55 protein-coding genes (1 of these 55 only partly in view) are annotated in these 55353 nt (G+C 67.0%); 25 read left to right on the top strand and 30 right to left on the bottom strand.

Translation table 11 applies throughout. The annotated features are described in order from the left end of the window. Positions 1-1518, top strand: the 3' portion of a protein-coding gene (locus tag AC1DS6_RS10195) for an efflux RND transporter permease subunit (protein WP_441628933.1). It extends 1647 nt beyond the left edge of the window; only the last 1518 of its 3165 coding nucleotides appear in the window; the start codon falls outside the window, past its left edge; its stop codon occupies positions 1516-1518. Beyond that, positions 1515-2960 (top strand): efflux transporter outer membrane subunit, encoded by a 1446-nt coding sequence (locus AC1DS6_RS10190; protein WP_441628935.1) that lies wholly within the window; start codon positions 1515-1517, stop codon positions 2958-2960. The genes AC1DS6_RS10195 and AC1DS6_RS10190 overlap by 4 nt, the downstream gene beginning before the upstream one ends. Before the next feature lie 38 nt (positions 2961-2998). On the opposite strand, the gene AC1DS6_RS10185 is transcribed toward AC1DS6_RS10190, so the two are convergent. The 3 genes from AC1DS6_RS10185 to AC1DS6_RS10175 all read right to left on the bottom strand — a co-directional run bounded on the left by AC1DS6_RS10185 (position 2999) and on the right by AC1DS6_RS10175 (position 6217). Further along, positions 2999-4303 carry an MATE family efflux transporter gene (locus AC1DS6_RS10185; protein WP_441628971.1) on the bottom strand — a complete coding sequence of 435 codons (1305 nt, stop codon included), beginning with the start codon at positions 4301-4303 and terminating at the stop codon, positions 2999-3001. A gap of 70 nt (positions 4304-4373) precedes the next feature. After that, on the bottom strand, positions 4374-4913 hold the full coding sequence (locus tag AC1DS6_RS10180; RefSeq protein WP_441628937.1) for a winged helix-turn-helix transcriptional regulator: 540 nt from the start codon (positions 4911-4913) through the stop codon (positions 4374-4376). Between the two features lie 377 nt (positions 4914-5290). Next, positions 5291-6217: a LysR family transcriptional regulator gene (locus AC1DS6_RS10175; protein WP_441628939.1), complete on the bottom strand. Its 927-nt coding sequence runs from the start codon at positions 6215-6217 to the stop codon at positions 5291-5293. A 170-nt stretch (positions 6218-6387) separates the two neighbouring features. Between AC1DS6_RS10175 and AC1DS6_RS10170 the strand changes: the two genes are divergently transcribed. From AC1DS6_RS10170 to AC1DS6_RS10160, 3 genes are all read left to right on the top strand, one after another. Then, positions 6388-7314: an SDR family oxidoreductase gene (locus tag AC1DS6_RS10170; protein WP_441628941.1), complete on the top strand. Its 927-nt coding sequence runs from the start codon at positions 6388-6390 to the stop codon at positions 7312-7314. After that, complete coding sequence (locus AC1DS6_RS10165; protein WP_441628943.1) at positions 7314-8819, top strand: acyl-CoA synthetase; 1506 nt, start codon at positions 7314-7316, stop codon at positions 8817-8819. Before AC1DS6_RS10170 ends, AC1DS6_RS10165 begins: the two co-directional genes overlap by 1 nt. A 63-nt stretch (positions 8820-8882) precedes the next feature. Continuing rightward, complete coding sequence (locus AC1DS6_RS10160) at positions 8883-9860, top strand: Bug family tripartite tricarboxylate transporter substrate binding protein (RefSeq protein ID WP_441628945.1); 978 nt, start codon at positions 8883-8885, stop codon at positions 9858-9860. Here AC1DS6_RS10160 and AC1DS6_RS10155 read toward each other — a convergent pair. Further along, the gene (locus AC1DS6_RS10155; RefSeq protein ID WP_441628947.1) at positions 9847-9984 is read right to left on the bottom strand and encodes a hypothetical protein; all 138 of its coding nucleotides are present in this window, start codon (positions 9982-9984) and stop codon (positions 9847-9849) included. The two genes, AC1DS6_RS10160 and AC1DS6_RS10155, sit on opposite strands and share 14 nt — an antisense overlap. Before the next feature lie 29 nt (positions 9985-10013). Here AC1DS6_RS10155 and AC1DS6_RS10150 point away from each other — a divergent pair, with 29 nt between their 5' ends. The 3 genes from AC1DS6_RS10150 (at position 10014) to AC1DS6_RS10140 (ending at position 12690) form a co-directional block, all read left to right on the top strand. After that, complete coding sequence (locus tag AC1DS6_RS10150; protein WP_441628949.1) at positions 10014-11477, top strand: chloride channel protein; 1464 nt, start codon at positions 10014-10016, stop codon at positions 11475-11477. A 128-nt stretch (positions 11478-11605) separates the two neighbouring features. Further along, positions 11606-11926, top strand: a complete 321-nt coding sequence (locus AC1DS6_RS10145) for a hypothetical protein (RefSeq protein ID WP_441628951.1) — start codon at positions 11606-11608, stop codon at positions 11924-11926. Between the two features lie 95 nt (positions 11927-12021). Next, positions 12022-12690 (top strand): hypothetical protein, encoded by a 669-nt coding sequence (locus tag AC1DS6_RS10140; protein ID WP_441628953.1) that lies wholly within the window; start codon positions 12022-12024, stop codon positions 12688-12690. A gap of 77 nt (positions 12691-12767) precedes the next feature. Here the strand turns inward: AC1DS6_RS10140 and dapB are convergent, their stop codons facing one another. Both dapB and AC1DS6_RS10130 read right to left on the bottom strand, forming a co-directional pair. Further along, positions 12768-13577, bottom strand: a complete 810-nt coding sequence (gene dapB / locus AC1DS6_RS10135) for a 4-hydroxy-tetrahydrodipicolinate reductase (protein WP_441628955.1) — start codon at positions 13575-13577, stop codon at positions 12768-12770. 92 nt (positions 13578-13669) lie between these two features. Continuing rightward, a complete protein-coding gene (locus AC1DS6_RS10130; RefSeq protein ID WP_441628957.1) occupies positions 13670-14119 on the bottom strand; it encodes an Lrp/AsnC family transcriptional regulator in 450 nt (149 codons plus the stop codon). A gap of 312 nt (positions 14120-14431) precedes the next feature. Here AC1DS6_RS10130 and AC1DS6_RS10125 point away from each other — a divergent pair, with 312 nt between their 5' ends. From AC1DS6_RS10125 to AC1DS6_RS10115, 3 genes are all read left to right on the top strand, one after another. Further along, positions 14432-15559, top strand: coding sequence for a saccharopine dehydrogenase family protein (locus AC1DS6_RS10125; RefSeq protein WP_441628973.1), 1128 nt, complete (start codon positions 14432-14434; stop codon positions 15557-15559). Beyond that, positions 15556-17076, top strand: coding sequence for an L-piperidine-6-carboxylate dehydrogenase (gene amaB / locus AC1DS6_RS10120; protein ID WP_441628959.1), 1521 nt, complete (start codon positions 15556-15558; stop codon positions 17074-17076). The genes AC1DS6_RS10125 and amaB overlap by 4 nt, the downstream gene beginning before the upstream one ends. Before the next feature lie 132 nt (positions 17077-17208). Continuing rightward, a complete protein-coding gene (locus AC1DS6_RS10115) occupies positions 17209-17418 on the top strand; it encodes a hypothetical protein (RefSeq protein WP_441628961.1) in 210 nt (69 codons plus the stop codon). 45 nt (positions 17419-17463) lie between these two features. Here AC1DS6_RS10115 and AC1DS6_RS10110 read toward each other — a convergent pair whose 3' ends face one another. The 6 genes from AC1DS6_RS10110 to hemA form a co-directional block, all read right to left on the bottom strand. Further along, positions 17464-18063, bottom strand: a complete 600-nt coding sequence (locus tag AC1DS6_RS10110; protein WP_045238842.1) for a UbiX family flavin prenyltransferase — start codon at positions 18061-18063, stop codon at positions 17464-17466. A gap of 7 nt (positions 18064-18070) precedes the next feature. Continuing rightward, positions 18071-18382 carry a Grx4 family monothiol glutaredoxin gene (gene grxD, locus AC1DS6_RS10105; RefSeq protein WP_035875397.1) on the bottom strand — a complete coding sequence of 104 codons (312 nt, stop codon included), beginning with the start codon at positions 18380-18382 and terminating at the stop codon, positions 18071-18073. Between the two features lie 115 nt (positions 18383-18497). After that, positions 18498-19421, bottom strand: coding sequence for a peptide chain release factor N(5)-glutamine methyltransferase (prmC, locus tag AC1DS6_RS10100; RefSeq protein ID WP_441628964.1), 924 nt, complete (start codon positions 19419-19421; stop codon positions 18498-18500). 200 nt (positions 19422-19621) lie between these two features. Beyond that, the gene (locus AC1DS6_RS10095; RefSeq protein WP_045238844.1) at positions 19622-19948 is read right to left on the bottom strand and encodes a hypothetical protein; all 327 of its coding nucleotides are present in this window, start codon (positions 19946-19948) and stop codon (positions 19622-19624) included. A 234-nt stretch (positions 19949-20182) separates the two neighbouring features. Then, entirely contained in the window at positions 20183-21265 is a 1083-nt protein-coding gene (gene prfA, locus AC1DS6_RS10090) for a peptide chain release factor 1 (protein WP_441634173.1), read from the bottom strand. Positions 21266-21398: 133 nt separating this feature from the next. Then, positions 21399-22703 (bottom strand): glutamyl-tRNA reductase, encoded by a 1305-nt coding sequence (gene hemA, locus AC1DS6_RS10085; protein ID WP_035875423.1) that lies wholly within the window; start codon positions 22701-22703, stop codon positions 21399-21401. Positions 22704-22966: 263 nt separating this feature from the next. Here hemA and AC1DS6_RS10080 point away from each other — a divergent pair, with 263 nt between their 5' ends. Next, complete coding sequence (locus AC1DS6_RS10080; RefSeq protein ID WP_441634171.1) at positions 22967-23203, top strand: hypothetical protein; 237 nt, start codon at positions 22967-22969, stop codon at positions 23201-23203. Between the two features lie 79 nt (positions 23204-23282). On the opposite strand, the gene AC1DS6_RS10075 is transcribed toward AC1DS6_RS10080, so the two are convergent. Beyond that, positions 23283-24050 carry a 5'-methylthioadenosine/adenosylhomocysteine nucleosidase gene (locus AC1DS6_RS10075; RefSeq protein ID WP_441634169.1) on the bottom strand — a complete coding sequence of 256 codons (768 nt, stop codon included), beginning with the start codon at positions 24048-24050 and terminating at the stop codon, positions 23283-23285. A gap of 156 nt (positions 24051-24206) precedes the next feature. On the opposite strand from AC1DS6_RS10075, the gene AC1DS6_RS10070 reads away from it, so the two are divergent. Genes AC1DS6_RS10070 through AC1DS6_RS10060 form a run of 3 tightly spaced genes read left to right on the top strand, consistent with a single transcriptional unit; the run spans position 24207 to position 26877 of the window. Then, positions 24207-25262, top strand: coding sequence for a DUF2157 domain-containing protein (locus AC1DS6_RS10070; RefSeq protein ID WP_441634167.1), 1056 nt, complete (start codon positions 24207-24209; stop codon positions 25260-25262). Continuing rightward, on the top strand, positions 25259-26380 hold the full coding sequence (locus AC1DS6_RS10065) for a DUF4401 domain-containing protein (protein WP_441634165.1): 1122 nt from the start codon (positions 25259-25261) through the stop codon (positions 26378-26380). Before AC1DS6_RS10070 ends, AC1DS6_RS10065 begins: the two co-directional genes overlap by 4 nt. Beyond that, the gene (locus tag AC1DS6_RS10060) at positions 26377-26877 is read left to right on the top strand and encodes a GDYXXLXY domain-containing protein (RefSeq protein WP_441634163.1); all 501 of its coding nucleotides are present in this window, start codon (positions 26377-26379) and stop codon (positions 26875-26877) included. Before AC1DS6_RS10065 ends, AC1DS6_RS10060 begins: the two co-directional genes overlap by 4 nt. A 258-nt stretch (positions 26878-27135) precedes the next feature. Here the strand turns inward: AC1DS6_RS10060 and AC1DS6_RS10055 are convergent, their stop codons facing one another. Both AC1DS6_RS10055 and AC1DS6_RS10050 read right to left on the bottom strand, forming a co-directional pair. Further along, a complete protein-coding gene (locus AC1DS6_RS10055) occupies positions 27136-27540 on the bottom strand; it encodes a PIN-like domain-containing protein (protein ID WP_441634161.1) in 405 nt (134 codons plus the stop codon). Continuing rightward, positions 27537-28175 carry a DUF433 domain-containing protein gene (locus AC1DS6_RS10050; RefSeq protein ID WP_441634159.1) on the bottom strand — a complete coding sequence of 213 codons (639 nt, stop codon included), beginning with the start codon at positions 28173-28175 and terminating at the stop codon, positions 27537-27539. Before AC1DS6_RS10050 ends, AC1DS6_RS10055 begins: the two co-directional genes overlap by 4 nt. Before the next feature lie 595 nt (positions 28176-28770). Here AC1DS6_RS10050 and AC1DS6_RS10045 point away from each other — a divergent pair. After that, positions 28771-29061 (top strand): hypothetical protein, encoded by a 291-nt coding sequence (locus tag AC1DS6_RS10045; RefSeq protein WP_441634157.1) that lies wholly within the window; start codon positions 28771-28773, stop codon positions 29059-29061. Between the two features lie 128 nt (positions 29062-29189). Here the strand turns inward: AC1DS6_RS10045 and ychF are convergent, their stop codons facing one another. Further along, positions 29190-30281 carry a redox-regulated ATPase YchF gene (gene ychF / locus AC1DS6_RS10040; protein WP_441634155.1) on the bottom strand — a complete coding sequence of 364 codons (1092 nt, stop codon included), beginning with the start codon at positions 30279-30281 and terminating at the stop codon, positions 29190-29192. A 331-nt stretch (positions 30282-30612) separates the two neighbouring features. Between ychF and AC1DS6_RS10035 the strand changes: the two genes are divergently transcribed. The 5 genes from AC1DS6_RS10035 (at position 30613) to AC1DS6_RS10015 (ending at position 38091) form a co-directional block, all read left to right on the top strand. Further along, positions 30613-31869 carry a UbiH/UbiF family hydroxylase gene (locus AC1DS6_RS10035; RefSeq protein ID WP_441634153.1) on the top strand — a complete coding sequence of 419 codons (1257 nt, stop codon included), beginning with the start codon at positions 30613-30615 and terminating at the stop codon, positions 31867-31869. Positions 31870-31919: 50 nt separating this feature from the next. Next, complete coding sequence (locus AC1DS6_RS10030) at positions 31920-32669, top strand: DsbC family protein (RefSeq protein WP_441634151.1); 750 nt, start codon at positions 31920-31922, stop codon at positions 32667-32669. Between the two features lie 81 nt (positions 32670-32750). Next, on the top strand, positions 32751-33740 hold the full coding sequence (acuI, locus tag AC1DS6_RS10025) for an acrylyl-CoA reductase (NADPH) (protein WP_045238857.1): 990 nt from the start codon (positions 32751-32753) through the stop codon (positions 33738-33740). A 54-nt stretch (positions 33741-33794) separates the two neighbouring features. After that, positions 33795-35600: a M61 family metallopeptidase gene (locus AC1DS6_RS10020; RefSeq protein WP_441634148.1), complete on the top strand. Its 1806-nt coding sequence runs from the start codon at positions 33795-33797 to the stop codon at positions 35598-35600. A gap of 25 nt (positions 35601-35625) precedes the next feature. Beyond that, on the top strand, positions 35626-38091 hold the full coding sequence (locus AC1DS6_RS10015; protein ID WP_441634146.1) for an FUSC family protein: 2466 nt from the start codon (positions 35626-35628) through the stop codon (positions 38089-38091). Positions 38092-38118: 27 nt separating this feature from the next. Here AC1DS6_RS10015 and AC1DS6_RS10010 read toward each other — a convergent pair whose 3' ends face one another. After that, the gene (locus AC1DS6_RS10010) at positions 38119-39471 is read right to left on the bottom strand and encodes an ABC transporter ATP-binding protein (protein ID WP_441634144.1); all 1353 of its coding nucleotides are present in this window, start codon (positions 39469-39471) and stop codon (positions 38119-38121) included. Between the two features lie 70 nt (positions 39472-39541). Next, positions 39542-41296 (bottom strand): ABC transporter permease, encoded by a 1755-nt coding sequence (locus tag AC1DS6_RS10005; protein ID WP_441634142.1) that lies wholly within the window; start codon positions 41294-41296, stop codon positions 39542-39544. 268 nt (positions 41297-41564) lie between these two features. Here AC1DS6_RS10005 and AC1DS6_RS10000 point away from each other — a divergent pair, with 268 nt between their 5' ends. Then, positions 41565-41837, top strand: coding sequence for an acylphosphatase (locus AC1DS6_RS10000; protein WP_441634140.1), 273 nt, complete (start codon positions 41565-41567; stop codon positions 41835-41837). Positions 41838-41846: 9 nt separating this feature from the next. Here AC1DS6_RS10000 and AC1DS6_RS09995 read toward each other — a convergent pair whose 3' ends face one another. From AC1DS6_RS09995 to rpe, 8 genes are all read right to left on the bottom strand, one after another. Beyond that, positions 41847-42638: a uracil-DNA glycosylase gene (locus tag AC1DS6_RS09995; RefSeq protein WP_441634138.1), complete on the bottom strand. Its 792-nt coding sequence runs from the start codon at positions 42636-42638 to the stop codon at positions 41847-41849. Positions 42639-42695: 57 nt separating this feature from the next. Next, positions 42696-43337: a CYTH domain-containing protein gene (locus AC1DS6_RS09990; RefSeq protein ID WP_441634136.1), complete on the bottom strand. Its 642-nt coding sequence runs from the start codon at positions 43335-43337 to the stop codon at positions 42696-42698. 19 nt (positions 43338-43356) lie between these two features. Further along, the gene (gene trpC, locus AC1DS6_RS09985) at positions 43357-44160 is read right to left on the bottom strand and encodes an indole-3-glycerol phosphate synthase TrpC (RefSeq protein WP_441634134.1); all 804 of its coding nucleotides are present in this window, start codon (positions 44158-44160) and stop codon (positions 43357-43359) included. A gap of 41 nt (positions 44161-44201) precedes the next feature. Beyond that, the gene (gene trpD / locus AC1DS6_RS09980; protein WP_477102476.1) at positions 44202-45230 is read right to left on the bottom strand and encodes an anthranilate phosphoribosyltransferase; all 1029 of its coding nucleotides are present in this window, start codon (positions 45228-45230) and stop codon (positions 44202-44204) included. A gap of 56 nt (positions 45231-45286) precedes the next feature. Next, positions 45287-45856, bottom strand: a complete 570-nt coding sequence (locus AC1DS6_RS09975) for an aminodeoxychorismate/anthranilate synthase component II (RefSeq protein ID WP_441634130.1) — start codon at positions 45854-45856, stop codon at positions 45287-45289. 24 nt (positions 45857-45880) lie between these two features. Next, positions 45881-47398 (bottom strand): anthranilate synthase component I, encoded by a 1518-nt coding sequence (trpE, locus tag AC1DS6_RS09970; RefSeq protein ID WP_045238889.1) that lies wholly within the window; start codon positions 47396-47398, stop codon positions 45881-45883. Between the two features lie 456 nt (positions 47399-47854). Next, positions 47855-48586, bottom strand: a complete 732-nt coding sequence (gene gph, locus AC1DS6_RS09965) for a phosphoglycolate phosphatase (protein ID WP_441634128.1) — start codon at positions 48584-48586, stop codon at positions 47855-47857. Further along, positions 48583-49284 (bottom strand): ribulose-phosphate 3-epimerase, encoded by a 702-nt coding sequence (gene rpe / locus AC1DS6_RS09960; protein WP_045238867.1) that lies wholly within the window; start codon positions 49282-49284, stop codon positions 48583-48585. Before rpe ends, gph begins: the two co-directional genes overlap by 4 nt. Before the next feature lie 164 nt (positions 49285-49448). Between rpe and apaG the strand changes: the two genes are divergently transcribed. Next, positions 49449-49823 carry a Co2+/Mg2+ efflux protein ApaG gene (gene apaG, locus AC1DS6_RS09955; RefSeq protein ID WP_035872641.1) on the top strand — a complete coding sequence of 125 codons (375 nt, stop codon included), beginning with the start codon at positions 49449-49451 and terminating at the stop codon, positions 49821-49823. Between the two features lie 67 nt (positions 49824-49890). On the opposite strand, the gene AC1DS6_RS09950 is transcribed toward apaG, so the two are convergent. Then, on the bottom strand, positions 49891-50100 hold the full coding sequence (locus tag AC1DS6_RS09950; protein ID WP_441634123.1) for a hypothetical protein: 210 nt from the start codon (positions 50098-50100) through the stop codon (positions 49891-49893). 114 nt (positions 50101-50214) lie between these two features. On the opposite strand from AC1DS6_RS09950, the gene mltA reads away from it, so the two are divergent. Next, complete coding sequence (gene mltA, locus AC1DS6_RS09945; RefSeq protein ID WP_441634121.1) at positions 50215-51384, top strand: murein transglycosylase A; 1170 nt, start codon at positions 50215-50217, stop codon at positions 51382-51384. A 36-nt stretch (positions 51385-51420) separates the two neighbouring features. Here mltA and paaK read toward each other — a convergent pair whose 3' ends face one another. From paaK to paaG, 3 genes are read right to left on the bottom strand one after another with little or no spacing between them, the layout of a single operon-like run. Beyond that, on the bottom strand, positions 51421-52722 hold the full coding sequence (paaK, locus tag AC1DS6_RS09940; protein ID WP_441634119.1) for a phenylacetate--CoA ligase PaaK: 1302 nt from the start codon (positions 52720-52722) through the stop codon (positions 51421-51423). A 52-nt stretch (positions 52723-52774) separates the two neighbouring features. Beyond that, entirely contained in the window at positions 52775-53218 is a 444-nt protein-coding gene (paaI, locus tag AC1DS6_RS09935) for a hydroxyphenylacetyl-CoA thioesterase PaaI (RefSeq protein ID WP_441634117.1), read from the bottom strand. A gap of 51 nt (positions 53219-53269) precedes the next feature. Continuing rightward, positions 53270-54073 (bottom strand): 2-(1,2-epoxy-1,2-dihydrophenyl)acetyl-CoA isomerase PaaG, encoded by an 804-nt coding sequence (gene paaG, locus AC1DS6_RS09930; protein WP_441634176.1) that lies wholly within the window; start codon positions 54071-54073, stop codon positions 53270-53272. 195 nt (positions 54074-54268) lie between these two features. On the opposite strand from paaG, the gene AC1DS6_RS09925 reads away from it, so the two are divergent. Further along, entirely contained in the window at positions 54269-55045 is a 777-nt protein-coding gene (locus AC1DS6_RS09925; protein ID WP_441634115.1) for an enoyl-CoA hydratase, read from the top strand. Positions 55046-55353 lie beyond the last annotated feature (308 nt).

Raw genomic sequence — 55353 nt, 5'->3', positions numbered from 1 at the left:
GTGTGGCAGTTGTTCAACCGGATTCCCACCGCCTTCGTGCCATCCGAGGACCAGGGCTATGTGCTGGTGGCGGTGATGATGCCGGATTCCGCCAGCCTGGACCGTACCGAGAAAATCACCTCGCAGGTGGCGGCCATGTTCCGCGAGCACCCCGCGGTGCAGGACGCCTCCGCGCTGTCCGGCTACAGTTTTATCGACAGCCAGTACAAGACCAATGCCGGCACGGTCTTCGTCGCCATGAAGCCGTTCGGCGAGCGCAACAAGCCCGACCTGCTGGTGCCGGGCATGTTGCAGTCGATCACGCCGAAGCTGCGCGCCATTCCCGAAGCCATCATCATCCCGGTCAATCCGCCGTCGATCCCCGGACTGGGCTCGCAGGGCGGCTTCGAGTTCTGGCTGCAAAGCCGCGGCACTGGCACCACCGCGGAGCTGGAGGCGACTACGCGCGCCTTTATCAAGGCCGCCGCCAGCCATCCGGAGCTGGGCCACCTCAACAGCACCATCCAGGCCGCCTCGCGTCAGATGCGGGTGGAAGTGGACAAGGAGAAGGCGGAGACCATGGGTGTGCCCATTGCCGATGTCTATGGCACGCTGCAGACGCAATTCGGCTCGCTCTACATCAGCCAGTTCTCGCAATACAGCCGGGTCTGGCAGGTGATCCTGCAGGCCGAGCCGCAGTACCGCGCCAATCCGAACGACCTGCAGTTCCTCTACGTACGCCAGCAAAGCGGGGCGATGGCGCCGGTGTCCGGCCTGCTCAAGACCACCTACAGCAGCGGCCCCGACCTGCTGTCGCGCTTCAATAACTTCCCGGCGGCCAAGATCACCGGCGATGCTGCGCCTGGCTACAGCTCGGGCCAGGCGCTGGCGGCGATGGAGGCGGTGGCGAAGGAAGCGTTGCCGGTGGGCTACGCCTACGGCTGGAGCGGCGAGGCGTTCGAGGCGAAGAAGTCGGGCAACACCACCACCATCGTGTTTGTGTTCGGCATCGTGATGGTGTTCCTGATCCTGGCCGCGCAGTACGAGTCGTGGTCGTTGCCGCTCTCAATCCTGAGTGCGGTGCCGTTTGGCCTGTTCGGCGCGCTGCTCGCCATCCTGATGCGTGGCTTGTCCAATGACGTGTATTTCCAGATCGGCATGGTCACGCTGATCGGGCTGGCGGCGAAGAACGCCATCCTGATCGTGGAGTTCGCGGTGATGAAGCAGAAGGAGGGCATGTCGCACGCCGACGCCGCGGTGGAGGCGGCCAAGCTGCGGCTGCGGCCAATCGTGATGACGTCGCTGGCCTTTATCCTGGGCGCGGTGCCGCTGTTTATCGCCAGCGGTGCGGGCTCCAACGCCCGGCACTCGATCGGCACCGGCATCATCGGCGGCATGATTGCCGCGACCACGCTGGCGCTGGTGTTCGTGCCGCTGTTCTCCTACCTGATCGGCACGGCCGCCGACAAATGGGCCAGCCGCAAAGGCGCGCCGGCCCCGGCTGTGCAGTCCGAAGCCGCGGCGGGAGAGGCATCGTGAGCGCGCGCCGCCTGCTCCTGGCCGCATGCGCGATGGCGCTGGGCGCCTGCGCGCTCGGGCCGGACTATCGCCGTCCGGACGTCGCGCAGCCGCCGCAGTACCGCCTCGATACCGGCGCGCTGACCGTGGCCGCGGACAGCGCCTGGTGGGACAGCTTCGGCGATCCGGTGTTGAACGCACTGGTCGACGCCGCGCTGCGCAACAACTACGACGTACGCATCGCCGCCGCGCGCATCGACGCGTTCCGCGGGCAGTTGCTGGTGGCGCGCTCCGGCCTGTTCCCGCAAGTCGGGCTGTCGGCATCGGCCACGCGCCAGCGCGCCGGCACCTTCAACGGCACGCCGTTCGCATCGCTGGAGCGGCCAGGCAACAGCTACCAGCTGCTGGCCAACGCAAGCTGGGAAATCGACCTGTGGGGCCGTATCCGCCGCCAGGCGGAAGCCGCCGAAGCCGACCTGTGGAACGCGGAATATGCGCGGCGTGGCGTGGTGCTGGCGCTGGCCGCCTCGGTGGTGCAGGGCTATGCCAGCCTGCGCGGGCTTGACGCGCAGCTGGATGTTGCCCGCCAGACCCTGGACTCCCGCAGCCGCGCGCTGGATATCTTCCGCATGCGCTACGCGGGCGGCGTGGTCTCGCAGCTTGAGCTGGCGCAGGCCGAGAACGACTACTACGCCACCGAGGCATCGATCCCGCCGCTGCGCGCGTCCATTGCACAGACGGAGAACGCGCTGTCGGTGCTGCTCGGGCGCGAGGCCGGGCCGATCGAGCGCGGCAAGTCCATCGCGCAATTGCAGGTGCCGCCGGTTGGCGCCGACCTGCCGGCAGCCCTGCTGGCGCGCCGCCCGGACGTGCTGCAGGCCGAGCAGAATGCGGTGGCGGCCAACGCGCTGCTGGGTGCTGCCGAAGCGCTCTACCTGCCGGCCGTGAACTTGTCGGGCCTGTTTGGCGCAATCGCGGCCTCGCCGGGCGCGCTGTGGCACAGCGCCTCGCAGGTGTGGGGCATGTCTGCCGGGCTGACGCAGCCCATCTTCCAGGGCGGCGCCATCCGCGGCCAGGTGCAGACTGCCGGCGCACAGCGCGAGCAGGCCATGCTGGCCTACCAGAGCAGTGTGCTGGCGGCGCTGGCCGATGTGAACACCGCGCTGGCCAACGGGCTGGAAACGCGCAACCGGCTGGGCAGCCTGCAGAATCAGGAGCGCAGCCTGACGGTGTACGCCGACCAGGCCGGCGCGCGCTACGAGAGTGGCTACTCCAGCTATCTCGAAGTCACCAACGCGCAGGAGAAGCTGTTCGACACCCAGCTTGCTGCGATCCAGGGCCAGGTCGACGTGCTCAATGGCGCGGCGGCCTTGTACAAGTCGCTGGGCGGCGGATGGCCGGCGGTGCCGGCCGAGGTCAGGGACGCCGGGATGGGCGGCGACGCGCGTGTGGTGCAGCGCTGAGGCGATGCGCGCGATTCGCGCAATTCGCCTAGCTAGCCCTAGCGTGCGGACCAGTTGGCATCGCGCACGCCCAGCGCGGTCACCACGCCGTAGGCGCTGATGCCCAGCGCCACGCCCAGGAAGTGCCCGTCCAGACCCATGCCGGCCATGTTAGCCAGCACCCAGCCGCCACCGGCGGCCAGGGCGATGCGGGCCACGCCGGCCCCCATCGGCCAGCCCATGCGGCCCGCGCCCATCGAGGCAAAGTACAGTGCCATGCCCAGGCCGAAGCCACCAAAGGCCGGGGCGACCCAGGACAGCGCGCGTGCGGCGATGCCGGCGACTTCGGCGTCCTTGGTGAAGAGCCCGGCAAAGGCCTCCGGCGCCAGGCCCACCGCCGCACCCACCGCCCCGGCTACCGCCAGCGCCAGCAACGCGCCGGCCCAGGCGGTACGGCGCGCGGTCACCCAGTCGCCGGCGCCCACGGCGCCGCCCACCAGCGCGGTCAGGGCCGAGCCCACGCCGAAAGCCAGTGGAATCATCAGGAATTCGAGCCGCGCGGAGATGCCGTAGGCAGCCACGGCGGCCGTACCGTAATGACGCAATTCCGCCGTCACCAGGATGGTGGTCAGGTTAGCCACCGATGCCAGGGCGCAGGCCACCAGCCCTACCGACAGGATGCGCACGAACAGCGCGCGCGATGGACGTATCCGCAGCATTGGCACAAAGCCGGCGCCGCCGCGCAGCACTACCCAGGCCATGGCCAGCGCCGCCACCCACGACACTGCCGCGAGTGCGGCGCCGATGCCGGCCAGCCCCATGCCGGCCGGCTCGGCCAGCGCCCAGGCCAGGATAGGGAAGGCGATCCACATCAGCGACAGCACGCGCGCCGCCAGTGCATGGCGGCCACCGCCGCGCAGCACGGAAGCCAGCGTGTTGGCCAGCCACGCTGGCACCGCGCCGGCGCCGAACAGCCAGATCGCATAGGTGGCGGCCGCGTCGGCAGCCGTTTGCCCGGCCACCGCGCCCAGGATGCCGCGGGGGAAGCCCGCCATCGCCACGGCGAACACCAGCCCCGCCGTGATGGCGATGATGAGCGCATGCAACACCAGGGAGGAAGCCTCCTCGCGCTTGCCCGCGCCGAGCGCGCGGGCGATGGCGGATACCACGCCGCCGCCCATGGCGCCGGTTGACATCTGTTGCAGCAGCAGGGCGAAGGGCAGCACGACTGCCCAGCCCGCCAGTGCCGCCGTGCCCTGGCGCGCCGCCAGCCAGGTTTCGATCAGTTGTGCGCCCGCCTGCAGGAACGCGATCAGGCTGGTGGGTGCGGCCAGTACGAGAATGCGGCGCAAGAGTTCGCGCATCAACGGTTGCGTGGGGGCGGTAGTAGTCACGGACGCCAGCGTGGCTGCCGCCAGCGGATTGGCTTGGGGTTCATTCATGGCTGGACTCCGTTTCATCCGTCGTTTCGCGCTTGGCCGGTACGGCTGGATCGCCTTCGCGGGCAAGGCGCCGCCGCAGGGCGCCGCTGGCGGCCGGGCCGGGCACTACGCGCAGGTCGTCCAGCGTCAGCGGGCTGCCGTCCGCGCGTGCCAGTGCCGGCGCGGCAATCGCGGCGCCGGTGCGCTTGTCCTGCAGCACGGTGTGCGGGCCGGACGCATCGTTCATCCAGCGGTCGGCCCAGGCCTTCAGGGCGACAAAGGCGGGAAAGAAGTCGCGGCTCTTCTCGGTGAGGTGGTAGACGTGCCGCGCGCTGTCGGGGGCAGGCAGGCGTTCCAGCATGCCGTGCTCGACCAGGCTTTTCAGGCGCGCGCTGAGGATGTTGGGTGCAATGCCCAGGTGGCGCTGGAATTCGTCGAAGCGGGTGCTGCCGTAGAACGCTTCGCGTAGCAGGAGGATGGCCCAGCGCTCGCCTAGCACCGACATCGAGCGGGCGATGGGGCATGGCATGCTGGCAAAGTCGGTGTGGCCCATGGTCCTCTCCATCTGACTAGCGGTTGGCCCTCGGCGTTTACTTTCGATTTGCAAGCCAGGGCGTTCCGCGCATCTTAACTTGCAATTTGAAAGTTTGCTTGGGTGTGGGGGATAACTCTGTGCGATGTTCGGAGCGGTTTGTCTTTAGGGGCTGGTGGATGGCTACAACTGCTTGCCTGCAAAATCAAAGTCAAAGGCTTAAAGTCAAAGGCGGTTTCACCCCCTGCGGGGGGCGACCTACTTTTTTGTCTTGCCAAAAAAGTAGGCAAAAAAGGCGCCCCATACGGCCTGGTACACCTTGACGGCTCGCTTCACATCGCTTGGGGGGCTCGCTTTGCATCGCGGGGCGCCGGGGCCACACGAAAAGACCAGGGGGATCAGCAAAGTGTCTGGCGCATCGCATCGCTGAATACATCCAGGGCCGGAATCCGCGCGCGCAGGAAATCGATCAGCGCGCGCGTGGCCATCGATGGATGCAGGTTGGGCGTGGTGATGATGTAGAGCCGGCTGCCCAGGCCCTCCGGCTTCCAGTCGGTCAGCACAGGCACCAGCCGGCCCTCGCGCACATCGTCCCAGCCGGCATAGACCGGCAGCAGGCCCACGCCATGGCCGTCGCGCACCGCGCGCATCAGAAAGGGGAAATGTTCGGACTGCAGGTGCGGGATCAGTTCCACCTGCTCGCGCTGCTCGCCGCGGTCGAGCGTGAGGACGAAGCGCCGCGCGGGGTAGGGCGGGCACAGGAACTGACACCACGCCAGGTCGGCCGGGGCGTGTAGCGGCCCGTTGCGCGCCAGGTAGGCGGGCGACGCGCAGAGCTGCCAGTCGATCGCGCAGATGTCGCGCGCCACATGGTCCAGCGGCGGCTGCGAGGTGACCTTGAGCGCCACGTCGATCTCGGCGGCGATCAGGTCCACCACGCGGTTGGCAAAGAATACGCGCAGGGAGATGCCTGGATGCTGGCCGGTGAACTCCAGCAGCAGCGGGGCCAGGAAGGTGTCGCCCAGACCGGTCGGCACGCTCAGGCGCACGTGGCCGCGCAGGGTGGTGCCCAGGCTGTCGATCTCCGCCTGGGCCGAGGCCACTTCCTGCAGGATGCGCAGGCCGTGCTGGTACAGCGAGCGCCCAGGCTCGGTCAACTCCAGCCGGCGCGTGGTACGGCGCAGCAACTGCGCGCCGGCCTGGTGTTCCAGTTCGCGCAGCTGGCGGCTGACCTGCGAGCGCGTGACGCCGCGCCGCCGTCCCGCTTCGGACAAGTTGCCGGCCTCGACGATGTCGACGAAGGCCTGGATGAGGTTGAGGTCCATCCGGGATTCCCAGGAGTATTGTCGCGTATGGCGCAACATTGTGAGTCGCCGCAGGGGAATTGTCGATGCCGGGCGTCAGGACTACAGTGTCCGTTCCCTGCCGGATTGCCGGGAGCGGGGCCAGGCGGGCGCAACGACGCCAACGACGCGAACAACAAGCAGGAGACACCATGTTCAAGAACGATCTTTTCGCTGGCCAGCGTGTGCTGATCACCGGCGGCGGTACCGGGCTGGGTCTGATCATGGCCGAGCGCCTGGCCGGGCTGGGCGCGGAGCTTCACCTGTGCGGGCGCCGGCTGCCGGTGCTGGACGAGGCCGCCGGGTCGTTGCGGCAGCAGCACGGCGTCAAGGTCGTGACCCACGCGGTGGACATCCGCGATGCCGCCGCCGTCGACGCCATGATCGAGACCATCTGGACCCAACACGGCCCGCTCGACTGCCTGGTCAACAACGCCGCCGGCAACTTCATCAGCCGCACCGAGGACCTCTCGCCCAATGGCTTTCACGCCATCTCCGACATCGTCTTCCGCGGCACCTTCTACATGACGCAAGCGGTGGGCAAGCGCTGGATCCGCGACGGCCATCCCGGTTCGGTGCTCTCCATCGTGGTGACCTGGGTCTGGACCGGCTCGCCCTTCGTGGTGCCGTCGGCCATGTCCAAGGCCGGCGTGGACGCCATGACCAAGTCGCTGGCCGTGGAGTGGGGCCGCCACGGCATCCGCTGCAACGCCATCGCGCCGGGCGTGATCCCCACCGAAGGCGCGGGCTCGCGACTGCGCCCGCAGGATTCGCAGCAAGACCAGCTGAGCGGCCAGAACCCCACCGGTCGCATCGGCCAGCCGCAGGACATCGGCAACCTCGCCGCCTTCCTGCTGGCCCGCGACAACTCGTGGATCAACGGACAGACCATTGCGCTGGATGGCGGAGACTGGCTCGCCAACGGCGCTTACTTCAAGCAATACCTGGGCTGGGGCGATGCCGAATGGCAGGCCGCGCGCGAACGCATCTCCGCCAGGAACGCCGCCGACCGCGCCGCGCGCACGGTGAATGCACCCACGCCTTCCCCGACACCCGACCAATCTGGAGACAACGAATAATGGCCGCCGACCTCTGGTTCGAAGATACCCGCCTTGCCGCCGCCGACCTGCTTGAGCGGGGCACGCGCCTGGCTGGCGGCTTGCGCGCGCTTGGGCTCAACGAAGGCGACGTGGTCGCGGTGCTGCTGCGCAACGATCCGGTCTTTGCCGATATCGTCCACGCCTGTCGTACGGCCGGCGTCTATTACTGCCCCATCAACTGGCACTTCACCGTCGAGGAAATCCGCTTCCTGATGGCCGACAGTGGCGCCAGGGCGCTGATCGTCCATGCCGATCTGCTGGACGGCGTGCGCGCGGCGGTGCCCGAGGGCGTGCAGGTACTGGCGGTCGCGGTGCCGGGCAAGGACAGCGCGGCAGGCGCCACCGACTATGAAAGCTGGCTCGATGCGCAGGCGCCGTACGCCGGCCCGCGCGTGGCGCCGCGCGGCCACATGGCCTACACCTCCGGCACCACCGGCCGCCCCAAGGGCGTGCTGCGCGCCGCGGTGCCGCTGGCCACGCTGGAAACGCAACTCGCGCGCATGCGCTCGGTGGTGGCGCAGACCATGGGCATCGTGGAAGGCACCCGCGCGCTGATGGCCGCGCCGCTGTACCACAGCGCGCCGGGCGTATTCATCCAGAATGCGCTGCAGCTCGGCGAGCGCCTGGTGCTGTGCGCGCGCTTCGATCCGGAGCAGGTGCTGGCGCTGGTGGAGAAGCACCGCATCGACGTGCTCTACCTGGTGCCCATCATGTATGTGCGCATGCTCAAGGTGCCGCCGGAGGTGCGTGCGCGCTACGACCTCTCCTCGCTGCGCTTCGTCGCGTCGACCGGCGCGCCGTGCGCGCCCGAGGTCAAGCGCGCCATGATCGACTGGTTCGGTCCGGTCATCCATGAAACGTACGCGTCGAGCGAGGCCGGCATGATCACCGTGGCCACGCCGGTCGACGCGATGGCCAAGCCCGGCACCGCCGGCCGTCCGGTCGACGATGGCGAAGTGCGCATCCTCGACGAGCAGGGCAAGGCCTGCGCGCCCGGCGAGATCGGGCTGGTCTATGTGCGGCAGCCGGCTTACCCCGATTTCACCTACCGCAACAATGACGAAGCCCGCCGCGCCATCGACCGCGGTGGCCTGGTGAGCCTGGGCGACATGGGTTATCTCGACGCCGATGGCTATCTGTTCATCTGCGACCGCGCCTCCGACATGGTGATTTCCGGCGGCGTGAACATCTACCCGGCCGAGATCGAGCACGAACTGGTGCGCTACCCCGGCGTGGCCGATTGCGTGGTGTTCGGCGTGCCCGACGACGAGTATGGCGAACGCCTGCTGGCCATGGTGCAGCCGGTGCAGGGCGCCATGCTGGAGGAGGGCGCGATCATCGAATGGCTGCGCCAGCGCCTCTCAGGCTTCAAGGTGCCGCGCACCATCGTGGTGGAAGCGCAACTGCCGCGCGACGATACCGGCAAGCTGGCCAAGCGCCGCCTGCGCGACAAATACTGGGAAGGGCGCGCGCGGCGGGTTTGAGCGCGGCGCAGCCCGGACATACCGGCAAGACCGAGAACATCAGAAGAACCAAGGAGACTAGCCATGCAAAGCTGGAAAACCGGATGGCGCGCCTGCGCCGGCGTCGCCATCCTGGCCTGTGCGCAACTGGCCGTGGCCGCCTATCCCGACCGTCCCATCAAGCTGGTGGTGCCCTATACGCCGGGCGGCTCTACCGACCAGTTCGGGCGCGGGCTGGCTGACGGCATGAGCCGCGAGCTGAAACAGACGGTGGTGGTGGAGAACCGTCCCGGCGCCGCCACCATGATCGGCACGCAGAGCGTGGCGCGCGCGCCGGCAGATGGCTACACCATGGTGCTGGCCACCAATGGCAGCATGGTGCTGAACCCGATGCTCTACAAGAAGATCGCCTACGATCCGCCGCGCGATTTCAAGATCTTCAGCATCGGCGCCGAGGTGCCGCTGGTGGTGGTGACCAACAACCAGGTGCCGGCCACCAATATCCGCGAGTTCGCGGCGTATGCCAAGGCCAGCGGCGGCAAGCTCAACTACGCCTCGGTCGGGCTCGGCAACGCGCTGCAGCTGGCCACCGAAATGCTCAAGACCGAACTCGGCATCTCGGTCACTCACGTTCCATACAACGGCAGCGCGCCGGCGCTGTCGGCGCTGCTCGCCAATGACGTGCAGCTGATGGTGGACGTGGTCAGTACCTCGCTGCCGCACATCAAGGGCGGCAAGTTGCGCGCGCTGGCGGTGACCGGCCGCACCCGGCTGGAGGTGCTGCCCAATGTACCGACCGTGGCGGAGAGCGGCTATCCCAACTTCCAGGCCGCCACCTGGTTCGGCCTCGCCGTGCCGGCACAGACCCCGCCCGAGGCCGTGGCAAAGCTGCAGGCCGCGGCCGCGCATGTGCTCAAGGACCCGCAGTTCCGCGCCACCTTCAGCGCACTGGGGCTGGTGATCCAGCAACCGCGCACCCAGGCCGAGATCGATCGCTATATCGAAGCGGACCGCGCGCATTGGGGCAAGGTCATCCGCGCCAACAACATCAGCCTGGACTGAGCGCAGGCGCGCCAGGCGAGCGGCGGCAGCCGTGGCGCAGCGCCATGGCGCGCGCCGGCCGGCTGGCGGCGATCGGCGTATAGTTCTGTCGCGCCGTGATGCATTCGGCCTTCGGGCCAGTCACGGCGTTCTCTTGCCCACGCCCGCCGCGCCATGAACGACTCAGAGCCTGATCCGCACCAAGAGCCCCTTGCCGGTCCCCTGCGCGATCCCAGCGCCGAAACCGATCGCCTGCACGCCCTGCGCCGCCGCGCCCGCCTTGCCGCCGGCCGCAAATCGCGCCAGATGTGGCGCATCTCCCGAACCACCCTGCGCTACGCCGTCTTCATGTGCGGCGCTGGTTGCGTGGCGCTGTTCTCGCTGATATTCGCGTGGATTGCCGAAGTGGCGCTGCGCTGGAATTACCAGCTGACCGCCGGTACGCCGTGGCTGACCTTCGTGCTGCTGCCATTCGGGCTGGCCGCGCTGCGCTGGCTCACCATCCGGCTGGCGCCGCAGGCGCGCGGCAGCGGTATTCCGCAAGTGATCGCGGCGGTCAACCTGCCGCCCTCCGGGCCGGCGCAGACCGTGCTGGTGTCGTTCCGCCAGTCGATGTGGAAAGTGCTGCTGACGACGGGCGGCTTGCTGGCGGGCGCGTCGATCGGGCGGGAGGGCCCCTCGGTGCAGGTGGGCGCCGCCGCCATGCTGGCCTGGGGCCGCTGGTGCCAAGAGCGCCTGCAGTTCCGCATCGGCTTCCACCCCAATGCACTGATCGCCGCCGGCGCCGCCGGCGGCCTGGCCGCGGCCTTCAATACGCCGCTGGCCGGCGTGGTATTCGCCATTGAGGAACTTGGCCGCGGCACCGCCGTGCGCTGGGACCGGCTGGTGCTCTCGGGCGTGCTGACCGCCGGCTTCCTGTCGCTGGCGATCCTGGGCAACAACCCGTATTTCATCGTCAAGACGCCGATCCTTGCGCTGCACGACGCCTGGGGCCCGGTACTGCTGTGCGCGCTGGTCAATGGGGTGCTCGGCGGCCTGTTCGCCAAACTGCTGATCGGCGGCGTGCCGGCGCTGCTGCCGGCACGGCTGCGCGGCTGGCCGGTGGAGCATCCGGTGCTGGTGGCATTCCTGTGCGGCCTGGTGGCGGCGGTGATTGGCTGGTCCACCGGCGGCGCGACCTTCGGTACCGGCTACGAGCAGGCCGCCGGGCTGATCAACGGCGAGCCGCACAGCACGCTGTGGTTCGGCATCGCCAAGCTGGTGGCCACCGTGGTGTCGTATTTCGCGGGCATTCCCGGCGGCATCTTTACGCCCTCGCTGGCGATCGGCTCCGGCATCGGCGCTAATGTGGCGCAGTGGGTCGGCCACATCTTCGGCGGCATGACCGAGCCCCGCGTGCTGGCGTTGGTGTCGATGGCGGCCTTCCTGGCCGCCGCCACCCAGGCACCCATCACGGCCAGCGTGATCGTGATGGAGATGACGCGCTCGCAGGATCTCACGCTCTTCCTGCTGGCCGCTTCGCTGCTGGCTTCCTTCCTCGCGCGCCAGTTCTGCCCGCATCCGTTCTACCACCATGTCGCGCATACCTTCCGCCGCGAAGCGCTGAGCGTCACGCGAAAAGTGGCGCCGGCCACATAAGCCGGGCGAAGCCACGGTTTTGCGGCGCCGCTTTGCCTTAACATGAGCGGCGCGCAGGCCAGGTGCCCGGCTCTGTGTACCGGCGGCACATCAGGACCCGCGCCGGCACGATGAACCGGGGAGCACAGATGGCCACGCAACGACCGCCGGACAGCACCGGCGCCCAACGTCCGCCGAGCGCGCGGCGCCGCCAGCAAGGCGCGCCGGGCGTGCCGCCGCAGAAACCGCCGGGCAAGGAAAGCACCGCCCTGCGCGATCTCGGCCCGGATACGGTGTGGCATACGCGCGGCTTGCACGGCCATACCCGGCGGCGTTCACCGCTGCCGCCATCGGCGCGCTCGCCGCAGCGGCAACTGCCGCCCAGCCGGGTGCCGCGGCTGCTGTTGTGGGGGTTGCTGTTAGTCTTGCTGGCAGTGCTGGCCAACGCCGTGCTGAATATGTCGCATTAACCCCCGGCGGAGTGCCTGCCTTGCCACCTTGTGGGTCCGGCAGGAACCACGCGCGCAGGGGGCGCTCCAATCCGGAGCTTTTCTCAGGAGTCTGGATGAAATACCCCCTCGCCGGGCTGGCCCTTGCCAGCCTGCTGCTGGTTTCGCCCTGGGCGGGCGCCGCGCCCAAGGATGGCGCCGCCGACAAACTGGCGCCGATGCTCGAGAGCCTGGAGATCGGCAGCCCGCTGCCCACGCTGCCCGATTGCGCCGACAAGCGCACCCCCGATGGCCGCGACGTGACCGCCCTGTGCGTCGAAGTGCGCGGCGACGGCGTGATGCGCCAGGTCGGCGTACCGCGCGACAAGCGGCCCGCCTTCATGGACGGCCCGCACGTAGTCGCCTTTGTGGACCGCAACGCCCTGGTCGGGCTGATCGTGCCGACCGATGGCGTGCGCTCCGAAAAGACGGCGGTGGACAGCCTGACCGCGCGTTACGGCAAGCCCTTCCGCTCGGAACAGGTGGAGATGAAGGACAAGGCCGGCCAGCCCGTCAAGAGCACGCATGCCGGCTGGATGAGGAAGCCGCTGACCGTGGAGCTTTACGCCATTCCGGACGATCCCAACAACGGCACCATCGAAATGCTGCTGCCCCAGGCCCGCGTGCTGATGGCCGACCAGGACAAGGCCATGGCGCAACAGCTCAATCCCAATGCCGCTTCGGCAGCGCCGGCGGCGCCGGCGAGCAAGCCGGAGGCGAAGAAGGGGAAGGACGGGAAGTGGTGAGAGGGCGCGCCAGCGCCGCCTGAAGTGCCGGATTGTGCTTGCTCGCCTCTCCTCTCGGGGCGAGAGGCGAGCGAAGCTCAAAGCCCTTCCATCACCTTGTCCAGCCCGCGCACCAGCCCGGTCACCGCGTGCACCTTGCGGATCGCCAGCAGCGCACCGGACACATAAGGCTTGGAGCCATCGCCGGCCTCATGCTTGAGGTGCAGGCGTTGCCCGTCGGCGCCAAAGATCACCTCCACGCCCAGCTGGTACCCAGGCAGCCGCACCGCGTGCACCTGGCTGCCGGACAGGGTCGCGCCGCGGGTTTCCTTCGGGCCCTTGACCTGGTCGACGGGGACCACTTGCGCGGCTTCGCGGACCTGCCCCAGGCGATACGCCAGTTCGCGCACCGTGCCGGAGGGCACATCGATCTTGCCGGCCTTGGCGTAGTCGATGATCTCCCAGTGCTCCAGGTGGCGCGCGGCCATCTCGGCGAACTTCTGCAGCAGCACCACGGTAATGGCGAAGTTGCCGCAGGCCAGCACGCCGCGCCCGGCCTGGCGCGCGGCGGCGTCGATCTCGGCGTAGTCCTCGTCCGACAGCCCCGACGTGCCGACCACCACATGCGCGCCCTTTGCCAGCGCCTGCAGGATGTTGCGCTTGGCGACGTCCGGCTTGGTGTATTCCACATAGACGTCGCAGGCGCCGTCCGCCAGTTCGTCGATGCTGGCCACCGCCACGCCGGGTGTGCCCTTGTGCGCGGTCAGTTCGGCCAAGGTCTGCCCGGCGGCGCCGCGCGACAACCCGGCCACCAGCGTCATATCGTCCGCGTGCGCCACCCCGCGCGCCAGTTCGCCGCCGGCCCAGCCGGTCACGCCGCCCACGGCGACTCGAATGCGATTGCTCATCGTCTTGCTCTCCTGATCTGGATGGTTTTCCGGGATGTCCCGGCTGCCTGCCAAGTTGTGCAGCATAAGCCTTTTGCGCTTTCGCCGCTGTGTCAGCCCGCGGCCCGGCGCCGGTCGATCTTGCGCGCCAGCACGATCGACGTGGTGGTGTGGTTGACGCCGTCCAGCGCGCCGATTTCGTCGAGCAGCTTGTCCAGGCGGGCATGCGTGTCGCAGCGGATCACCGCCATGTAGTCCACGGGGCCACTGACCGAATTGAGTTCCTCGATCTCGGGAAAGCGCTGCAGCGCCCGCACCACGGCCGGCGCGGTCTTTGGCATCACCGACAAGCCGCAGAACGCCAGGATGGCATTGTCTTCCATCTCCTGGCCAAGCCGCACGCCATAGCCGGCGATCACGCCGTCGCGTTCGAGCCGCGCGATCCGGGCCACCACGGTGGTGCGGGCAATGCCGAGCTTGCGCGCGAGATTGGCGGCGTTCTCGCGCGCGTTGGCCTGCAGCAGGGAGAGCAGGTGGCGGTCGGTCTGATCGAGTTCGGTCATGGGCTTGGCGCGGTTCGCGAAGGCAGAAAACAAGTCGGTCTTGACGATTCGACCGATGGTCTCGTCGATTCGTTCGATTGTGAGGCCCTTTCGTCAATCTTGTCCCTTCATTCTGGCTTTGCCCGCAACCATACTTCAAGCACGGACGAAGGCCGATCCACACTTTCCACGAGGGACATCATGACCTGCATCACGCCAACCGGCCATCTGGACCAGACTGGACGAACCACCCAAGCCGCGGTGTCCGCCGCGCAGCCCGCCAACCCGGCCGTTTCCGTTACTCCCGGCACCCCCGCCCGCAATGCCAGGCAGATGCCGATGCGCGTGGTCGTGCTGGGCGCAGGCAAGATCGGCCGCACCATCGCCGTCATGCTGCATGACAGCGGCGACTACCGCGTCACCCTGGTCGACCGCGAACCCGCCCATCTCGAAGGCTTGCCCGAAGGCATCGCCGTGCGCGTCGGCGACCCGGGCCAGGACCAGGATTGCGCCTGCCTGCTGGGCGGCGCGGACGCCGTGCTCAACGCGCTGCCATTCCATGCCGCCGTCGCCGTGGCCACGGTCGCGGTCAGCCTCGGCGTGCACTATTTCGACCTGACCGAAGATGTTGCCGCCACCCACGCCGTCCGCCGGCTGGCCGAAGGCGCGCGCTCCGTGCTGATGCCGCAGTGCGGGCTCGCACCGGGGTTTATCGGCGTGGTCGGCAACGATCTCGCCCAGCGCTTCCTGCGTGGCGGCGGCGAACTGCTCGACCTGAAAATGCGCGTTGGCGCGCTGCCGCGCTACCCGAGCAATGCACTCAAGTACAACCTGACCTGGAGCACGGAAGGGCTGATCAACGAATACTGCAATCCGTGCGAAGCCATCGTCGATGGCCGCCGCGTGGAAGTGCCCGCACTGGAAGGGCTGGAGAGTTTCTCGCTGGACGGCATCGAGTACGAAGCCTTTAATACGTCTGGCGGGCTCGGCACCTTGCCCGAGACACTGGCCGGCCGGGCGCGCGACGTGGACTACAAGTCGATCCGGTATCCGGGGCACTGCGCGGTAATGAAGCTGTTGCTCAACGACCTGCGCCTGCGCGAACGCCGCGACTGGATGCGGGAAATTTTCGAGAGCGCGATTCCCGCCACGCGGCAGGATGTGGTGATCGTGTTCGCCAACGCAACCGGCTATGCGGCAGGCGGCAAGGGCGGGCGTGGCCCGCTGACGCAGGCTTCGTTCTCGGTGCGCATCGGCGGTGCCGATACGGCCGCGGGCCACGTCAATGCGATCCAGCTCACCACGGCGGCCGGCATCTGCACCGCGCTGGACCTGGTTGCCAGCGGCGAACTGCCGCAGGCCGGCTTCGTGCCGCAGGAGGCGATGCCGCTGGACACTTTCCTGGCCAACCGTTTCGGCCGACACTACACCCGTCATCCGCTTCAAGAGGCAATGGTATGAAAGCAAAGGAATTCGCGGCCTGCTGGCAGGCCATCGGGCTGACGGCGCCCTGGCGCGACGGCGAAGGTCCGGCCGGCGCATTGCCGGTGCGCTCGCCCATCGACGGCGAGGCCTTCGGGCATCTGCCCGCATGCACGTTGCCTGATGCCGATGCACGCATCGGGCGCGCCCGTGCGGTGCAGGCAAGCTGGGCGCTGGTGCCCGCGCCGGTGCGGGGCGAAGTCGTGCGGCGCTTTGGCGAAGTCCTGCGCGAGCACAAGAAGCATCTCGGGCAACTGGTCTCGCTCGAAGCCGGCAAGATCCTGCAGGAAGGGCTGGGCGAGGTACAGGAGATGATCGACATCTGCGACTTCGCGGTTGGCCTGTCGCGCCAGCTGCACGGCCTGACCATCGCTTCCGAGCGGCCCCAGCATGCGATGCGCGAGACCTGGCATCCCTATGGCCTGTGCGGCGTCATCTCTGCCTTCAACTTCCCGGTGGCGGTATGGGCCTGGAACGCGGCGCTGGCGCTGGTGTGCGGCAACGGGGTGATCTGGAAACCGTCGGAGAAGACCCCGCTGTGCGCGTTGGCGATGCAAGGCTTGCTGGACGGCGTGCTGGAGATCGCGGCGCCGCAGCACGTTGGCATCGCCACGGTGCTCCCGGGCGGTCAGGCGCTGGGCCAGCATCTGGTCGAGCATGCCGATGTGCGGCTGATCAGCGCGACGGGCTCCACCCGCATGGGCCGCGAAGTGGGCATTGCCTGCGCCGAACGCTTCAAGCGCGCCATCCTGGAGCTAGGCGGCAACAACGCCGCGATCATCGCGCCATCGGCCGACCTTGAACTGGCCATCCGCGCCATGACGTTCTCCGCCGCCGGCACCGCGGGGCAGCGCTGCACTTCGTTGCGCCGCGCCTTCGTGCATGTCGATGTGCTGGAAGCCGTGACGTCGCGGCTGGTCCAGGTGTTCGGCCGCCTGCAGGTGGGCGATCCGCTCGCCGAGTCGACCCTGGTCGGCCCGCTGATCGATGGCGCTGCCGGTGCCGCCATGGCTCGCGCGCTGCTCCGGTGCCGCGAGCACGGCAACACCGTGCACGGCGGCGAGCGCGTGCTGGCGGAGCGTTTCCCCAATGCCGAGTATGTTCGGCCGGCGCTGGTGCTGACCGATCGCCAGCACGAGACGATGCTGACGGAAACCTTCGCGCCGATTCTCTATGTGATGCCCTACACCATGCTGGAGGAGGCCGTCGCGCTGAACAATGCGTCGGAGCATGGCTTGTCGTCTTGCATCTTCACCGAGTCGCTGCGCGAGGCGGAACGCTTCATGTCGGCCGCGGGGAGCGATTGCGGGATCGCCAATGTGAATATCGGGACCAGCGGGGCGGAGATTGGTGGCGCGTTTGGTGGGGAGAAGGCCACCGGTGGGGGGCGGGAATCCGGGTCGGATGCCTGGAAGGGGTATATGCGCAGGGCTACCAATACGGTCAACTATGGCGACGCGTTGCCGTTGGCGCAGGGGGTCAGGTTTGAGATATAGGGTGGTCGCGCGGGTTTTTACCTTCGCCTAAACGTTGCGATTCGTAACAAGGGTTACAGGGCGTTGACCCTGTATTACCAAGCTGGCCCGTATAACGTTCTTGAGGCTACACAAAGCCGCAAGGACGATGAAATGAAGACGTGGATGATGGGAATCGCGGTAGCGGGTGCCGCCATGCTGGGCGGTTGCGCGGTGTACCCGGCTTATCCGGGCTATGGCGGCGAGGTTGCCGTTGCGCCCGCACCGGTCTATGCCGCTCCGGCGGTGGTGGTGAGCCCGGGCTATTACGGTGGATACGGCTACTACGGCGGATACGGCCGCCGTTATCGCTACTGGCGTTGACGGCGGGCACCGCAGGCGCCTGCCGCGCTGCGTTTGCGGGAGGTTTCAGGCCTGGCCGTTGAGTCCGGCCCAGCTCGGCGCCAGTGTCTGCGGTACGTCGATCAGGTCCAGCACGCGGCCAACGGTGTGGTCGACCAGTTCGGCCACGCTCTGCGGCTTCTGGTAGAAGCCGGGGACCGGGGGGAAGATGATGCCGCCCATCTCGGTGACGGCGGTCATATTGCGCAGGTGCGCTAGATTCAGCGGCGTTTCGCGCACCATCAGCACCAGCTTGCGGCGCTCCTTGAGCGTGACGTCGGCGGCGCGGGTGATGAGGTTGTCGGACATGCCGTGGGCTACCGCCGCCAGCGTGCGCATGGAGCAGGGCGCCACCACCATCGCGTGGGCTGCGAAGGAGCCGCTGGCGATGGTCGCGCCGATATCGCGCACGTTGTGGACGACGTGGGCAAACGCTTCCACCTCGGCCTTGCCCATGTCGAGTTCGTGCTGCAGGTTCATCACGCCTGCCGGCGAAATCAGCAGGTGGGTTTCGATGCCGGGCGCGGCACTGAGTATCTGTACCAGGCGGACCCCGTAGACCGCGCCGGTGGCGCCGGTGATCGCGACGACGATGCGCCGCGGCTTGGCGTCACCCGCTGCGGTCATCGCGCGCTCAGGCCTTGAGCAGCGATTGCAGTTCGCCGTTCTGGTACATCTCCATCATGATGTCCGAGCCGCCGACGAATTCGCCGTTCACGTAAAGCTGCGGAATGGTTGGCCAGCTGGCGTATTCCTTGATGCCCTGGCGGATGCCTTCGTCTTCCAGCACATTGACCGTGGTCGGCGCGTCGACGCCGCAGGCCTTCAGGATCTGGATGGCGCGGCCGGAGAAGCCGCACATCGGGAACTGGGCGGTGCCCTTCATGAACAGGACCACCGGGCTGCCCTTGACGATCTGGTCGATCTTTTGCTGCACGTCACTCATGATGTCTCTTTACGGTTGAATGCGGTGCCGGTTCGGGCGCCGCCATCTGGAAATCGGAGGGCGCGTGATGTACGCGCCTGCAAGCGATTGATTTTACCGGAATCGGCCGCTTGCTTCAGGCGCCCGCCCCGGACGCGGGTTGCAGCCGCGCGCCGGTGCAGCGCTCGTGGTCCGCCAGGTCGCGCACGGTGAAGATTTCCGTCATGCCGGCCGCGGCCAGCAGGTCGCGCGCAGCCTGGCCCTGGTCATAGCCATGTTCCATCAGCAGCCAGCCACCCGCATGCAGGCGCGCGCGCGCCCCGGCCACGATGGCGGCCAGGTCGGACAAACCATCGCCGTGATCGGTCAGCGCGTCGATCGGCTCGAAGCGCAGGTCGCCCTGGGCCAGGTGCGGGTCGCCGGCGGCGATATAGGGCGGATTGCTGACAATCAGGTCGAAGCGCAGGCCGCCGGGCAGCCCGGCATACCAGTCGGAGGCGAGAAAGCGCACATTGGCGGCGCCGAGCGCGCGTGCGTTGCCTTCGGCAACCTGCAGGGCGCCGGGCGATATGTCGGTGGCCCAGACTTCGGCGTCGGGACGCTCGCATGCAAGGGTGACTGCCAGCGCGCCCGAGCCGGTGCCCATGTCGAGCACGCGCGGGGATGGCAGCGGGGCCAGCAGCTTCAAGGCGGCTTCCACGGCGATTTCCGTGTCCGGGCGCGGAATCAGCACATCGGGCGTGACGCGGAAGCCGCGCCCGAAGAATTCACGTTCACCCAGCAGGTAGGCCACCGGCTCCCCGGCCAAGCGGCGCCCCAGCAGGGCCGCGATGCTTTCGCGCTGGACGGGGTTCAGCGTTTCGTCATCGCGGGTGATCAACTGCGTGCGGGACAACCCGGTGACGTGGCTCACCAGCAGCCGCGCTTCGAGCGCCGGCAATCCCGCTGCGGCAGCCAACGCCAGGACTTCACGCACAGTGGCCGCTTCAGGCAAGGCGACTGGCGTGGCGGCATGCGGGCCGGCGGCTGCGGAGGAGGCGTTGGACTGGGTGCTGGACATGGGGCGGCGGGGCAGGGCGAGGCGCGCCACGGGGGCGCAAGACGGAAGACCGGAAGCGAAAACGAACAAGGGAAAAGCAAAACCCCGTCGGGAGGCGCCCGGACGGGGTTTGCAGTGTAACGCGCTTGCCTGAGCGGCGGGCACTTTCGGGCCGCCCGCGCGATCGCTGCGGGCAGCGTGAAACGCGTAAGGTGCGGGAATTACTTGTTGACGGTGTCCTTGGCCTTGTCGGCGCTGGCGTTGACGGCGTCCTTGGTAGCTTCCTTGGCCTTTGCCATGGCGTTGTCGGCGTCTTCCTTGGCCTTGTCGGCAGCGGCCGAGACATCGGAAGCGGCACTGTTCGCGGCAGCCTTGGCGGCATCGGCGGCATGGCCGGCGGCGGCTGCGGCATCGCTGGCGGCGGCCTTGGCGGATTCGGCGGCGTTCTGCATGGCGCTTTCGGCGCTCGACGTGGCCGGGGCTTCGTCCTTCTTGCCGCAGGCGGCCATGGCGGCGGTGATCATCAGCAGCGCGAGCAGTTTCTTCATGATTTCGTCCTTTTGTCCGTTTTAGAGTAGCGACACGCCGACCTCTGGATGGCGGCTCGGTCGAAAACGATTATAGACAGCGAAAAATGGCACGCTAGTGCTGTTGCAAGCATTTACAACAGATACAAAGGTTTTCGTTCAGATATCTCGATTTACGCCTCGCGATTCGACTGATTACCCCGGCGATAGTTATTTTTTCGCAATAACGTGGTATTGCCGCGCGTCGATTCGCGATTAATGTCCTTCGCCGAGCGCCGCCAATTGATCGGCCTGGTGTTCCGCGGCCAGCGCGGACAACAGTTCGTCCAGGTCGCCGTCCATGATCATGTCGATCTTGTAGAGCGTCAGGTTGATCCGGTGATCGGTCACCCGCCCCTGCGGGAAGTTGTAGGTGCGGATACGGTCGCTTCTGTCGCCGGTGCCGATCAGGTTGCGCCGGGTAGTGGCTTCTTGCGCCTGGGCAGCGCGCAGCTTCTGGTCCATCAAGCGGGCGGCCAGGACTTTCATGGCCTTGTCCTTGTTGCGGTGCTGGCTGCGGTCGTCCTGGCATTCCACCACGATGCCGGTGGGCAGGTGGGTGAGGCGCACCGCCGAATCGGTCTTGTTGACGTGCTGGCCGCCGGCACCCGAGGCGCGGAAGGTATCGACGCGCAGGTCGGAGGGATTGATCTCGATCTCGCCCACCTCGTCGGCCTCGGGCATCACCGCCACCGTGCAGGCGGACGTATGGATGCGCCCCTGCGCCTCGGTGGCCGGTACGCGCTGCACGCGATGGCCGCCGGATTCGAACTTGAGCCTGGAGAATGCCGCATCGCCGGCGATCCGGATAATCACTTCCTTGTAGCCGCCCAGGTCCGACGGGGATTCGCTCATGACCTCCACCTGCCAGCGCTGGCGCTCGGCGTAGCGCGTGTACATGCGCAGCAGGTTGGCCGCGAACAGCGCGCTTTCCTCGCCGCCCGCGCCGGCACGGATTTCCAGCAGCAGATTGCGGTCATCGTTGGGGTCCTTGGGCAGCAGTAGTTTCTGCAGGCTGCCTGCCAGCGTTTCCAACTGTTCGCGGGCCGCGGTGATTTCATCGGCGGCGAACTCCCTCATCTCGGGATCGTCCAGCAGCGCCTGCGCGGTGGCGAGGTCGTCCTGCGCCTGGCGATACTGCGCATATTGCTCGGCCACCGGAGACAGTTCGGCATGCTCGCGGGTGAGCTTGCGGTACTGGTCGATCTTGGCGGTGGCGTCCTCGCGCGCTAGCAGGGCGTTGACTTCGTCGAGCCGCTCGGCCAGTTGGTCGAGCTTGGTGAGCATGCTGGCTTTCATGGATATCCGGGGACGCGATGAAACGGTGGGTGCGAAATGTTGCTGGGGTGAGGCTGCGTGCGGCGCGGCGGAACGGGCCGGGGCAACGCAAGGCTGGCCACGCGCAGGACACGCGCGGCCGAGGTGAGCGCGGCTAGCGCTCGGAGTGGCTGCTGTGGCGGAACAGGCCGGGCACCAGGCGCAGCAGGGTTTCGCGGTCGTCGCCCTGGGTGTGGTTCAGCGCGTGGGTGGGGCCATGCAGGAATTTGCGGGTCAGCGCGCCGGACAGTGCTTCGAGCACAGCCTCGGGGTCGTCGCCGCGCGCCAGCATCCGGCGCGCGCGCTCCAGCTCGGCCTGGCGCATGGCCTCGCCCTGCGCCTGCAGGTCACGGATGACCGGCACCACGCTGCGGGTTTCCAGCCAGTGCATGAAGTTCTGCACGCGGCTCTCGATGATGGCTTCCGCCTGGGCCACGGCCGCCTGGCGCATGGCGTTGCCCTCGCGCACGATGGCACCGAGGTCGTCCACGGTGTACAGGAAGACGTCATCCAGGCGTGCGACTTCGGGCTCGACGTCGCGCGGCACGGCCAGGTCCACCATCATGATGGGGCGGTGGCGGCGCAGCTTGACCGCGCGTTCCACCGCGCCCAGCCCGATGATGGGCAGGGAACTGGCGGTGCACGACACCACGATGTCGAACTCGTGCAGGCGCGCGCCCAGGTCCGACAGGCGGATCGCCTCGGTGGTCAGGCCCTGGCCGGCAAGCTGCTCGGCGAGCTTCTCGCCGCGCTCGACGGTGCGGTTGGCCACCACGATCTGGCGTGGCGTTTGCGCTGCAAAGTGCGTTGCGCACAGCTCGATCATTTCTCCCGCGCCGATAAACAGCACGCGCTGGGTCGAGACGCTTTCAAAAATCCGCTGGGCCAGCCGTACCGCGGCGGCCGCCATGGACACCGAATGCGCGCCGATCTCGGTCTGGCCGCGGACTTCCTTGGCCACCGCAAAGGTGCGCTGGAACAACTGGTTCAGGTAGGTGCCCAGCGCGCCGGCTTCGCCGGCTGTGCGCACCGCATCCTTCAGCTGGCCCAGGATCTGGGTTTCGCCCAGCACCATCGAATCCAGCCCGCTGGCTACCCGGAACGCGTGGCGTACGGCTTCCGACTGCGGCAGGGAATAGAGGTGGGGCGCGAGTTCTCCGGCCGGCACGTTATGATGCTGCGCCAGCCAGCGCAGCGTGTGCTCGAAGCCTTCCGACCCCGACACCAGCACATCGGTCGCGCAGTAGATCTCGGTGCGGTTGCAAGTGGAGAGGATGGCGGCTTCGGTGCCGTTCCTGCCCGCCAGGTGGGTGCGCAAGGCGCCCAGCGCGGGTTTGATCTGCTCGAGCGGAAACGCCACCCGTTCGCGCAGCGAGACGGGCGCCGTGGTGTGATTGATACCGATCGCGAGCAGTTGCATGGTGGGGAGCATGTCTCTCTGGCCGGGCTCCGGGCAGCGGCTTTGCAGGCTGCAGCGCGGGAGTCAGGTGCAATCCGGGCATGAATTCAAGCGCGGATTCCGGCGCAAAGCGCCGCCGAACCGGGCTACATTATAGCGCCCGGCGCGGATCTTGCCGTGGTACGGATGGGTGAAGGCCGGCATTACCGTATTGTTATGGCCACGCACGGCCTTCAGGGGAGCCGTCGAAGCAAGCCGCCATTTCAGGAATACAGGAGAAAGTGATGTTGGGTACGCTGGTGGTAGGGGTGCTGGTCGGGCTGGCGGCGCGGTGGCTGCACCCGGCGGGCCGGGTCAGCCTGCTGGCGGCGATGCTGTTCGGGGCGTTGGGGGCGCTGGCCGCGTTTTACGGCGGGCAGGGCTTGCACTGGTTTGTTGCCGGGCAGATGGCGGGCTGGTTTGCGGCGATCCTGGGAGCAGGCCTGCTGGTGGGTGTTTGGGGTGTTGCCAGGGGGCGGTAGACGGTGCCCGGATGCCTGGCTCAAAGTGAATGCCGAGTTTAAATACAAGGCATCCGAATCTCAGTTCGAAAACCTCCCCTTACCCGCGCAGTTCCAAAAACCGCCTCAAAACCCCGCTCGAATAGTGGCTGGCCACCTCGGTCAAGAACGCCGGGAAATCCACATGCGCACTATCGTCGGCCCGATCAGATAGCGTGCGCATCACCGCATGCCGCACGCCATACTCATGGCAAACCTGCGCCACCGCGGCGCCTTCCATTTCCACCGCCAGCACGCCGGGCAAGCGCTCGCGCAACTCGGCCGCGGCGGCGGGGGAGCCGATGAACTGGTCGCCGCTGGCGATCATCCCCACATGCAGCCTGGGCGCGCTGACCCCGAAGCGCGCCAGCACGCCGGCCGGGACGGAGGTCGGCAGATCATCCCGCAGGTAGCCTGCCACTGCATCGCGCAGCGCGGCGGTAAGCGCCGGGTCGGTGGGGAATTCAGCGCGATCCAGCAGCGGGACCTCATGCCGGGCAAAAAACGGCCGCGCGTCCAGGTCGTGCTGCAGCGTGCGGTCCGCCACCACCACGTCCCCGACCCGCGTCTCGGCCCCGATGCCGCCGGCCAGGCCGGTGAAGACGATCTCATCCACGCCGAACTCGCGCACCAGGGTGACCGTGGTGGCCGCCGCCGCCACCTTGCCCATGCGCGCGAGCACCAGCACGCAGCGCTGGCCGTAGAGATGGCCAACGTGATAGTCGCGCATGCCGATAGTCCGCACGGTGGCGCGGGCGTCATCGTGGCGCATGGCGGCGATCAGGCCGTCGACTTCATCGTGGATGGCGGCGAGGATACCAAGGGTCATGGCGAGGCGTGGCTGGGTTGGAGAAACGCACAGCATACCGGGCCGGGACAGGGCGGCAAAGCAGCGCTGTTGCATGTTCCCGCTCACGCAAGGAAAGCTGCGCAGAGGCGGCGCCTTTGCTACAGTGCGCTGGCGTATCCATCACATGGGGCATCAATGCAGGCAACCACAACGCAGGGTTTTCAAGACCGGCGGGCAGCGCGCCAGGCGCTGGCACACTGGCGTGAGCAGGGCGTGCTCGGCGCCGACGGCGTGGCCGCCGGCTGGCCAGGGACCGAGCCCGACGCGGCGCAGTGGCGGACCTGGCTCGATCGCACGTTGCTGATGCTGGGCGCCGCGCTGCTGTGCGCCGGCGTGATCGTGTTCTTCGCCTTCAACTGGCAGGACCTGCACAAGTTCGCCAAGTTTGGCCTGCTGGCCGGCGCGCTGACGCTGCTGGCGGGATTCGCCTGGCTGCGCCCGCCCGCCGACATGGCGGGGCTGGCGGCGCTTTGCGGCGCCCAGGTGGTGGCCGGCGTGCTGCTGGCCGTGATCGGGCAGGTCTACCAGACCGGCGCGGACGCGTGGCAGCTGTTCGCCCTGTGGGCACTGCTGGCGATCCCGTGGGCGCTGGCCGCGCGCGCGGCGCCGCACTGGTGGGTGGTGATCGTGCTGGCCAATGTCGCGCTGCTGCGGTATTTCAGCGTGCGCCTTGGCGTGGGCGGCATGTTCGACCTGCTGTTTGGCGCGGCTGGCGAACGCGCCACCACGCTCTCGCTGCTGGCGGCCACGCTCGTGCAGCTGGTGCTGTGGTTCGCGCTGCGCGCAGCGGCGCCGGCCTACGGCTTTCGCGGGCTGGCCAGCGCGCGCATCCTTGCCACGCTGGCGTGCGCCTACGCCGGCTGGCTCGGCCTCGCCAGCATCCTGCACAACCGCTTCGATCCCGCCATGTTCGGCGTGGCCATGCTCACGCTGGGCGGGCTGCTGGCCTGGTTCCGGCTGCGGGCATTCGATGTGGTGGCGCTCAGCCTGGCCAGCTTCTCGGTCATCGTGCTGCTGGTGACCGGGGTTGCCCGGCTACTGCTGGAGGGCAGCCGGGACGCGTTCGGCGCCTTCCTGATCCTCGGGCTGCTGACCATCGGTCTGTCCGCGGCGGCGGCGGCTTGGCTGCTGCGCGCCTATCGACACCACGGTCAAGCCCAAAGCGGCGCGCCCAATGGAGAGCCGGCATGACCAGCGACCGTCACGTAGTACAAAGGTTGTGGCAGGACCTGGCCGCGCTCGGCTTGGTGCAAGGGCAGCCGCAAGCCGCACAAGGGCGCACGCCATGGGCCGTCAGGCTGTTGATGGGACTTGCGGGCTGGCTCGGTGCGGTGTTCTTCCTCGCCTTCCTGCTCGGCTCGGTTTTTGTGGCCGCGCGCGACAACGCCACGGCAATGGCGCTCTGCGGCGCCGCCATGATCGCGCTGGCCGCGGTGCTGTACCGGCGCCGCGCGGGCGCCACCGCGCTCGAGCAATTCGCGCTGGCCGTCAGCCTCAGCGGCCAGGGCCTGCTCGTGTACGGCGCGAGCCAGGCCTACGGCGGCGGCCGCCTGCTCGAATCGGCCGCCTTCTGGGGCGCGCTCGCGCTGCTGGAGGCCGTGCTCTATGTGCTGGTCAGCAACCGGCTCCATCGCTTCCTGGCCGCGCTGGGCGTATGGACCGGCGTGGCCCTGGCGCTCCACCTGGCCATGACGCCCGGCCTGCGCCACGTCTGGCAAGCCATGAGCTTCTCGCTAGGCTGGCTCGCGCCCTTCGCCATGACGCTGCTCACCGGCTTCGTGGTGGCGGAAGGGCGGCTCTGCGCCGCCGGTCTGCACAACTGGATCGAGCCGGCCGCGGATGCCACGCTGCTGTTCGCACTGGGCGCGGCCCTGGTGGTGACCGGCCTCAGCCAGCCTCAGGCACTGCTGTTCGATGCCGATACCGGGCGCCACGCCGGCAACTACTGGATGGCTGGCGCGCTGTTTGGCGCGGTGCTCGCCGCGTTTGTACTTGCCGAGGCAGGCCGGATGCAGCTAAGCCCGGCAGTGCGGGGCAGCGCGCTTGTCGGCGCGGTGCTGTTCAGCGCGTTGCTCGCCGGTGCGCCGGCGGTAGTCGCCGCCGCCCTCGCGCTCGGCCTGGCGCTGCGCCGCGGCTCGCTGCCCTGGCTGGGCCTGGCCGTCGCCGCGCTCGGCAGCGGCTTCATCTGGTACTACAGCGCGCTGCACTGGACGCTGCTGATCAAGTCCGCCACGCTCGCCGGCGCCGGCATCGCCGTGCTGCTGCTGCGCCTGGCGCTGCGCCGCGAAGGCGCAAGGAGACAAGCATGAAACGCTGGATATTGTTGGCATGGGTGCTCACGCTCGGGCTGGCCGCCTTCGCCATCGCCGGCAAGGAACGGCTGCTGGCGCATGGCGGCACCGTCTACCTGCGACTGGCGCCAGTCGATCCGCGCTCGCTCATGCAAGGCGACTACATGGCACTGAACTTTGCCATCGCCGAGTCCATCCGCCAGGCAGGCAAGCTGCAAGGCATCGAGCCCACCCGCGAGCAAGTTGCCGTGATCCGCCGCGATGCACGCGGCGAAGCCACCTTCGTGCGCCTGTACACGGGCGCGGCACTGGCCGGCGGCGAGCAACTGCTGCGCTTCCAGAACGTGCCGACCCGCTGGGGCGGCGTGCAGGCACAGGTGTCCACCGATGCGTTCTTCTTCCAGGAAGGGCAGGGGGCGCGGTTCGAGAAGGCGCGCTATGGCGAGTTCCGCGTAGGGCCGGACGGACAGGCGCTGCTGGTGGGGCTGCGGGGGGAGGATTTGGGGGCACTGTGAGAGGTGACAGTTGCCGTCAGCATGCCGCTGTGCGCCAACCATGATTGGATCGGCTGGAACATCAGAGCCGATTCACATTGCTGCGTTGTGTGACCGCCGGCTTGATGGCGCTCGCAGATGCCGGAGGCCCGACGCAAAGCGCGCACTGGTTGCAAGCCCGCGCCTTTTGTAGCTTCCTTGTCCAGGCCAGGTCGAGATCGGGCGTTGGTGCCACAGCCATTGGCATAGGGTGTCGTGAGACGCCGCTTTGCGCCTGTCCTAGAGTTTGACTTGTTCGAACTGGCCTTTGCCAGAGAAGTTGAAGGGAACCTTGAAGGCGGCTCCGCCTTTGATTCCTTCAGATTGCTCGATGATCCGTAGCCACCACCGCACCAGATTGTGCGCAATATCCCAGAGCCTATGGTTTGACCAGCTTTTGTCGAGAAAGAAGACAATTAGCCCCGCACGGCGTAGTGCTTCTCGCTCGAGGCCTTTGTTCAGCTTGTCGTGCGTGATGACCGCCCATCCACCTTCTTGCGAGAGAGCGTCGATCCAGGCCGCATCCGTTGTGTCTTGTGGGAAGCGGTCTCGCAAGGGAGCGACGGAGTGCCCGTATGGTTCGGAAAGCGAGTGGAGCGCCCGTGCCAGCGCTGGAGAGAGATTGTTGTCAGCGAAGAACTTCACGCTACCAGGCGTTCTTCAAACGCGACTGCGGCCTCCACCGAGGCAACAGGCACTTCATACAACCTGGCAACAAGCTGTTTGTCGCCTTCGGCCTGGAATGCCTCGGCGAGGATTGAAGTTCTGATGGCGCCATCAGTGACAATGGGCTTGCCGAAGGCGATTGCAGGATCCAAGACCACGGCCTTGCTGCGCAGCGTCGGGTACCAGCGCGCGGCGGCATCGTCAGCACCAAATTCGATGCCACGATACAAAGAGGGCTCGATGATCTTCTGAAACGCGTACTGGCTTTTCACCAAGTCCAGCAATTCGGTCTCACCGGATTCTTGTATGGTGGACGCGAAGATTGTGCGGCCGTCCGTCTGGAAACGGCGGGAGGTAAAGGGATGTGGCAGGGCAAAAAGCTCGCGTGCCTTGCGGCTGGCGAGGCGTATCGTTTGCAGGCTGACGCCGTGCTGGCGAAACGCTCGGACGAATCGGACTTCCAGCAAATCATGAAAACTGATCCCATCCACGTCCGCTTCCGCCAGTTCGGTCTCCCAAAGTGGAGCAACCGGGACCGCATGCCGGGTTGTCTTGTCCCGATATGCATAGCCGTCCAGCCAGCGCCGCAGGTCGCGCACGGGTCGCAGCTTCATGGAAGGTGTATAGGCCAATGCCAGTCAACTTCATCATTGCCCCCTCCTTCCACGTAGTGTCCTGCCAGCTAAATGCCGGCGGCGAATCTGGATATTTTAGCGGCTTCGCGGGCGTGCAGTTGTCATGTTTTCGTTAACACGCTCCGGTGCCTGACCGGCGTGAGTCTACTAGGGAGCAGCTCCAATCTGTGTTTGTGCTTCTTCGTGGAGTCAGCAGCCGATGCCTCGGGAATGCGCAAGATCATTGCTGCCGGCGCTATACTAGGGGAGCCGCTGCAACCACAGCGACCGGGATTGGCGTCCCGAAAACGTAGGCGGATAACCGCCGCCAGGCGGTTTTTTCCGTCGCGCCTTCGCACGTCCCTATGGGCGGGCCTGGGCGGGGGAGCCTTCGGGCTCGCCGGTTCCCTACGTTCTGGTACGCCAACCCTGCCTTGCGCCCGCCCACCCCGATTGGCGTCGGGGGAGCGGAGTTGAAACCGCAACGTAGGAGGCATCTGCATGCCCCAGTCTTCGTACGCCCATTTCGGGCAATCTGTATTTCCCCAAACTCCTCCCGGTTAGCGCGAGCGCGCTTCCCAACGGAGGGCGTTCGATGTGTAAGCACCCGCAGTACAACATTAGCGCCGAGCAGACAGGCCGCGATATCTTCGTGACCGCGCACGCTGCATCCGAAAGCCCGCTTAGCCTCGCCGCGGAAAAGGCTGCCCAACTCAACGCGCTGCTGTCGGTCGCGATCGAGAACGCTGCCGGTGGCACCCTTGCGAACTTGACTGACGAGACACAAGGTCACCTGCTCTCGCTGGCGGCGACACTCGCTAACGAAGCGCTGGTGTTGAGCGAACTCGCGGTCTTGCGGGACTCGGAGGGCGCGCATGATGGATGAATTTGCGGTGGCTCGGCACGAGCGACGGGCCGTCACCTGAAACAGAAAGCCCCGCAGGCACACATGCCTTGCGGGGCTCATTTTTCGTCGCCCGCCGAATCCAGCCGGCGGACAGTGGCGCAGTCTGCTTAGACGTTAAACAAGAAGTTCATCACGTCGCCATCCTTCACCACATACTCCTTGCCTTCCGCGCGCATCTTGCCGGCTTCCTTGGCGCCTTGCTCACCTTTGTAGGTAATGAAGTCTTCATAGGCGATGGTCTGGGCGCGGATGAAGCCGCGTTCGAAGTCGGTGTGGATCACGCCGGCCGCCTGCGGAGCGGTGTCGCCCACATGGATCGTCCACGCGCGCACTTCCTTCACGCCGGCGGTGAAATAGGTCTGCAGGCCCAGCAGGGTAAAGCCCGCACGGATCACGCGGTCCAGGCCGGGTTCTTCCATGCCGAGGTCGGCCAGGAACTCGGCCTTGTCCGCATCGTCGAGGTCGGCGATCTCGGCTTCGATGGCGGCGCAGACGGCCACGACCGGCGACTTGGTCTTGGCGGCGTGGGCGCGCACGGCGTCCAGGTGCGGATTGTTCTCGAAGCCGTCTTCACGCACGTTGGCTACGTACATGGTGGGCTTGGCGGTGATCAGGCACAGCGGCTTGATGGCGGCCCATTCTTCGTCCGACAGGTCGAGCGTGCGCACGGCCTTGGCTTCGTTGAGCACGGCCTGGGCCTTTTCCAGCACGGCCACCAGGCGCAGCGCTTCCTTGTCACCGGCGCGCGCGGGCTTGATGTAGCGGGCGTGGGCCTTTTCCACGGTGGCGAGGTCAGCCAGCGCCAGTTCGGTATTGATCACCTCGATGTCGGACAGCGGATCGACCTTGCCGGCGACGTGGATGACGTTCTCGTCCTCGAAGCAGCGCACCACGTGGGTGATGGCGTCGGTTTCGCGGATATTGGCCAGGAACTGGTTGCCCAGGCCTTCACCCTTGGAGGCGCCCGCCACCAGGCCGGCGATGTCGACGAATTCGACCACGGCCGGCAGGACGCGCTCGGGCTTGACGATCTCGGCCAGGTTGACAAGCCTCGGATCCGGCACTTCCACCACGCCCACATTGGGCTCGATGGTGCAGAACGGGTAGTTCTCGGCGGCGATGCCGGCCTTGGTCAGGGCGTTGAACAGCGTGGACTTGCCGACGTTGGGCAGGCCGACGATGCCGCATTTGAGGCTCATGGTAAACCTTTAAAAATCAATGGGTTGCGGTTCGCCCTGGGTGCGTCTGGCGCGGTTGGCGCGGCGATTGGGACGCAGAGGGGAAAAGTGCAGCACGAGGCAAGACAGCCAAAGCGGGGCTTCACTCACCGCTTTTGTGCCGGAATTGCCATCGGAAAGATGGCTATTGTAACCTCGCCAGACGTTGCGCTGAACCCGCCGGCCGCTCCCTCTGGTCCTCGTATTTCCTCGCTCTCCGCAGGTACCCCCGTTTGCCCTGCACGTTACGCGGCCGGTTCCGACGCGCGTGGGTACGGCAAGGGCAATGTGCCGGGGTGGCTATAATTCACGCATGACTCGTCCATCTCCCTCCCGTTTCCAGGTTGCCGTGGTCGGCGGCGGCATCGTCGGCAAGGCTTGTGCGTTGCTGCTGGCCCAGCAGGGCATGCAGGTGGCGCTGATCGCGCCGCGGCCCCGCGGGGCCGTGCCGGAGCCGGACCAGTGGGACAGCCGCATCTACGCCTTCTCGGCGAGTTCGCAGGCGTTGCTGGAGCAGTTGCGTGTGTGGGAGGCGCTGGATCCCGCACGGATGCAAATGGTGTCCGATATGCGTGTGTTCGGCGATGTGAGCGCAGCGCAGGCCGATACCCCGGCCGCCGGCGACCTGCATTTTTCGGCATATGCCGCGACCGTGCCGCAACTGGCCTGGATCATCGAATCCGGCCATGTCGAGCGCGTGCTCGATACCGCCTTGCGTTTCCAGCCACAGGTGCACTGGCATGACGATACCGCGGCGGCCTTCGCGCGCGACCACGAGGGCGCCACGCTGACGCTCGCCGGTGGCGACAAGGTGCGCGCCGCCTGCGTGGTGGGCGCGGATGGCGCGCGTTCGTGGCTGCGCGACCAGTGTCATATCGCAGTTGCGAAGCGCCGCTACCGCCAGCTCGGCGTGGTGGCCAATTTCGAGTGCGAGCTCCCGCATCAGGACACGGCCTGGCAGTGGTTCCTGGGTACGCCCCCCAAGCTGATGGCCGACGAGGAGCCCGCCAACGGCGAGATCCTGGCGCTGTTGCCTTTGCCCGGACGCCGCGTCTCCATGGTGTGGTCGGCCGAGGAGGGCCACGCGAGCGACCTGCTGGCGCTGTCTCCGGAGGCACTGGCTGATACCGTGATGCAGGCCGCCAGCGGCGCCGTGGGGCGCCAGTTCGGCGCGCTGCGCTGCGTGACGCCGGCGCAGGGCTTCCCCCTGGTGCTGCAGCGCGCCGAGCAGTTCGTCCAGCCGCACGTGGTACTGGTAGGCGACGCAGCGCACGTGGTGCACCCGCTGGCCGGCCAGGGCATGAACCTGGGTTTGCGCGATGTGGCGGAACTTGGCCGCGTAATGGCCGACAAAGAGTCTTTCCGTGGCGAAGGCGACCTGCGCCTGCTGCGCCGCTATGAGCGGGCGCGCGCCACAGACCTGCTTTCCCTGACGGCTGCCACCGATGGCCTGCACCGGCTGTTTTCCCTGCCTGGCGGCATCGCACGCGCAGTGCGCAATACCGGCATGAGGGCGGTGGGAGGGCAGCCGCTGCTTAAACGTTTTCTTATCGGGCGCGCGCTGGGCTGAGCCCCGAGCCCGTCTCACGCGTACCGAACCATCGATTCACTGGAGTCAACATGTTGCAATTCCTGCGCCGCCGTACCGCCCTGTCAGCCACCATCGTTGGCGGTTTGGCGGCTGCCGGCTTCGCGCTCCACGCCATGGCTGCCGGCGATCCCGGCACCGACCGCATCAAGGAATCGATGCAGAAGATGCTCGGCGGGCGCGCCGAAGTGAAGAGCGTGGCCAAGACCCCGGTGCCCGGCTTGTTCGAAGTCAATGTCGGCGGCCAGGTGGTCTATACGGATGCGACCGGCCGCTACATCATCAATGGCGAGATGGTCGACAGCAAGACCGGCACCAACCTGACCGAGGAGCGGCTGGCCGAAATCAACCGCATCAAGTGGTCGGACCTGCCGCTGGCGCGCGCCATCAAGTGGAGCAAGGGCGACGGCAGCCGCCAGGTGGCGGTGTTCTCCGACCCGAACTGCGGTTACTGCAAGCGCATCGAGCAGACCTTCCAGCAGATGGACAACATCACGGTCTACACCTTCCTCTATCCGGTGCTGTCGCCAGATTCCTCCGTGAAGGCCAAGCAGGTCTGGTGCGCAACCGACCGCACCAAGGCCTGGCGCGACTGGATGCTGAGCCATGTGGCGCTGACCGGCAACGGCAGCTGCAAGACGCCGGTGGATGACAACCTGGCGCTCGGCCAGAGCCTGAATATCACCGGTACCCCGGCAGTGTTCTTCATGGACGGCACCCGCATCCCCGGCGCCGCGGACGTTGCCACGCTCGAGCGCAAGCTCGCCAGCCTCAAGAAGTAAGCACTTGGCGCCGGCGGCCTCCCGGCGCTGCCGTGCCGGGGGCGTCCGGATGTCTTTCATCAAGAATCCGAAGGAGACACCATGACGTTCCAGGCTTTGCTGCTGACCCAGGCGGACGGCGCCACCCAGGCCGCCGTTACCGCGCTCGATGAATCCAGCCTCCCCGCCGAGGGCGACGTGCTGGTCGCCGTCGATTACTCCACCATCAATTTCAAGGACGGGCTGGCCATCACGGGCCGCTCGCCGGTGGTGCGCAAGTGGCCGATGGTCGCGGGCATCGACGGGGCCGGCACGGTGCTGGAATCCACGCATCCGCGCTGGAAGGCCGGCGACAAGGTCGTGCTCAACGGCTATGGCGTGGGCGAGACGCACTGGGGCTGCCTGGCGCAGCGCGCGCGCCTCAAGGGCGACTGGCTGGTGGCCTTGCCGGATGCCTTCACCACGCGGCAGGCCATGGCCATCGGCACCGCGGGCTATACCGCCATGCTGTCGGTACTGGCGCTGGAGCGCGCCGGGGTCAAGCCGGGCGATGGCGAGGTGCTGGTGACCGGTGCCTCGGGCGGGGTGGGCTCGGTCGCCATCGCGATCCTGTCCCGGCTGGGCTATCGCGTGGTGGCGTCCACCGGCAAGACTGCCGAGGCTGACTTCCTCAAAGCGCTGGGCGCGGCGGATGTCGTCGACCGCACCGAACTCGGCAAGCCGAACAAGCCGATGCAAAAGGAGCGCTGGGCCGCGGTGGTGGACTCGGTGGGTTCGCATACGCTGGTCAACGCCTGCGCGCAGGTGCGCTACGGCGGCGCCGTGACGGCCTGCGGGCTGGCGCAAGGACTGGACTTCCCGGGCTCGGTGGCGCCCTTTATCCTGCGCGGCATCACGCTTTACGGCATCGATAGCGTGATGGCGCCGATGGCGCGGCGCGAGGAAGCCTGGCAACGCCTGGCGCAAGACCTGGAGCCGGATCGCCTGCGCGCCATTACCCGCGAGATCGGCTTGTCCGAGGCGATCGAGGCTGGCCGCAAGATCGTCGATGGCGGCATGCGCGGCCGCGTGGTGGTGAACGTCAACGCCTGAGCCGGCGCGGGGTCCGGGGCAGGCGGGGCCGGGCATGGCGCTACAATCACGCTCATGAAGCCGATCCATTACGCCATCGCCCCGCTTCAACCCGAAGCGCACTTGTTCGCCGTCACTGTCACGGTCGACGCCCCCGATCCCGCCGGCCAGCAGTTCTACCTGCCGGCGTGGATTCCCGGCAGCTACATGATCCGCGACTTCGCACGCAATATCGTGCGCATCCGCGCGGATGCCGGCGGCAAGCCGGTGGCACTCGCCAAGCTCGACAAGCAGAGCTGGCAGGCGGCGCCGGTGGACGGGCCGCTCGCGCTCAGCTACGAGGTCTACGCCTGGGATCTGTCGGTGCGCGCCGCGCACCTCGACGCCACCCACGGATTCTTCAACGGCAGTTCCGTGTTCCTGTGCGCCGAAGGGCAGGAAGATCGTCCCTGCACGGTGGACATTCATGCGCCAGCCGGCGAGGCCTATACCGGCTGGCGCGTCGCCACCGCCATGCGCGAAGCGGCTGGCCGCGGCGGCGCCAAGCGCTACGGCTTCGGCCGCTACCAGGTTGCCGACTACGACGAGCTGGTCGACCACCCGGTCGAGATGGGCAACTTCACCATGGGCAGCTTCCGGGCCTGCGGCGCCCAGCACGACGTGGTGTTCACGGGCCGCGTGCCGCAACTCGACCTCGACCGCGTGTGCCGCGATCTGAAGCAGATCTGCGAAGCGCAGATCCGGCTGTTCGAGCCCAAGACGGAAAAAGCACCGTTCCTCGACAGCAACCGCCGCTACGTGTTCATGACCATGGTCACCACCGACGGCTACGGCGGGCTGGAGCATCGCGCCAGCACGGCGCTGATTTGCGGGCGCGCGGACCTGCCGGCGCTTGGCAAGGAGGAGGCCACCGAGGGCTACCGCACCTTCCTCGGGCTGTGCAGCCACGAATATTTCCACACCTGGAACGTCAAGCGCGTCAAGCCCGCGGCCTTCGTGCCGTACCGGCTGCGCGAAGAAACCTATACGCCGTTGCTGTGGCTGTTCGAGGGTTTCACCAGCTATTACGACGACCTGATGCTGGTGCGCAGCGGCCGCATCACCGAGAAGCAGTACGTGGAGCTGCTGGCCAAGACCTGGAACGGCGTGCTGCGCGGCAATGGCCGCACCAAGCAGAGCGTGGCCGAAAGCTCTTTCGATGCCTGGACCAAGTACTACCGCCAGGACGAGAACGCGCCCAACGCTATCGTCAGCTATTACACCAAGGGTTCGCTGGTGGCGCTGGCGCTGGATCTCACCATCCGCGCCAGGACCCGCAACCGGCGCTCGCTCGACGACATCATGCGCGCGCTGTGGCAGCGCTATGGCAGCGGCTTCTATGCGCCGGGCGCGCAGCAGCGCGGCGTCACCGAGGCGGAGCTGCATGCCTTGTTCGACGAGGTCAGCGGCCTGCGCCTGGGCGCGCTGCTGCGCTCGCTGACCGAGGGCACCGGCGAGCTGCAGCTGGCGGCGCTGTTCAAGCCTTTCGGCATCAAGGCGGTGCCGGCCAAGCCGGAGCGCAACGCCGCGCTCGGCATCAAGACCAAGAACGAAGACGGCTGGGTGCGCGTGACCCAGGTACTCGATGGCGGCGCGGCGCAGGCGGCCGGGCTTTCGGCGGGCGACCTGCTGGCCGCGGTGGATGGCCTGCGCGTGGCACCGGGGCAGCTCGACAAGCTGCTGGCGCGCTACCGCACCGGCGACAGCGCCGAATGCCACGTGTTCCGCCGCGACGAGCTGCACGTGCTGCCGCTGACCTTCGCGCGCGAGCCGGCGGCGCAGTACACCGTGACGGCCGAAGGCGGCCGCCAGGCCATGCGCGCGCGCTGGCTGGGCCTCTAGGCCGGTAAGGACCACACGCCGCCACATGCAATACGCGCACGACGCCCGCACCTTCGTCTATTCGCATTACGTCTATCGCGGGCTGCGCTCCGCGACCGGGGTGATCGGCGCCACGCTGATCGCCATGCAGTTCACGGACCTGCCCACCGCCATGGTGGTGTCGATGGGCGCGCTGTGCACCAGCCTGATGGACCTGCCCAGCCCGTTCAGCCACAAGTTCAATGAGATGCTGGCCAGCGTGCTGCTGTGCACGGCGGTGACCTTGCTGGTGGCCATGGCCACGCCGTTCCCGCGCGTGATGCCGCTGGTGCTGGTACTGGTGACCTTCATGGCCGGCATGATGACGGTGTATGGCAACAAGACCCTGCCATTGCAGTTCTCGGCCTTGTTTGTCATGACGCTGACCATCAACGAGGACTTCGTGGTGCGGCGCGCGTTCGAGCATGCCTTGTTGTTCGGCATTGGCGCGGTGGCCTACATGGCCTACGCGATGGTGGTGAGCTGGGCAACGCAGCGGCGCACCAAGCAGCAGGTGCTGGCCGAGGCGCTGTACGAGATGGCGGGCTACCTCCAGATCAAGGCGGGCTTTTACGATGCCGGCAATGACTACGAGGCGCAGTTCAACCAGCTGGTGCGCCAGCAGATCGTGGTGGCGGAGCGGCAGCAGGCGGCGCGCGACCTGGTGCTGCGCGGCAACACCACCACCCACGACGGGCTGCTGGTGCAGGTCCATTTGCGCATGCTGGACCTGTACGAGTACATCCTTTCCACCAATACGGATTACCCGCTGCTGCGCCAGACCTTTGCCGGCACGCCGGTGCTCGATCACCTGAGCCGGCTGGTACAGCTGATGTGCAAGGATGTGGAAGGGATCGCCTACGACATCACGCGTGGCCGGCCTTCCTACGCCACCGTGGACTACCGCCAGGAGCTGCGTGCGGTCGAGCACGAGATCGCGCAGCTGCGCCATCACCACATCAACGCCGCGGCGATGACGGCGGTGGCGGAGACGCTCGACATGATCAAGGGCGCCATCGTGCTGGTGGAACAACTGCACGAGGCGTCGCGCACGCCGGTGGAGCCCAGCAAGGTGCTGCCCGGGCCGGACATGACGCCCTTCCTCACGCGCCAGCGCTACGAGCTCAAGGTGCTGCGCGACAACCTGCACTGGAAATCGCCCGCCTTCCGCTTTGCGGTGCGCATCACCATGGCGGTGGGGGCGGGGCTGTGGATCGCCGATCACCTGCCGTATGTGTCGCACAGTTACTGGATCCTGCTGACCATCATCGTGATCCTGAAGCCCAACTTCAGCATGACCAAGCAGCGCTACAACGATCGCCTGATCGGCACGCTGATTGGCTGCGTGATCGCGGTAGCCGTGCTCAGGGTTGTGCACCAGCCGCTGATCCTGCTGGGCGTGCTGTTCCTGGCGCTGGTGGCGAGCACGGCGTTTTCCACCATCAAGTACCGCTACACCGCGGTGGCGGCCTGCGTGCAGGTGCTGATCCAGATCAACCTGCTGATGCCGGGCAGCCCCACCGTGGCTGGCGAGCGGCTGATCGATACCGTGATCGGCGGGCTGATCGCCACGGTGTTCAGCTTCGTGCTGCCCAGCTGGGAATACCGCGCGCTGCCCGCGCTGGTGGAGACCGTGCTTGAGGTCAACCGCCGCTACATTGCCGCCACGCGCGACCTGCTGCTGCGCGTGGCCAAGGACGATTTTGCCTACCGGGTGCAGCGCAAGCAGTTCATGGACAGCCTGTCCGCGCTGATTGGTTCGTTCCAGCGCATGCTCGACGAGCCAAAGAGCCGGCATCGCGCGGTGGACAACCTGAACCGCTTTATCGTGCAGAACTACCTGGTGGCGGCGCACGTGGCCGCGGCACGCATCCAGGTGCGCGAGCATTATGGCGAGCTGGATTTGCCGGCCGCCGAAAGCGCTATCCGCCAGGCCACCGATGCCGCTGTTCACAGTCTGCAACTGGCCAGTGAAAGGCTGGCCGAGGGCGATCGCTTCGGCGGGCGTGGCGCGGGATTCATTCGTCCGGCGAAGGGCAAGGCGGCGGTAAAGGAACCGAAGGCGGCTGACGTGGCCAACGAGAGCACCGGCGCCGCGATGGCAGGCGCTGCCGGGGTCGCCGTTGCGGGCGTAGCCGCCAGCGTCTCCGATGCCCATGCGGCCCGGACCGCCGACCTGGCGCTTGCCGCGGCCACCGCCGATGCGCCGCCGCCGTCCGAAGACGCCAGCGAGCGCCGTGCCCGCCTGGCCGATTCGGCCGACCGCCGCCGCGCCGATGTGCTGGTGCATGCCGCAGCGTCGGGCGAGCTGACACGCGCTGCCAGCGAAGCCGGCGGCACCGCCAGTACGGCCAGCTCAACCGGCCGCACCGCCAATGCCGTCCTGGAGCGCCGCCTGCGCGCGTTGCGCGAGGACACCGCAAAGATCGCCCTGCGCACCGGCGCGATCGGCCGCGCGATGCGGGAGCGCTAGGCTACCGGGCCGCCGGGCCAAACGCAATCAGGGCTGGGTGTCCGTGCCCGCGCCCGGCGCCGGCTGCTCTTCCCGCGGCAGCGTCAGCATGCCGCTGTTGTAGCTGTATTCATAGACCTCCCCGTAGCGCCCCCATTCGATGCCGATGGTCAGCACGCGCTTGGCTTCTTCCGGTTTGAGGAAAGCCTCGAGTTCCCGCAGCACGTGTTCTTCGCGGATCTCGCCGTCCTCGGACTGTTCGAGCTCGCGGCGGATGTGCGCGGCCAGTGCCACGTGTTGCAGCAGTTGCCTGCCGAACAGCACCTTGCGCTCCGGTGGCTCCGTCTCGTAGTAGGCGCGGCCGAGGTCGGTGGCGTTGATGTCGCCGCGTTCGATGGTCGCCAGCTTCAGCAGGTGCAGGGCCTCGCAGGCGGGCAGCAGGTCATCGTCGGTGAGGCTGGCTTCCTCGGCCAGGTGCGGCAGGTCGGCCCGGCCGAAGAAAGGCGCTTCGCAGAGCAGGTCGAGAATGGCCTCCATCTGGCTGATGTCGGCGTCCGGCAGGCGGTAGCCGATGTCCTGGGCCGCCGCCAGCGCGGGCGCGCGTGGCTCAAGCGCCGCGGGCGACGTCATCAGCGTGTAGACCTCGTCGATCAGCGCGCGTACCTGCGCCGAATCGCGGTTGCGCGGGCGCGGGAACGGGATCTTCACCTCGGCGCGGATGCGGCCCGGATCGCTCGACAGGACTACGATGCGATCGGCCATCATCACCGCTTCTTCGATATTGTGCGAGACGATCAGGATGCACTTGATATTGGTGCGGCCGTCTTCCCACAGGTCGAGCATCTCGTCGCGCAGGGTCTCGCCGGTCAGCACGTCGAGCGCGGAAAAGGCTTCGTCCATCAGCAGCAGGTCGGGTTCGGTCACCAGCGCGCGGGCAATGCCGACGCGCTGGCGCATGCCGCCGGAGAGTTCGCGCGGCAGCGCGCTGTTGAAGCCCGACAGGCCAATCATGTCGATCGCCGCCTCGGCCCGGCGGCCGCGCTCCTCCTTGTGCACGCCCTGGGCTTCCAGCCCCAGTTCCACGTTCTGCTGCACGGTCAGCCACGGGAACAGCGCGAACGACTGGAACACCATGGCGATGCCTTCGGCCGTGCCGCGCAACGGCTGCCCGCGAAAATGCACCTGGCCGCGATCCGCGCCTACCAGCCCGGCCATGATGCGCAGCAGCGTGGACTTGCCCGAACCGGACTTGCCCAGCATGGCGACGATCTCGCCGCGCTTGAGGGTCAGGTCCACGCCTTCGAGCACCGCGCGGTCGGTACGGTCCGCGGTGCGGAAGATTTTCGAGACGCCGCGCAGTTCGATGACGGATTCGACTGCGTTTGCGATGGGGCTTGCCATGATGATGTTCCGTTCGAGTTCAGGGCTTTGCCGCCTGTACGGCTTGTATGGCTTGTGCGGCTTGTGCGGGTCAGAGGCGCGTGCGTTCCTGCGCGAGCAGGTACAGGCGGTTCCACAGCAGGCGGTTGAAGCCCACCACGAACACCGCCATCACGCCGATGCCCAGCGCGATGCGGGGAAAGTCGCCCTTGGCGGTCATTTCCGCGATATAGCTGCCCAGGCCGGTGGCGACCAGCGTGCGGTCGCCCCAGGTGACGTATTCGGAGACGATACTCGCATTCCATGAGCCGCCCGCCGCGGTCACCAGGCCGGTCAGCAGGCTGGGGAACACGGCCGGGATCAGGAAGCGCTTCCACAACAGCCAGCCGCGCAGGCCAAAGTTGCGCGCCGCCAGTTTGAGTTCGGTGGGGATGCCGGAGGCGCCGGCAATCACGTTGAACAGGATGTACCACTGCGTGCCGAAAATCATCAGCGGACTCAGCCAGATTTCGGGGTTCAGGCCGAAGCGCACGATCAGCATCACCACCAGCGGGAACATCAGGTTGGCCGGGAAGGCGGCCAGGAACTGCGCCACCGGCTGCGCGATGCGCGCCACCTTCGGGTTCAGGCCGATGCGGATGCCGATCGGCACCCAGATCACCGCCGCCAGCGCGATCAGCACGATCACCCGCACCATCGTCAGCGAGCCCAGCCACAGCACATGGCCCACCTCCGCCCAGCCCACCTCCGTACGCACGAAATGCATCACGCGATACAAGGCCGCCACCGCGATCAGGATGATGACGAGATTGCTCAGGCGCTCGAACCACAGCGCGCGCCGGTCATCGCTGGCTTTGGGGTCCACTGCCTTGCGGCCCGAGCGCCAGGCCAGCGTGCGTTCCGCCAACGCTGCCGTGCGGCCCAGCAGCATGCGCACCCATTCCGAGCGGCGCAGCAGGTTGAGCAGCCACGATTGCGGCTCGCTTTCCTGTGCCATGGTCTCGAAGCGGAAGCGGTCGGCCCAGGCGATCAGCGGACGGAAGAACAACTGGTCATAGAGCACGATGCCGATCAGCATGGCCAGGATGGCCCAGCCGATCGCCGCCAGGTCTTGCTGCTGGATCGCCAGCGCGATGTAGGAGCCGATGCCCGGCAACCGGATGTCGTTGCCCGACACCGAGATGGCCTCGGAAGCCACCACGAAGAACCAGCCGCCGGACATCGACATCATCATGTTCCACAGCAGGCCCGGCATGGCGAAGGGCACTTCGAGGCGCCAGAATTTCTGCCACGCCGAGAGCCGGAACATGGCGGCCGCTTCCACCAGGTCGGTCGGAATGGTGCGGATCGACTGGTACAGGCTGAACGCCATATTCCAGGCCTGCGAGGTGAAGATGGCGAAGATGGCGGCGCACTCGACGCCTACCAGGCTGCCGGGGAACAGCGCGATGAAACCGGTCACGGTGATCGACAGGAAGCCCAGCACCGGAATCGATTGCAGAATGTCCAGCGCCGGGACCATCACTTTCTCGGCGGTGCGGTTCTTGGAGGCCAGCGCGGCAAAGGCAAAGGTGAACAGGAGCGACGCCATCAGCGCCACCAGCATGCGGATGCTGGTGCGCATCAGGTAATACGGCAGGTAGGCGATGTCCAGATGCACCGCCAGCGGCTCGCCGGGCTGGTAGGGCACGTTCATTTGCCGGGCGGCAAAGGCCACCAGCACGATCACCGCCAGGATGATGGGCAGCAGCGCCAGGTCGAATCGGTTCGGCGGCGCGGTCAGCAACTGGCTGGCATAGCCTCGGAGTGTGACCGAGCTGGCCTGGTCGTGTTCGGCTTGCTGCATTATCTTGACAGTGGATCGTTGAGCGGTTGCCGGTGCGGGGCCGGCTGGCCCCGGGGCCTGGATGGATCGGCGGCGCGCGCGTGGCGCCGCGCCGGCGTTGGCGGAGAGCGGGATTTGCAATGATGCCGCAACGCCGGGCGCATCGTTGTGCTTTTGGCGTTACCCGTGTTGGGGTGTCCTTACTGGTAACGCTTGGGATCGCAGTCTAGTTTACTTGTGATGCATGCCGCGGCTGTTTCAGCCGCCGCGTCGGGCAAGGGGAACCCAGATGGAAACATGGCACATCGTGGTCAAGGGGCGGGTGCAGGGCGTGGGCTACCGCGCGGCCTGCGCAGGGCAGGCCGGGGCGCTCGGGCTGGGCGGCTGGGTGCGCAACCGGCAGGATGGCTCGGTGGAAGTGATGGCCTACGGGCCGCCTGATCGGCTGGAGGCACTTTGCGCCTGGATGCGGCGCGGGCCGCCAGCCGCGCAGGTCAGCGCGCTGGTGGCGCTGCCCGGCGCGGGCGAGTTCGACGATTTCGACTGCCTGCCGACAGCCTAGCGTCCGGGGTCAGTTGGCGCGCCAATCCACCGGTGCGGCGCCGTGCCGCTGCAGCCAGTCGTTGGCCAGCCGGAAATGTCCGCACCCCAGGAAACCCCGATGCGCCGAAAGCGGCGACGGGTGCGGCGCTTCCAGAACGCAGTGCGAGCCGGCCAGCAAGGGTTTCTTGGCCTGGGCGTGGCTGCCCCACAGCAGGAAGACCAGGTTGGGGCGGGCGGCGGACAAGCCCTGGATCAGGCAGTCCGTTATCGCTTCCCAGCCGCGCTTGGCGTGGCTGGCGGCTTGGCCTTGCTCCACCGTGAGCACGGTGTTGAGCAGCAGCACGCCCTGGCGCGCCCAGCCTTCCAGGTTGCCGGAGGTGGGCGCCGCCGTGGCGCCGTCACCGTATTCCGCGGCGATCTCCTTGAAGATATTGCGCAGGCTGGGCGGCACGCGCACGCCGTCGGGTACCGAGAAGGCCAGCCCGTGCGCCTGCGGAATCTCGTTGCCGTTGACCACGCCAGTGCCGTGGTAGGGATCCTGTCCGAGGATGACCACCTTGACGGTCTCGGGCGGCGTCAGGTGCAAGGCGTGGAACACCTCATGCGGAAAGACGGGCTTGCCGTTGGCACGTTCGCCGTCGACGAAGCTGGCCAGTTCCCGCCAGCCGGCCGTGTTCATGCAGGGGGCCAGCAATTCGCGCCAGGCAGCCGGCAGCGCCGCGGCTTGCGCGGACAGGCTGGCGGCGGCCGGAGCGGGGGCGGCATCGGCAACGGCCGGGGCTGCGAACAGGTCGGCCTGTACGCTGTTGTGCTTGCTCATGCTGGAGGAATACCTGGTTCTTTGTTGGGAGGGGCCGAGGAGGGCGCCGGCGCGACGTCAGGCGCGGCCCGCTCCGGCCGCGAGCCGGTAGCCGCGTGCGGCTTTGCTCTGGTCGGACGGCTTAAGGGGCGCGACATGCTGGAGGCGCAACGCCAGTGCGCGCAGCGCGGCCTCGGCTTGTTGCTGCGTGGGCGCCTGTCCGGCATCGCCGGGAAGCCACTCAAGCTCCAGTTCCCGGATCGTCTCTTGCTCGGCGCTCGCCGGCGCCGAAATCGTTCCGACGTCGAGTGCGGCCTCGATACGAACGCCATCCTGTTCGACCAGCCAGGTGCGCCGCGCGAAATCGGTGCGGAATACCGGCGCCAGTGTTGCGGCGAGCGGCGTCAGCAAGGCGCGGGCTTCGGCCGGGAAGGCGTCGAGTTCGATGGCTTCGGCGGCCACCTTGGTTTCCCACTCGTGGCGGGTGGCCATGCCGGCCTCGCTCTTGCCGGCGGTCTTCAAGGTCTGCAGCCATTGCTCGCCGTGGCGGCGCAGCCGCAGGGCGGCACGGGCGCCGGCCAGGTCGCGCGCGGGGGTGTCGAGGTAGACATTGAGCAGGGTGTGCTCGCCGCGCGCCTGGCCTTGCGCATCCAGCCAGGCCGCGAGCGCCGGCATGGCGCCGTCCGGCACCGCCAGTTTGAGTTCGATTTCCTGGGCCATTTTGGTGTGTGCTTCCCGCTCAGGCAAACAGGCGTGCCAGCTCGGCACCGGGGTCGGGCGCGCGCATGAAGGCCTCGCCCACCAGGAATGCATGCACATTGGCGTCGCGCATGCGCTGCACGTCGTCCGGGCCGAGAATGCCGGATTCGGTCACCACCAGGCGGTCTTCCGGGATGCGCGGCAGCAGGTCCAGCGTGTTGTCGAGCGTGACTTCGAACGTGCGCAGGTTGCGGTTGTTCACGCCCAGCAGCGGCGTCTTCAGGCGCAGCGCGGCATCCAGCTCTTCGCCGCCGTGCACTTCCACCAGCACGTCCATGCCAAGCTCATGGGCGCAGGCTTCGAGTTCCGCCATCAGGCCGTGGTCGAGCGCGGACACGATCAGCAGGATGGCGTCGGCGCCCCAGGTGCGGGCTTCATAGACCTGGTAGAGGTCGATCATGAAGTCCTTGCGCAGAGCCGGCAGCGGGCAGGCGCCGCGGGCGCGCTTGAGGAAGTCGGCGTGGCCCTGGAAGAAATTCACGTCGGTCAGCACTGACAGGCAGGCCGCGCCATGGCTGGCATAGCTCTCGGCAATCGCCTCCGGCACGAAATTCTCGCGCAGCACGCCTTTGGAGGGGGAGGCTTTCTTCACTTCGGCGATCACCCCGGCGTCACCGGCGGCGATCTTTTCGCGCAGCGCGCGCTCAAAGCCGCGCGGCGCCAGGCCCGGCTCGCCGCGCAGGCTCTCGGCCTCGGCGCGCAAGCTGGGCAGGTCGCGCTTCTTGCGCGCCGCGTTCACTTCGTCGGCCTTCACGGCCAGGATCTTCTGCAGGATATCGGACATGCGGTAATTCTCTCGCTCGACGGATGGGCTACGGGGCCGGCTTATTTGAACTGCTGCGTGGCGCGCACGAACTGGTTGAGCTTCTCGCGCGCCGCGCCACTGGCGATGGCTTCGCGCGCGCGCTGGATGCCGTCCTCGATCGAGGTGGCCACATTGGCCGCGTATAGCGCGGTGCCGGCATTGAGCGTGACGATCTCGCGCGGAGTGCCTGGCACGTCGGTCAGTGCTTCGAGCAGCATCTCCTTGGACTCGGTGGCATCAGCCACCTTCAGGCCGCGATTGGAGATCATCTGCAGGCCGAAGTCCTCGGGGTGGATCTCGTACTCGCGCACCTCGCCGTCCTTCAGTTCGCCCACCAGCGTGGCGGCGCCCAGTGAGACTTCGTCCATGCCGTCCTTGCCGTAGACCACCAGTGCATGCCTGGCGCCCAGGCGCTGCATCACGCGCACCTGGATGCCGACCAGGTCGGGGTGGAACACGCCCATCAGGATATTGGGCGCGTCTGCCGGATTGGTCAGCGGGCCCAGGATATTGAAGATGGTGCGCACGCCCATTTCCTTGCGGATCGGCGCCACGTTCTTCATGGCCGGGTGATGGGTGGGCGCGAACATGAAGCCGATACCGGTCTGCTCGATGCACGCGCCGACCTGTTCCGGCGTCAGCATGATATTGACGCCCAGCGCTTCCAGCACGTCGGCGCTGCCCGACTTGGAGCTGACGCCGCGGTTGCCGTGCTTGGCGATGCGCGCGCCGGCGGCGGAGGCGACGAACATCGACGCCGTGGAGATATTGAAGGTGTGCGAGCCATCGCCACCGGTGCCGACGATGTCGACGAAGTTCTCGCGGTCCTTGACGGGCACCTTGTTGGCGAACTCGCGCATCACCTGCGCCGCCGCCGAGATCTCGCCGATGGTCTCCTTCTTGACGCGCAGCCCGGTCAGGATGGCCGCCGCCATCACCGGCGACATCTGGCCCTGCATGATCTGCCGCATCAGGTGCAGCATCTCGTCATGGAAGATCTCGCGGTGTTCGATGCAGCGGGTCAGGGCTTCCTGGGGCGTGATGGACATGGCGGTTTCCGTCTTGATATTTGATGGCGCGGGCGCGTTCGGCGTATCGAGCAGTCTCATCGCGGCGCCTTGATGAAGTTGGCCAGCAGCGCATGGCCATGCTCGGACAGGATGGACTCGGGATGGAACTGCACGCCCTCGACGGCTAGCGTCTTGTGGCGCACACCCATGATTTCGCCATCCGGTGTCCAGGCGGTCACTTCCAGGCAATCCGGCAATGTCTCGCGCTCGATCGCCAGGGAATGATAGCGCGTCACGTCGAAATGCTTGGGCAGGCCGGCGAAGACGCCTTCCTGCGTGGTCTCGATGCGGCTGACCTTGCCGTGCATGACCTGCTTGGCGCGGATCACCTTGCCGCCGAAGGCCTCGCCGATGGCCTGGTGGCCCAGGCACACGCCCAGCATCGGGATGCGGCCGGCAAAGTGCTGCAGCGTCGCCACGGAGATACCGGCTTCCTTCGGGCTGCACGGGCCGGGCGAGACGCAGATATGGTCGGGCCTGAGCGCCTCGATCTCTTCCAGCGTGATTTCGTCGTTGCGATAGGTGCGCACGTCGGCGCCGAGTTCGCCGAAGTACTGGACGAGGTTGTAGGTAAACGAATCGTAGTTGTCGATCATCAGCAGCATGGCGGTTCCCCTGTTCCCTTTACCTTAGATATCCGAATCCAGGCCGTCCTGGACCTGCTCGGCGGCGCGGATCACGGCGCGCGCCTTGGCTTCGGTTTCCCTCCATTCGGCTTCGGGGTCCGAGTCCGCAACGATGCCGGCGGCGGCCTGCACATAGAGATTGCCGTCCTTGACGATGCCGGTGCGGATGGCGATCGCCAGGTCCATTTCGCCGCCGAAGGACAGGTAGCCCACCGCGCCGCCATAGATGCCACGCTTGCGCGGCTCCAGTTCGTCGATGATCTCCATCGCATGCACCTTGGGCGCGCCCGACAGCGTGCCGGCCGGGAAGGTGGCGCGCAGCACGTCCAGGTTGCTCATGCCGGGCTTGAGCGTGCCTTCCACGGAACTGACGATGTGCTGCACGTGGGAGTACTTCTCGATCACCATCTGGTCGGTGACCTTGACCGAGCCGGTCTCGGCGATGCGGCCGATATCGTTGCGCGCCAGGTCGATCAGCATCACGTGCTCGGCGATTTCCTTCGGGTCGTTGAGCAGTTCGGTGGCGAGCTGCGCGTCCTTTTCCGGCGTGTTGCCGCGCGGGCGGGTGCCGGCCAGCGGACGGATGGTGACGATGTGATCCTCGCGCTGGTCGCCATTGCTGCCAACCCGGCGGGTTTCCTGCCGCACCAGGATCTCGGGCGAGGCGCCCACGATCTGGAAGTCGCCAAAGTTGTAGAAGTACATATAGGGCGACGGATTCAGCGAGCGCAGCGCGCGGTACAGCGTCAGCGGCGAGTCGCGGTACGGCTTGACCAGGCGCTGGCCGATCTGCACCTGCATCATGTCGCCGGCCATGATGTACTCCTTGGCCTTGTGCACGGCGGTGAGGTAATCGGCCTTGTCGAACTCGCGGTAGACGTCGGTCTGCACCGAGGGGCTGGTGATCGGCACATCCACCGGCTGGCGCAGCTTCATGCGCAGCTCGCGCAGGCGCTGGCGGGCACGGGCGTAGGCCTCTGGCGTGGTCGGGTCGGCGTAGACGATCAGGTAGAGCTTGCCTGACAGGTTGTCGATTACCGCCAGCTCTTCGCACAGCAGCAGCTGGATGTCAGGCAGATTCAGATCGTCCGGCTTTTGCGTGTTGGCCAGCTTCTTTTCGATATAACGCACGGCATCGTAGCCGAAGTAGCCAGCCAGGCCGCCGCAGAAGCGCGGCAGGCCGGGGCGCAGCGCCACCTTGAACCGCTTCTCGAAATCGGCGATGAAGTCGAGCGGGTTGCCTTCATGGGTTTCCACCACGCGGCCGTCGGTGACCACTTCGGTGCGCATGCCGTGGGCGCGCAGCAGGGTGCGGGCGTGCAGGCCGATAAAGGAGTAGCGGCCGAAGCGCTCGCCGCCCACCACGGATTCCAGCAGGAAGGTGTTGACCCCGCGCGTTTGCGACTGCGCCAGCTTCAGGTACAGCGACAGCGGCGTTTCCAGGTCGGCGAAGGCTTCGGCGATCAGCGGGATGCGGTTGTAGCCCTGCTCGGCCAGCGATTTGAATTCCAGTTCGGTCATGTCGATCCTCTTGTGCTGCGGCGCCTGCGTATCAGTATGGCGCACGCCGCGATGTCGGCAACTTGGGGCTGGAAGGTCGTCAGACCCGCCCCGGAGAGACCATGGCGCGGACGAGTGTCCACGCACGGCCGGGGTGGGCGTGCAGCGCGTTCGGGTGACACCGGCGCAAGGCTGGGATGTCGGGCGGCTGGAAAATCAGTGAGGGTCCGGCAACCTGCCGGTCTGGCCGGCCCCATCCTGGTACGGATGCATCGCGGGGATGCGGGAAGGGGGCGGTCAGGAGACTCGCGAACGCACTTTACGCCTGTTGGGAGGCGCGCCAGCGACGCCAGGGCCAGGCCTGCCGATCACTGCCAGAAGAGATGCGTTTGCGGTTCAGAAACATGAAATCGTGTTCAGCGATTTATGGTTTGGGTGTTTGGCGATGCTGGTGTCCGACGGCCGTGGCCGCCAGGGTCATGTCCGATGTGCCGCAAAAAGCTCCGCAGCCAGGACAATGGAATCGACTATACCATCGGCGTCGACGCCTTGTACAGGATTGCCATGGTTGTAGCCATAGGGCACCAGGAGCACTCCCATGCCCGCCGCGCGCGCTGCCTGCGCATCGTTTTCCGAGTCGCCGATCGCCGCCATCTGGGCCGGCTCCAGCCGGAACGCATCGGCCACCTTGAGCAGCGGCAGGGGATCCGGCTTGCGCAGGGCGAAGGCGTCGCCACCGTAGACCAGCTCGAAGAAGCGCCCCAGGCCTGTCTTCGCGAGTAGCGGCTCGGTGAAGTTGTGTGGCTTATTGGTTACGCAGGCCAGCCGCAGGCCTGCTGCCTTCAGCGCCGCCAGCCCCTCGGTGACGCCGGCGTAGACTCGCGAGAACTGGCCATTGATGCGCAGGTATTCGCGGTCGTACAGGGTCAGCGCATCCGCGAACATCCCATTGGCGTGGGCTGGCGAGAAGCGCGCGTCAAGCACGCACCGGATCAGGTTTTCCGAGCCCTTGCCGACGAAGCTGACGATTTCCGCCTTGCCCATCGGCTCGGCGCTGCCGAGTTGCGGATGCAGGTGGACCAGCGCCTTGAGCATGGCATTGACCGCGGCATGGAAGTCGCCCGCGGTGTCCACCATGGTGCCGTCCAGGTCGACAATGACGCCCCGGATACCGCGCCAGTCGGTGCGTTTAGGCTGGACCACGCTCATTGGCCAACCTTGGCCAGTTCGGCGCGCATGGCCGACAGCACGCCCTTGTAGCCGCCATCGGCGTCCGGCTTGCTGAACACGGCCGAGCCGGCGACAAAGGTGTCGGCGCCGGCCGCGGCAATCTCGGCGATGTTGTCCACCTTCACGCCGCCGTCCACTTGCAGCAGGATGCGACGGCCGGTGCGCTCGGCGTAGGCGTCGATACGCTTGCGGGCCTCGCGCAGCTTGTTGAGCGTTTCGGGAATGAAGGACTGGCCGCCGAAGCCGGGGTTGACCGACATCAGCAGGATCAGGTCGATGCGGTCCATCACGTGGTCCAGATGGTGCAGCGGCGTGGCCGGGTTGAACACCAGACCCGCCTGGCAGCCATGATCGCGGATCAGCGACAGCGTGCGGTCGATATGGTCGCTGGCCTCCGGGTGGAAGGAGATGATATTGGCGCCGGCCTTGGCGAAGTCCGGGACGATGCGGTCCACCGGGCGCACCATCAGGTGCACGTCGATCGGGGCGGTCACATGCGGGCGGATCGCCTCGCACACCAGCGGGCCCACGGTCAGGTTCGGCACGTAATGGTTGTCCATCACGTCGAAATGGATCCAGTCGGCGCCGTCCGCGGTCACGCGCCGCACTTCCTCGCCCAGGCGGGCAAAGTCGGCGGACAGGATGGACGGGGCGATGCGGTAGGTGGGCGTGCTCATGGCGGGGCTCGGAGGAGGGTGCTTCAAGGGGAAGGCGGTATTTTACCCTCCCCGCGCAGCGTGGCGCTGCCCGCAGGCGGGCAACTCGCGGCGGCTTTGCTTGCCGCCCCCGGAGCCTTGCCGCACAATGCGGCTACCCTGATCCCGCCTGCGATGTGCCGACAATGAGCGAATACGCGTTTTCCGTGGCTGTACGGACCCAGTACCTGACCGACCAGTCAGACCCCGAGCGGGGGCGCCATGCCTTCGCCTACACCATCACGATCCACAATACCGGCGAGGTGGCGGCGCAGTTGATCTCGCGCCACTGGGTCATTACCGATAGCGACAATGGTACCCAGGAAGTGGCCGGCCTTGGCGTGGTCGGGCACCAGCCGCTGCTCAAGCCGGGCGAGCATTTCGAATACACCAGCTGGGCCACCATCTCGACGCCGGTGGGCTCGATGAAGGGAGAGTATTTCTGCGTGGCCGAGGATGGTCATCGCTTCGAGGTGCCGATTCCGGAGTTTGCGCTGGTCCTGCCGCGCATGCTGCATTGAGGCGCGCCCGCCGGGGCGGGGCCGGGCTGCAATGCGTGCAAGGCTGCCCGCCGGCGCGGCGCGGAACCTATTGGCCCGGCGTGCGGTCCTGATCCTGTCGGGTATGGGCAGCGTCCTGGCCGGCACGTGAAGGATGATTGTCCGGAGCGCGGCTTGGGCGCGGGTTTTTCTTGGCCGTGCCCATGGTCCAGAGCACGATAAAGATCAGCAGGAAGAGCGCCAGTCCGGCCTCAAGGGCGAACAGCAGCATGGGATGGGCTTCGAAAAACTTGCTCATGACAGGGCGACAGGGCTACGTGGAGGCGACGGTGGGCATTGTAGGCCATAGCCCGCCACGGCTGGCCGTGGCATCCGCTGCATCCGCGACAAGCTGAGTTTTCATCCAATCAAGATGGCATACCTGCATTCCTTTTTCCGTTTTCCATTTTCTCCCCCCCGGGCCTCGGCCGCACAGGCACGCAAGGAGGCCGGCGGGTGCCGGCTCGGCTGGCTGGGGCTGGCCGCCGCGGCCTCGCTGCTGGCCGGCTGCATGAGCGGTCCGCCGCCCCGCGTCGAGGGGCCCGGGACGCGGCCCGTGACACCGCCGACCGGTTCCACGCAGAAGGGCGTCCTGCAGGCCGCCAACTGGAACGAGATCGGGGGCTGGGGCCAGGACGACGTGCGCGCCGCCTGGCCGGCGCTGCAGGCCAGCTGCCAGGCCTTGAAGAAGCGCGCCGAATGGAACCGCGTTTGTGCGCTTGGCATGCTGGTCGATGCCGGCGACCTGGGCGCCATGCGCGCCTACTTCGAATCCAACTTCCAGCCCTTCCGCGTGGTCAACGGCGACGGCACCGACAGCGGGCTGATCACCGGCTATTACGAGCCGATCCTGCATGGCGCGCGCACGCGCCAGGGCCAGTACCAGATCCCGCTGTACCGCAAGCCGCCCCAATGGGCCAACCGGCCGCTGCCGGCGCGCGCCGAACTGCTGCAGAACCCGGCGCTGCGCGGCCAGGAGCTGGTCTGGGTGGACGATCCCGTGGAAGCCGCCTTCCTGCAGATCCAGGGCTCAGGCCGGATCCGCCTGCAGGACGGCAGCGTCATGCGGGTGGGCTTCGGCGGTACCAATGACCAGCCGTTCCGCTCCTTCGGCAAGTGGCTGCTCGACCGTGGCGAGATCACGCCGGCGCAGGCCACCATGCAGGGCATCAAGGCCTGGGCGCGCGCCAATCCGGGCCGCGTCGAGGAAATGCTCAACGTCAATCCGCGCTTTGTGTTTTTCCGTGAGCTGCCGGCCAACAACGATGGGCCGGTCGGCGCACTGGGCGTGCCCCTGACTGCGGAGCGCTCCATCGCGGTAGATCCCGCCACCATTCCGCTGGGCGTGCCGGTCTTCCTCTCCACCACCAGGCCGCTCTCCACCGAGCCGATCCAGCGCCTGATGTTCGCGCAGGATACGGGGACCGCCATCAAGGGGGGCGTGCGCGCTGACTTCTTCTGGGGCGCCGGGGATGCGGCGGGCGAAACCGCCGGCCGCATGAAGCAGGGCGGGCGCATGTGGGTGCTGATGCCGCGTAGCTAGGCCGCCGGCCGGCCAGTCCTGGCCGGCCACGGGCTTTCAGCGCGGGCGCTGGTCGACGATGCGCCGCGCCTTGCCCACGGAGCGCTCCACGCCACCGGAGGGCAGGATCTCGATGCTGACGGTGACGCCGATATAGGCCTTGATGTCGTAGGTCAGCTGCTTGTTGGCCTGCTGCGCGGCCGCAGGATCGACGCCATGCGCGCATTCCACGCGCACGGTCAGCACATCGAGATGGCCGTCCTTGCTCAGCACGCACTGGTAGTGCGGCGCCAGTTCAGCATGCTTGAGGATCAGTTCCTCGATTTGCGAGGGGAACACATTGACGCCCCGAACGATCATCATGTCGTCGGAGCGGCCGGTGATTTTTTCCATCCGGCGGAAGGCCGGGCGGGCGCTGCCGGGCAGCAGGCGGGTCAGGTCACGGGTCCGGTAGCGGATGATCGGCAGCGCCTCCTTGGATAGCGAGGTGAAGACCAGTTCGCCAAACTCGCCATCGGGCAGGACTTCGCCAGTGACCGGATCGATCACTTCCGGATAGAAATGATCTTCCCAGATGGTCGGGCCGTCCTTGGTCTCGGCGCACTCGTTGGCCACACCCGGCCCCATCACTTCCGACAACCCATAGATATCCACCGCCGAGATGCCCATGCGCTTCTCGATGGCCAGGCGCATCTCGGGCGTCCAGGGTTCGGCGCCGAAGATGCCGACCCGAAGCGAGGTGGACGCGGGATCGATGCCCTGGCGCTCGAATTCGTCCGCGATGGCCAGCATATAGCTGGGCGTGACCATGATCACTTCGGGCTTGAAATCCTGTATCAGCTGAACCTGCCGCTCGGTCTGGCCGCCGCCGAAGGGGATCGCTGTGAGCCCCGCTTTTTCCACTCCATAGTGCGCGCCCAGGCCGCCGGTGAACAGCCCGTAGCCATAACTGATATGCACCTTGTCGCCGCGCCGGGCTCCTGCCGCGCGGATCGAACGCGCCATCACCGTGGCCCAGGTGTCGATGTCCTTCAGCGTATAGCCCACCACCGTGGGCTTGCCGGTCGTGCCCGACGAGGCATGGATGCGCGCCACACGGTCCTGCGGCACGGCAAACATGCCGAACGGATAGTTGTCGCGCAGGTCCTGCTTGGTGGTGAAGGGAAAGCGGGCGAGGTCGGCCAGGGTCCGCACCTGGTCCGGATGCACGCCGGCGGCGTCGAACTTGGCACGGTAGACCGGCGAGTTCTGGTAGGCGTGGTTGAGCGACCATTTCAGGCGTTCCAGCTGCAAGGCCTGCAATTCGTCGCGGCTGGCGGTCTCGATCGGATCGAGCGGCAGATCTGTCAGGCGCGTCATAGTGTCTCCTGCGCGTGGGGGCTTATGTATTGGTGTGTCTATGTCGATGGATTCACGCCGGTTCCGGCGGGGTAACCACATGCCCCTTGATCTGGGCGGACTTGCCGCGGAACATCGCCACCACTTCGCCCGCACGGTTGATTACGCGGATATCGTAGATGCCATGCCTGCCCGACAGGACCTGTTCCGTGGCTTCGGCGGTCAGCACGTCGCCATCGTGTACGGGTTTGAGGAATTCGATGCTGCAGCCCGCGGCCACCGTGTTGATATTGTGACTGTTGCAGGCGAAGGCAAAGGTCGAATCGGCCAGCGTGAACATCAGGCCGCCGTGGCAGATGCCGTGGCCGTTGAGGAACTCCTGCCGTACCGGCATGGACAGGCGCGCGTAGCCGGGCCGTACGGCCTCAAGGGTAATGCCCAGCCAGCGGCTGCAGGCATCGGCTTCGTACATGCTGGCGGCGGCCGCTTCGGCAAGGGCCTGGGGATTGTGGGTCAAGCTGGTCTCCTGTCGGGGGCGGGGAGGGTGGATTACCGGTGGGGGCCGGCCTTAGCGGCCGGTGAAGCGCGGCGCGCGCTTTTCCAGGAAGGCGTTCACTCCCTCGGCATAGTCATGCGAGGCGCCCAGTTCGCGCTGCAGGTCGCGTTCCAGGTCGAGCTGGACGTCGAGCCCCTGGCTTGCGCCGGCGTACATCGCCTGCTTGATGGCTGCCAACGCCCGCGTCGGCTGAGCCGCCAGGTGGGTGGACAGGGCCAGCGCTTGCTCGGGCAGCAGGGGGTCGTCCATCGCCTCCCAGATCAGCCCCCATTTCTCGGCCTCTTCCGCGCTGAGCTTGTCGCCCGTCATGGCCAGGCCCATGGCGCGCGCCATGCCGATGCGTTTGGGGAGCAGCCAGGTGCCGCCGGAATCCGGGACCAGCCCGATTTTGACGAAAGCCTGGATGAAGCTGGCGGAGCGCGCCGCCAGCACCATGTCGCAGGCCAGGGCAAGGTTGGCACCCGCGCCGGCCGCCGTGCCGTTGACAGCGGCGATCACGGGCAGCGGCAATTTTTGCAGGCGCCGGATCAAGCGGTTGAACCACACATCGATCAATTCGCCCAGATCCGTCATCGCACCGGGTGTGAAATCCAGGTCGGCCAAATCCTGTCCCGCGCAGAAGCCACGCCCTGCGCCGGTCAGCAGCAAGGACCGCGCGCCGCCGGCCTCGACATGGTCGAGCGCCTGCTGCAGCACGGCGTGCATCTCGCGGGTGAAGCTATTGAGCTTGTCGGGGCGATTGAGCGTGATAACCGCTACCTGGCCGTGCCATGCGAGCAGTATCGGGCCGGAAGTCAGGCTGACCTGTGGGGGCATTTCTGGCATCTTTGTCTCCTGCCATGTTTGTGGCTGCTATGTCTGGTGGTACGCCGGCGCTCCCTTATATATAGACGGAAGCGGAGCGCCGTTTAAATAAACCGACCAGTCGGTCGGCGAATGGTAGCACTAATTTCCACGCGCGAGTATTGTCTCGCTGGGTAACGAATCGATCCACTTCCAAGAGGAGAGCACATGTCGTACGAGAACATTCTGGTGGAGACGCGCGGCCGCGTAGGCCTGGTGACGTTGAATCGCCCGAAGGCCCTGAACGCGCTTAACGACGCGCTGATGGATGAACTGGGCGCGGCCCTGCTTGCCTTTGATGCCGATGAGGCCATCGGCAGCATCGTGATTACCGGCAGCGAGCGTGCCTTTGCCGCGGGCGCGGATATCGGCATGATGGCCAAGTACTCCTATATGGATGTGTACAAGGGGGACTACATCACGCGGAATTGGGAGGCTATCCGCCGCGTCCGCAAGCCGGTGATCGCGGCGGTAGCGGGATACGCGCTGGGCGGTGGCTGCGAACTGGCCATGATGTGCGACATCATCATCGCGGCCGATAGCGCCCGCTTCGGCCAGCCGGAAGTCAAGCTGGGCACGATGCCCGGGGCCGGCGGCACCCAGCGCCTGCCGCGCGCCGTGTCCAAGGCAAAGGCCATGGACCTGTGCCTGACCGCGCGCATGATGGATGCGGCGGAAGCCGAGCGTGCAGGCCTGGTGTCGCGCGTGGTTGCGGCCGACAAACTGCTCGACGACGCCCTGGCCGCCGCCGAGACCATCGCCGGCTTCTCGCTGCCAGTGGTCATGATGATCAAGGAGTCGATCAACGCCGCTTACGAGACGAGTCTTTCCGAAGGTGTTCACCTTGAGCGCCGCCTGTTCCACTCGACCTTCGCGACTGAGGACCAGAAGGAGGGAATGGCCGCATTTGTGGAGAAGCGCGCGGCCAATTTCCAGCATTGCTGAAAACTTGATAGGTAAATACCCGAGTAACCTTATCGGGTACTCATCTTCCCGATGCGGCTGGAAAGGGCATATTTTCTTTATAGATCAATGGGTTGATTTCGATCGCCAAAAACCTCTCTCATACTTGTGTGACAAAGCTGTTGCCAAGTTGGGTTGATCCCCTTAAGATTCGCCCCCTCGCAACACAACTACCGCGCTGCAAAGCAGGCGGGACAAGGGTTGCGGGGTTGGCAGGGGTGGTTGGCGGCGCGAAAGGCGCGGCGAACTGAAGTAAAAAAACCTGTTGACGAAACGCTGATTGCTCTTCA

The sequence above is a fragment of the Cupriavidus sp. 05L310 genome (genome assembly GCF_056398185.1).
The sequence above is the reverse complement of the archived record's forward strand: the minus strand, read 5'-3'. Positions and strand labels throughout refer to the sequence as shown.

Coding starts and splice junctions, on each gene's coding strand:
- AC1DS6_RS10185 (WP_441628971.1), bottom strand. CDS start 4,303: ATGCGCGAACTCTTGCGCCGCATTCTCGTACTGGCCGCACCCACCAGC.
- AC1DS6_RS10180 (WP_441628937.1), bottom strand. CDS start 4,913: ATGGGCCACACCGACTTTGCCAGCATGCCATGCCCCATCGCCCGCTCG.
- AC1DS6_RS10175 (WP_441628939.1), bottom strand. CDS start 6,217: ATGGACCTCAACCTCATCCAGGCCTTCGTCGACATCGTCGAGGCCGGC.
- AC1DS6_RS10170 (WP_441628941.1), top strand. CDS start 6,388: ATGTTCAAGAACGATCTTTTCGCTGGCCAGCGTGTGCTGATCACCGGC.
- AC1DS6_RS10165 (WP_441628943.1), top strand. CDS start 7,314: ATGGCCGCCGACCTCTGGTTCGAAGATACCCGCCTTGCCGCCGCCGAC.
- AC1DS6_RS10160 (WP_441628945.1), top strand. CDS start 8,883: ATGCAAAGCTGGAAAACCGGATGGCGCGCCTGCGCCGGCGTCGCCATC.
- AC1DS6_RS10150 (WP_441628949.1), top strand. CDS start 10,014: ATGAACGACTCAGAGCCTGATCCGCACCAAGAGCCCCTTGCCGGTCCC.
- AC1DS6_RS10145 (WP_441628951.1), top strand. CDS start 11,606: ATGGCCACGCAACGACCGCCGGACAGCACCGGCGCCCAACGTCCGCCG.
- AC1DS6_RS10140 (WP_441628953.1), top strand. CDS start 12,022: ATGAAATACCCCCTCGCCGGGCTGGCCCTTGCCAGCCTGCTGCTGGTT.
- dapB (WP_441628955.1), bottom strand. CDS start 13,577: ATGAGCAATCGCATTCGAGTCGCCGTGGGCGGCGTGACCGGCTGGGCC.
- AC1DS6_RS10130 (WP_441628957.1), bottom strand. CDS start 14,119: ATGACCGAACTCGATCAGACCGACCGCCACCTGCTCTCCCTGCTGCAG.
- AC1DS6_RS10125 (WP_441628973.1), top strand. CDS start 14,432: ATGCCGATGCGCGTGGTCGTGCTGGGCGCAGGCAAGATCGGCCGCACC.
- amaB (WP_441628959.1), top strand. CDS start 15,556: ATGAAAGCAAAGGAATTCGCGGCCTGCTGGCAGGCCATCGGGCTGACG.
- AC1DS6_RS10115 (WP_441628961.1), top strand. CDS start 17,209: ATGAAGACGTGGATGATGGGAATCGCGGTAGCGGGTGCCGCCATGCTG.
- AC1DS6_RS10110 (WP_045238842.1), bottom strand. CDS start 18,063: ATGACCGCAGCGGGTGACGCCAAGCCGCGGCGCATCGTCGTCGCGATC.
- grxD (WP_035875397.1), bottom strand. CDS start 18,382: ATGAGTGACGTGCAGCAAAAGATCGACCAGATCGTCAAGGGCAGCCCG.
- prmC (WP_441628964.1), bottom strand. CDS start 19,421: ATGTCCAGCACCCAGTCCAACGCCTCCTCCGCAGCCGCCGGCCCGCAT.
- AC1DS6_RS10095 (WP_045238844.1), bottom strand. CDS start 19,948: ATGAAGAAACTGCTCGCGCTGCTGATGATCACCGCCGCCATGGCCGCC.
- prfA (WP_441634173.1), bottom strand. CDS start 21,265: ATGAAAGCCAGCATGCTCACCAAGCTCGACCAACTGGCCGAGCGGCTC.
- hemA (WP_035875423.1), bottom strand. CDS start 22,703: ATGCAACTGCTCGCGATCGGTATCAATCACACCACGGCGCCCGTCTCG.
- AC1DS6_RS10080 (WP_441634171.1), top strand. CDS start 22,967: ATGTTGGGTACGCTGGTGGTAGGGGTGCTGGTCGGGCTGGCGGCGCGG.
- AC1DS6_RS10075 (WP_441634169.1), bottom strand. CDS start 24,050: ATGACCCTTGGTATCCTCGCCGCCATCCACGATGAAGTCGACGGCCTG.
- AC1DS6_RS10070 (WP_441634167.1), top strand. CDS start 24,207: ATGCAGGCAACCACAACGCAGGGTTTTCAAGACCGGCGGGCAGCGCGC.
- AC1DS6_RS10065 (WP_441634165.1), top strand. CDS start 25,259: ATGACCAGCGACCGTCACGTAGTACAAAGGTTGTGGCAGGACCTGGCC.
- AC1DS6_RS10060 (WP_441634163.1), top strand. CDS start 26,377: ATGAAACGCTGGATATTGTTGGCATGGGTGCTCACGCTCGGGCTGGCC.
- AC1DS6_RS10050 (WP_441634159.1), bottom strand. CDS start 28,175: ATGAAGCTGCGACCCGTGCGCGACCTGCGGCGCTGGCTGGACGGCTAT.
- AC1DS6_RS10045 (WP_441634157.1), top strand. CDS start 28,771: ATGTGTAAGCACCCGCAGTACAACATTAGCGCCGAGCAGACAGGCCGC.
- ychF (WP_441634155.1), bottom strand. CDS start 30,281: ATGAGCCTCAAATGCGGCATCGTCGGCCTGCCCAACGTCGGCAAGTCC.
- AC1DS6_RS10035 (WP_441634153.1), top strand. CDS start 30,613: ATGACTCGTCCATCTCCCTCCCGTTTCCAGGTTGCCGTGGTCGGCGGC.
- AC1DS6_RS10030 (WP_441634151.1), top strand. CDS start 31,920: ATGTTGCAATTCCTGCGCCGCCGTACCGCCCTGTCAGCCACCATCGTT.
- acuI (WP_045238857.1), top strand. CDS start 32,751: ATGACGTTCCAGGCTTTGCTGCTGACCCAGGCGGACGGCGCCACCCAG.
- AC1DS6_RS10020 (WP_441634148.1), top strand. CDS start 33,795: ATGAAGCCGATCCATTACGCCATCGCCCCGCTTCAACCCGAAGCGCAC.
- AC1DS6_RS10015 (WP_441634146.1), top strand. CDS start 35,626: ATGCAATACGCGCACGACGCCCGCACCTTCGTCTATTCGCATTACGTC.
- AC1DS6_RS10010 (WP_441634144.1), bottom strand. CDS start 39,471: ATGGCAAGCCCCATCGCAAACGCAGTCGAATCCGTCATCGAACTGCGC.
- AC1DS6_RS10005 (WP_441634142.1), bottom strand. CDS start 41,296: ATGCAGCAAGCCGAACACGACCAGGCCAGCTCGGTCACACTCCGAGGC.
- AC1DS6_RS10000 (WP_441634140.1), top strand. CDS start 41,565: ATGGAAACATGGCACATCGTGGTCAAGGGGCGGGTGCAGGGCGTGGGC.
- AC1DS6_RS09995 (WP_441634138.1), bottom strand. CDS start 42,638: ATGAGCAAGCACAACAGCGTACAGGCCGACCTGTTCGCAGCCCCGGCC.
- AC1DS6_RS09990 (WP_441634136.1), bottom strand. CDS start 43,337: ATGGCCCAGGAAATCGAACTCAAACTGGCGGTGCCGGACGGCGCCATG.
- trpC (WP_441634134.1), bottom strand. CDS start 44,160: ATGTCCGATATCCTGCAGAAGATCCTGGCCGTGAAGGCCGACGAAGTG.
- trpD (WP_477102476.1), bottom strand. CDS start 45,230: ATGTCCATCACGCCCCAGGAAGCCCTGACCCGCTGCATCGAACACCGC.
- AC1DS6_RS09975 (WP_441634130.1), bottom strand. CDS start 45,856: ATGCTGCTGATGATCGACAACTACGATTCGTTTACCTACAACCTCGTC.
- trpE (WP_045238889.1), bottom strand. CDS start 47,398: ATGACCGAACTGGAATTCAAATCGCTGGCCGAGCAGGGCTACAACCGC.
- gph (WP_441634128.1), bottom strand. CDS start 48,586: ATGAGCGTGGTCCAGCCTAAACGCACCGACTGGCGCGGTATCCGGGGC.
- rpe (WP_045238867.1), bottom strand. CDS start 49,284: ATGAGCACGCCCACCTACCGCATCGCCCCGTCCATCCTGTCCGCCGAC.
- apaG (WP_035872641.1), top strand. CDS start 49,449: ATGAGCGAATACGCGTTTTCCGTGGCTGTACGGACCCAGTACCTGACC.
- AC1DS6_RS09950 (WP_441634123.1), bottom strand. CDS start 50,100: ATGAGCAAGTTTTTCGAAGCCCATCCCATGCTGCTGTTCGCCCTTGAG.
- mltA (WP_441634121.1), top strand. CDS start 50,215: ATGGCATACCTGCATTCCTTTTTCCGTTTTCCATTTTCTCCCCCCCGG.
- paaK (WP_441634119.1), bottom strand. CDS start 52,722: ATGACGCGCCTGACAGATCTGCCGCTCGATCCGATCGAGACCGCCAGC.
- paaG (WP_441634176.1), bottom strand. CDS start 54,073: ATGCCCCCACAGGTCAGCCTGACTTCCGGCCCGATACTGCTCGCATGG.
- AC1DS6_RS09925 (WP_441634115.1), top strand. CDS start 54,269: ATGTCGTACGAGAACATTCTGGTGGAGACGCGCGGCCGCGTAGGCCTG.